This window comes from Streptosporangium sp. NPDC049248, assembly GCF_040678965.1.
GTDB classification, from domain to species: Bacteria; Actinomycetota; Actinomycetes; order Streptosporangiales; family Streptosporangiaceae; genus Streptosporangium; species Streptosporangium fukuiense.
Window position 1 is genome coordinate 1 of the sequence record NZ_JBFAQY010000038.1, and the last position, 56509, is coordinate 56509.

General features: G+C 66.4%; 50 protein-coding genes and 7 pseudogenes. 27 read left to right on the plus strand and 30 right to left on the minus strand.

The window, feature by feature from the left end; genetic code table 11:
* Positions 1–285: pseudogene (locus AB0K21_RS40290) on the plus strand (peroxidase); the annotation flags it as partial.
* Positions 286–372: 87 nt separating this feature from the next.
* Positions 373–1548, plus strand: coding sequence for a cytochrome P450 (locus AB0K21_RS40295; protein ID WP_364157712.1), 1176 nt, complete (start codon positions 373–375; stop codon positions 1546–1548).
* A 623-nt stretch (positions 1549–2171) separates the two neighbouring features.
* On the opposite strand, the gene AB0K21_RS40300 is transcribed toward AB0K21_RS40295, so the two are convergent.
* Positions 2172–2327, minus strand: coding sequence for a hypothetical protein (locus AB0K21_RS40300; RefSeq protein WP_364157715.1), 156 nt, complete (start codon positions 2325–2327; stop codon positions 2172–2174).
* 495 nt (positions 2328–2822) lie between these two features.
* On the opposite strand from AB0K21_RS40300, the gene AB0K21_RS40305 reads away from it, so the two are divergent.
* The 4 genes from AB0K21_RS40305 (at position 2823) to AB0K21_RS40320 (ending at position 7683) form a co-directional block, all read left to right on the plus strand.
* Positions 2823–4652, plus strand: a complete 1830-nt coding sequence (locus AB0K21_RS40305) for a P-loop NTPase fold protein (protein WP_364157718.1) — start codon at positions 2823–2825, stop codon at positions 4650–4652.
* A gap of 3 nt (positions 4653–4655) precedes the next feature.
* Entirely contained in the window at positions 4656–5480 is an 825-nt protein-coding gene (locus AB0K21_RS40310; protein WP_364157721.1) for a hypothetical protein, read from the plus strand.
* A 23-nt stretch (positions 5481–5503) separates the two neighbouring features.
* On the plus strand, positions 5504–6868 hold the full coding sequence (locus AB0K21_RS40315) for a 7-cyano-7-deazaguanine synthase (RefSeq protein ID WP_364157724.1): 1365 nt from the start codon (positions 5504–5506) through the stop codon (positions 6866–6868).
* A 143-nt stretch (positions 6869–7011) separates the two neighbouring features.
* A complete protein-coding gene (locus AB0K21_RS40320) occupies positions 7012–7683 on the plus strand; it encodes a TatD family hydrolase (RefSeq protein ID WP_364157727.1) in 672 nt (223 codons plus the stop codon).
* 274 nt (positions 7684–7957) lie between these two features.
* Here AB0K21_RS40320 and AB0K21_RS40325 read toward each other — a convergent pair whose 3' ends face one another.
* A complete protein-coding gene (locus AB0K21_RS40325) occupies positions 7958–8212 on the minus strand; it encodes a helix-turn-helix transcriptional regulator (protein ID WP_364157730.1) in 255 nt (84 codons plus the stop codon).
* Between the two features lie 143 nt (positions 8213–8355).
* Here AB0K21_RS40325 and AB0K21_RS40330 point away from each other — a divergent pair, with 143 nt between their 5' ends.
* A complete protein-coding gene (locus AB0K21_RS40330) occupies positions 8356–9717 on the plus strand; it encodes a hypothetical protein (RefSeq protein WP_364157733.1) in 1362 nt (453 codons plus the stop codon).
* 111 nt (positions 9718–9828) lie between these two features.
* Here the strand turns inward: AB0K21_RS40330 and AB0K21_RS40335 are convergent.
* Both AB0K21_RS40335 and AB0K21_RS40340 read right to left on the minus strand, forming a co-directional pair.
* Positions 9829–10050 (minus strand): annotated as a pseudogene (locus tag AB0K21_RS40335) (helix-turn-helix domain-containing protein); the annotation flags it as partial.
* 3 nt (positions 10051–10053) lie between these two features.
* Positions 10054–10215 carry a hypothetical protein gene (locus AB0K21_RS40340; protein ID WP_364157736.1) on the minus strand — a complete coding sequence of 54 codons (162 nt, stop codon included), beginning with the start codon at positions 10213–10215 and terminating at the stop codon, positions 10054–10056.
* On the opposite strand from AB0K21_RS40340, the gene AB0K21_RS40345 reads away from it, so the two are divergent.
* From AB0K21_RS40345 to AB0K21_RS40355, 3 genes are all read left to right on the plus strand, one after another.
* A complete protein-coding gene (locus tag AB0K21_RS40345; RefSeq protein ID WP_364157739.1) occupies positions 10198–10461 on the plus strand; it encodes a hypothetical protein in 264 nt (87 codons plus the stop codon). The genes AB0K21_RS40340 and AB0K21_RS40345 overlap by 18 nt on opposite strands.
* 434 nt (positions 10462–10895) lie before the next feature.
* Positions 10896–11300 (plus strand): Mu transposase C-terminal domain-containing protein, encoded by a 405-nt coding sequence (locus AB0K21_RS40350; RefSeq protein ID WP_364157742.1) that lies wholly within the window; start codon positions 10896–10898, stop codon positions 11298–11300.
* Between the two features lie 276 nt (positions 11301–11576).
* Positions 11577–12710, plus strand: coding sequence for a tyrosine-type recombinase/integrase (locus AB0K21_RS40355; RefSeq protein ID WP_364157745.1), 1134 nt, complete (start codon positions 11577–11579; stop codon positions 12708–12710).
* Between the two features lie 193 nt (positions 12711–12903).
* On the opposite strand, the gene AB0K21_RS40360 is transcribed toward AB0K21_RS40355, so the two are convergent.
* From AB0K21_RS40360 to AB0K21_RS40385, 6 genes are all read right to left on the minus strand, one after another.
* Complete coding sequence (locus AB0K21_RS40360) at positions 12904–13617, minus strand: hypothetical protein (protein ID WP_364157748.1); 714 nt, start codon at positions 13615–13617, stop codon at positions 12904–12906.
* 31 nt (positions 13618–13648) lie between these two features.
* Positions 13649–14746 carry an IS630 family transposase gene (locus tag AB0K21_RS40365; protein WP_364157751.1) on the minus strand — a complete coding sequence of 366 codons (1098 nt, stop codon included), beginning with the start codon at positions 14744–14746 and terminating at the stop codon, positions 13649–13651.
* Positions 14747–14786: 40 nt separating this feature from the next.
* Entirely contained in the window at positions 14787–16409 is a 1623-nt protein-coding gene (locus AB0K21_RS40370) for a hypothetical protein (RefSeq protein WP_364157754.1), read from the minus strand.
* Between the two features lie 44 nt (positions 16410–16453).
* Complete coding sequence (locus AB0K21_RS40375) at positions 16454–17233, minus strand: ATP-binding protein (RefSeq protein ID WP_364157757.1); 780 nt, start codon at positions 17231–17233, stop codon at positions 16454–16456.
* 57 nt (positions 17234–17290) lie between these two features.
* On the minus strand, positions 17291–17800 hold the full coding sequence (locus tag AB0K21_RS40380) for an ATP-binding protein (protein ID WP_364157760.1): 510 nt from the start codon (positions 17798–17800) through the stop codon (positions 17291–17293).
* Positions 17801–17861: 61 nt separating this feature from the next.
* Positions 17862–19475 carry a transposase gene (locus AB0K21_RS40385; protein WP_364157763.1) on the minus strand — a complete coding sequence of 538 codons (1614 nt, stop codon included), beginning with the start codon at positions 19473–19475 and terminating at the stop codon, positions 17862–17864.
* A 573-nt stretch (positions 19476–20048) separates the two neighbouring features.
* On the opposite strand from AB0K21_RS40385, the gene AB0K21_RS40390 reads away from it, so the two are divergent.
* From AB0K21_RS40390 to AB0K21_RS40400, 3 genes are all read left to right on the plus strand, one after another.
* Complete coding sequence (locus AB0K21_RS40390) at positions 20049–20246, plus strand: hypothetical protein (protein WP_364157766.1); 198 nt, start codon at positions 20049–20051, stop codon at positions 20244–20246.
* Positions 20243–21541, plus strand: a complete 1299-nt coding sequence (locus tag AB0K21_RS40395; RefSeq protein ID WP_364157769.1) for a hypothetical protein — start codon at positions 20243–20245, stop codon at positions 21539–21541. Before AB0K21_RS40390 ends, AB0K21_RS40395 begins: the two co-directional genes overlap by 4 nt.
* A gap of 643 nt (positions 21542–22184) precedes the next feature.
* On the plus strand, positions 22185–23219 hold the full coding sequence (locus AB0K21_RS40400; protein WP_364157771.1) for a tyrosine-type recombinase/integrase: 1035 nt from the start codon (positions 22185–22187) through the stop codon (positions 23217–23219).
* A gap of 177 nt (positions 23220–23396) precedes the next feature.
* Here AB0K21_RS40400 and AB0K21_RS40405 read toward each other — a convergent pair whose 3' ends face one another.
* From AB0K21_RS40405 to AB0K21_RS40450, 10 genes are all read right to left on the minus strand, one after another.
* A complete protein-coding gene (locus AB0K21_RS40405; RefSeq protein ID WP_364157774.1) occupies positions 23397–24665 on the minus strand; it encodes an IS110 family transposase in 1269 nt (422 codons plus the stop codon).
* A 304-nt stretch (positions 24666–24969) separates the two neighbouring features.
* Positions 24970–25737 carry a class I SAM-dependent methyltransferase gene (locus AB0K21_RS40410; protein WP_343971225.1) on the minus strand — a complete coding sequence of 256 codons (768 nt, stop codon included), beginning with the start codon at positions 25735–25737 and terminating at the stop codon, positions 24970–24972.
* Between the two features lie 369 nt (positions 25738–26106).
* Positions 26107–27060, minus strand: a complete 954-nt coding sequence (locus tag AB0K21_RS40415; RefSeq protein WP_343971222.1) for a tyrosine-type recombinase/integrase — start codon at positions 27058–27060, stop codon at positions 26107–26109.
* A gap of 377 nt (positions 27061–27437) precedes the next feature.
* Complete coding sequence (locus AB0K21_RS40420) at positions 27438–27788, minus strand: winged helix-turn-helix domain-containing protein (protein ID WP_343971219.1); 351 nt, start codon at positions 27786–27788, stop codon at positions 27438–27440.
* A gap of 102 nt (positions 27789–27890) precedes the next feature.
* Positions 27891–29000 carry a hypothetical protein gene (locus AB0K21_RS40425; protein ID WP_364157779.1) on the minus strand — a complete coding sequence of 370 codons (1110 nt, stop codon included), beginning with the start codon at positions 28998–29000 and terminating at the stop codon, positions 27891–27893.
* A complete protein-coding gene (locus tag AB0K21_RS40430) occupies positions 28997–29623 on the minus strand; it encodes a hypothetical protein (protein WP_343971213.1) in 627 nt (208 codons plus the stop codon). Before AB0K21_RS40430 ends, AB0K21_RS40425 begins: the two co-directional genes overlap by 4 nt.
* 61 nt (positions 29624–29684) lie before the next feature.
* Positions 29685–30761 carry a TerC family protein gene (locus AB0K21_RS40435; protein ID WP_364157782.1) on the minus strand — a complete coding sequence of 359 codons (1077 nt, stop codon included), beginning with the start codon at positions 30759–30761 and terminating at the stop codon, positions 29685–29687.
* Positions 30762–31288: 527 nt separating this feature from the next.
* Positions 31289–32389 (minus strand): Tn3 family transposase, encoded by a 1101-nt coding sequence (locus tag AB0K21_RS40440; protein ID WP_364157784.1) that lies wholly within the window; start codon positions 32387–32389, stop codon positions 31289–31291.
* Entirely contained in the window at positions 32323–34368 is a 2046-nt protein-coding gene (locus tag AB0K21_RS40445; protein ID WP_364157786.1) for a DUF4158 domain-containing protein, read from the minus strand. The genes AB0K21_RS40440 and AB0K21_RS40445 overlap by 67 nt, the downstream gene beginning before the upstream one ends.
* Positions 34369–34497: 129 nt before the next feature.
* Positions 34498–35028: a hypothetical protein gene (locus AB0K21_RS40450; protein ID WP_343971204.1), complete on the minus strand. Its 531-nt coding sequence runs from the start codon at positions 35026–35028 to the stop codon at positions 34498–34500.
* Positions 35029–35298: 270 nt separating this feature from the next.
* On the opposite strand from AB0K21_RS40450, the pseudogene AB0K21_RS40455 reads away from it, so the two are divergent.
* Positions 35299–35627 (plus strand): annotated as a pseudogene (locus tag AB0K21_RS40455) (transposase); the annotation flags it as partial.
* 12 nt (positions 35628–35639) lie between these two features.
* On the opposite strand, the gene AB0K21_RS40460 reads toward AB0K21_RS40455, so the two are convergent.
* Positions 35640–37337, minus strand: coding sequence for an ISAzo13 family transposase (locus AB0K21_RS40460; RefSeq protein ID WP_364157851.1), 1698 nt, complete (start codon positions 37335–37337; stop codon positions 35640–35642).
* Positions 37338–37403: 66 nt separating this feature from the next.
* Here AB0K21_RS40460 and AB0K21_RS40465 point away from each other — a divergent pair.
* The 4 genes and pseudogenes from AB0K21_RS40465 to AB0K21_RS40480 form a co-directional block, all read left to right on the plus strand.
* A pseudogene (locus AB0K21_RS40465) lies at positions 37404–38284 on the plus strand (IS3 family transposase); the annotation flags it as partial.
* A gap of 171 nt (positions 38285–38455) precedes the next feature.
* A pseudogene (locus AB0K21_RS40470) lies at positions 38456–39224 on the plus strand (transposase family protein).
* Positions 39225–39270: 46 nt separating this feature from the next.
* Positions 39271–39855 carry a DUF6461 domain-containing protein gene (locus AB0K21_RS40475; protein ID WP_364157789.1) on the plus strand — a complete coding sequence of 195 codons (585 nt, stop codon included), beginning with the start codon at positions 39271–39273 and terminating at the stop codon, positions 39853–39855.
* A 1228-nt stretch (positions 39856–41083) separates the two neighbouring features.
* Entirely contained in the window at positions 41084–41446 is a 363-nt protein-coding gene (locus tag AB0K21_RS40480) for a nuclear transport factor 2 family protein (RefSeq protein WP_189143089.1), read from the plus strand.
* A gap of 92 nt (positions 41447–41538) precedes the next feature.
* On the opposite strand, the gene AB0K21_RS40485 is transcribed toward AB0K21_RS40480, so the two are convergent.
* On the minus strand, positions 41539–42438 hold the full coding sequence (locus AB0K21_RS40485) for a hypothetical protein (protein WP_364157793.1): 900 nt from the start codon (positions 42436–42438) through the stop codon (positions 41539–41541).
* A 224-nt stretch (positions 42439–42662) separates the two neighbouring features.
* Here AB0K21_RS40485 and AB0K21_RS40490 point away from each other — a divergent pair, with 224 nt between their 5' ends.
* The 4 genes and pseudogenes from AB0K21_RS40490 to AB0K21_RS40505 form a co-directional block, all read left to right on the plus strand.
* The gene (locus AB0K21_RS40490) at positions 42663–43151 is read left to right on the plus strand and encodes a hypothetical protein (RefSeq protein WP_364157796.1); all 489 of its coding nucleotides are present in this window, start codon (positions 42663–42665) and stop codon (positions 43149–43151) included.
* A gap of 143 nt (positions 43152–43294) precedes the next feature.
* On the plus strand, positions 43295–43564 hold the full coding sequence (locus AB0K21_RS40495) for a hypothetical protein (RefSeq protein WP_364157799.1): 270 nt from the start codon (positions 43295–43297) through the stop codon (positions 43562–43564).
* A 166-nt stretch (positions 43565–43730) separates the two neighbouring features.
* Positions 43731–44365 (plus strand): annotated as a pseudogene (locus tag AB0K21_RS40500) (DUF4158 domain-containing protein).
* A gap of 87 nt (positions 44366–44452) precedes the next feature.
* Positions 44453–44884 (plus strand): annotated as a pseudogene (locus AB0K21_RS40505) (recombinase family protein); the annotation flags it as partial.
* Positions 44885–45003: 119 nt separating this feature from the next.
* On the opposite strand, the gene AB0K21_RS40510 reads toward AB0K21_RS40505, so the two are convergent.
* Positions 45004–45945: an alpha/beta hydrolase gene (locus AB0K21_RS40510; RefSeq protein ID WP_364157802.1), complete on the minus strand. Its 942-nt coding sequence runs from the start codon at positions 45943–45945 to the stop codon at positions 45004–45006.
* 56 nt (positions 45946–46001) lie between these two features.
* On the opposite strand from AB0K21_RS40510, the gene AB0K21_RS40515 reads away from it, so the two are divergent.
* The 3 genes from AB0K21_RS40515 (at position 46002) to AB0K21_RS40525 (ending at position 48700) form a co-directional block, all read left to right on the plus strand.
* Positions 46002–46955 (plus strand): WYL domain-containing protein, encoded by a 954-nt coding sequence (locus AB0K21_RS40515; protein WP_364157805.1) that lies wholly within the window; start codon positions 46002–46004, stop codon positions 46953–46955.
* A 609-nt stretch (positions 46956–47564) separates the two neighbouring features.
* A complete protein-coding gene (locus AB0K21_RS40520; RefSeq protein WP_364157808.1) occupies positions 47565–48410 on the plus strand; it encodes a hypothetical protein in 846 nt (281 codons plus the stop codon).
* A gap of 101 nt (positions 48411–48511) precedes the next feature.
* Complete coding sequence (locus AB0K21_RS40525) at positions 48512–48700, plus strand: hypothetical protein (protein ID WP_343971168.1); 189 nt, start codon at positions 48512–48514, stop codon at positions 48698–48700.
* A 28-nt stretch (positions 48701–48728) separates the two neighbouring features.
* On the opposite strand, the gene AB0K21_RS40530 is transcribed toward AB0K21_RS40525, so the two are convergent.
* The 7 genes from AB0K21_RS40530 to AB0K21_RS40560 form a co-directional block, all read right to left on the minus strand.
* Positions 48729–48950, minus strand: a complete 222-nt coding sequence (locus tag AB0K21_RS40530) for a hypothetical protein (RefSeq protein WP_364157811.1) — start codon at positions 48948–48950, stop codon at positions 48729–48731.
* A 405-nt stretch (positions 48951–49355) separates the two neighbouring features.
* Complete coding sequence (locus tag AB0K21_RS40535) at positions 49356–49652, minus strand: hypothetical protein (RefSeq protein WP_343971162.1); 297 nt, start codon at positions 49650–49652, stop codon at positions 49356–49358.
* A 93-nt stretch (positions 49653–49745) separates the two neighbouring features.
* Positions 49746–50687: a site-specific integrase gene (locus tag AB0K21_RS40540; RefSeq protein WP_364157815.1), complete on the minus strand. Its 942-nt coding sequence runs from the start codon at positions 50685–50687 to the stop codon at positions 49746–49748.
* A 396-nt stretch (positions 50688–51083) separates the two neighbouring features.
* Positions 51084–51485: a VOC family protein gene (locus tag AB0K21_RS40545; RefSeq protein WP_364157818.1), complete on the minus strand. Its 402-nt coding sequence runs from the start codon at positions 51483–51485 to the stop codon at positions 51084–51086.
* Positions 51475–53031: an FAD-dependent monooxygenase gene (locus tag AB0K21_RS40550; RefSeq protein WP_343971152.1), complete on the minus strand. Its 1557-nt coding sequence runs from the start codon at positions 53029–53031 to the stop codon at positions 51475–51477. The genes AB0K21_RS40545 and AB0K21_RS40550 overlap by 11 nt, the downstream gene beginning before the upstream one ends.
* On the minus strand, positions 53028–54320 hold the full coding sequence (locus AB0K21_RS40555) for an erythromycin esterase family protein (protein ID WP_343971149.1): 1293 nt from the start codon (positions 54318–54320) through the stop codon (positions 53028–53030). The genes AB0K21_RS40550 and AB0K21_RS40555 overlap by 4 nt, the downstream gene beginning before the upstream one ends.
* A gap of 43 nt (positions 54321–54363) precedes the next feature.
* Positions 54364–55008 (minus strand): CatB-related O-acetyltransferase, encoded by a 645-nt coding sequence (locus tag AB0K21_RS40560; RefSeq protein ID WP_343971379.1) that lies wholly within the window; start codon positions 55006–55008, stop codon positions 54364–54366.
* Between the two features lie 172 nt (positions 55009–55180).
* Here AB0K21_RS40560 and AB0K21_RS40565 point away from each other — a divergent pair, with 172 nt between their 5' ends.
* On the plus strand, positions 55181–55759 hold the full coding sequence (locus AB0K21_RS40565; protein WP_364157822.1) for a TetR/AcrR family transcriptional regulator: 579 nt from the start codon (positions 55181–55183) through the stop codon (positions 55757–55759).
* An 85-nt stretch (positions 55760–55844) separates the two neighbouring features.
* Positions 55845–56489 carry a TetR/AcrR family transcriptional regulator gene (locus tag AB0K21_RS40570; RefSeq protein ID WP_343971143.1) on the plus strand — a complete coding sequence of 215 codons (645 nt, stop codon included), beginning with the start codon at positions 55845–55847 and terminating at the stop codon, positions 56487–56489.
* Positions 56490–56509 lie beyond the last annotated feature (20 nt).

The window sequence follows — 56509 nt, forward strand, 5'->3', positions numbered from 1 at the left end:
GAGCAGGCTCACATCCGCCGGGCCCACGTCGCCGATCCGGGAATGCGGATCCTGCGCCGGGTCTACAACTACGACGAGGGGCTCACCCCGGACGGCCGCGCCGACTCCGGGCTGCTGTTCGCCTCCTACCAGGCCGACATCGCCCGGCAGTTCATCCCCATCCAGCGCAGGCTGGCCGAGGCCGATCTGCTCAACGAGTGGACGACCCCGATCGGCTCGGCGGTCTTCACCATCCCACCCGGCTGCTCGCCAGGCGGCTGGATCGGAGACACCCTGCTCAGCTGAGGGAACCCCGCCCCTCACACACGACGACCGCGCCGTGTCCGCCGGCTACCGGCAAACCCCTCCGTACGACAATGAGGACTGGCTCCGATGTCAGAAACAGAATTCCCGCTCATGCAGTTCATGCGTGAGGGCATGGACCCTGTGGCCGAGCTCGGCCGTATCCGAGACGAGCACCCTGTCTACCCGCTGCGTATGCCCGACGGATCGACGGTATGGCTGGTCACCCGCTACGACGACGTGCGCTCTGTGCTCGCAGACACCGCCAGGTTCAGCAACGACTTCGGCAACGTGACGGCCATCGGGTCCGCGCAGGAGGATCCCGGCGGCCTCGGCTTCCGTGACCCGCCGGATCACACCAGGCTGCGCAGGATGCTCACGCCGGAGTTCACCATGCGGCGGCTGCGCAGGCTGGAGCCCCGCCTCTCGGCCATCGTGGCCGAGCACCTCGACGAGATGGAGAGATCAGGCTCCCCCGCCGACCTGGTGCGTTCCTTCGCGCTGCCCATCCCGTCGCTGGTGGTCTGCGAGCTGCTGGGCGTGCCCTACGCCGACCGGTCCGACTTCCTGCGGCTGAGTACCGACCGGTTCGACCTGTCAGCAGGTCCCGAGGCCTCGCTGCAGGCGGTCAACGACTCGATGACCTACCTGACGGAGCTGGTCGCCCATCAGCGCAAGGAACCGGGCGACGGGCTGCTCGGCATGCTGCTCCGCGAGCACGGAGACGAGATCGAGGACCGGGAGCTGGCCGGCCTCGCCGACGGCCTGCTCACCGGCGGGCACGACACCAGCACGAGCATGCTCGCCCTGGGCACCCTGTGGCTCCTGCGAAACCCCGGGCAGCTCGCCCTTGTCCGCGATACCGACACCCATGTCGACCAGGTGGTGGAGGAACTGCTGCGCTACCTCACGGTTGTGCAGGTCGCCTTCCCTCGCTTCGCCCGCGAGGATCTCGTCCTGGCCGGGCAGCCGGTCGGCAAGGGCGAGATGGTGCTCTGCTCACTGATCGGCGCCAACCGCGACCCGGCTCTCGGCCCGGACATGGACACCGCCGTCCCCGGCCGTGCGATGCCCCCCCATCTGGCCTTCGGGCACGGCATCCACCGCTGCGTGGGTGCTCCCCTGGCCCAGATGGAGATGCGCATCGCCTTCCCGGCACTGCTGCGGCGCTTCCCTGACCTGCGGCTGGCCATACCGGCCGAGGAGATCCCGTACCGGAAGATCTCCATCGTCTACGGGGTCGACTCCCTGCCTGTCGCATGGTGACACATGCCCGCGAGCAGGAGGATCTGGGAGCCGGGCCGCCGGATTCGTCAGCTCCCACCAGCCGGTCAGCCTGCCCTCGCACCGTGCGGAACGGGCCGAGACGGTGGCCTGTGCATGATCAGACGGGTTGCGCCGACCTCTTCGTGAGCATGATCGACAGCCATCCTCGCCTGCGGTAAAGACACAGGGTCGTGATCGCGGCCGCATGGGTTGTGAGCCACGCCGGGCGGTTGCCTCTCACGCCGAGGATGGCGTCGTGGAGGGCGAGTCCAAGCCCTTGGCCGCAGCGCTGAGAGGATGCCCAGCTCGCGGAGGGTGAAGTCATTGCGGGCCTGCCCGCGGCGAGGGTGGCCAGTTGTGAGCAGCTCACCCCGTAGGCGAAAGGTTGGCCCCCTTCCTGCACCGTTCACGGCGGTTCCACTCCTCGGCAACGAGAGACCACACAACGTGATCAACACGGTTGTCCGCCGGGGCGGCCGAGATCGGCCCCTCGGCACGGATCATCGTTTCGGCGATCAAACCGGCCCAGCCGTGTGATGGACCGTTGTGGTCCTGCTCCCGGCCGGCAGGCGTTCGGCGAAGGCCATCGTGAAGGCTTTTGGTGTGGCCGCTCGCCAGGAGGATCAGTGGTCGGTCAACTGGGTGGCCAGCAGCGGAGTGTAGGCGCCCGCGCGGGTGAGGAGGTCGGCGTGCGTGCCGGTTTCGGCGACGCGGCCGTTCTCCATGACGACGACGCGGTCGGTGGTGCGGATGGTGGACAGGCGGTGGGCGACGGTCAAAGCAGAATCACTTCATCCTCTCCGGCGAAGAGTAGCGTTCCACCCGCTGGATCTGATCAGTTGTGCGAACACCGCGATCGGTGGCGACGAGCAGCAGTCGCCACACTGTGGAACGCCCTGGAGAACGTTCTACCAGCTCGCCACTGATGGCCTTGGGAAGGGCATAGGGCCAGGGTCACCACTGCCGAGCTCATCGGGCTGATGCTACCCCACTCTGTACGCATCGTTGCCGACCCCTCGCGGCCGTGACCGTGCCACTAGCGAGCAACTGGCTGCAGGCACTCAACCGCGTGCCGTCAGTTTCGGTTCGGTGACCAATACCTCACGGCGCACTTGACTGGATTGAGAATTATAGCGTTAAGTGATCAAAATCTAACGATACGCAACTCTCTCCCGGCTCTGGTGGATAAGGTGCCCTATGGGCTACGGCAGGCGGGCATGCGCCGCCGACGCGGTTTTGATGCGGACCGCCCTTTGCCAGAGTGGAGCTCTCCGATGAGTGTGCTGTTCCCGCTGTGGGCTGACAATCCGGCGATGGAAGACCTGCTCGGCTTCGACGCGGTATCTCAACCGGTGGTGGAGGCCGCGCGTCGCGACGGCCTGTTGCCGGTGACGATCGGTATCTACGGGCCGTGGGGCAGCGGGAAGTCTACGGTGCTGTCGGCTGTGGCGACCAGTCTGGGCTTGAATCGTGCGGTGGTCGTGGTCCGCGTTAACCCCTGGGAGTACGACACAGGCATCGACATCAAGGCCGAGTTGATCGGAGAGATCCTCAGCGCACTGCGCCAGGCTCGAAGCGATGAGCAGGCCTTGCCAGAGAAGGCCATGGGGATACTGGCCAAACTGGTCAAGCGGGTGCGATGGTCGAAGGCCATCACATTGGCGGGCAAAGCCCAGACGGGGCTGCCCGTGGGGGTTGAGCAGGTCACCGACTTATTCGCCGCCAATCCCGGCGATGACCTGGATGCCCGTGACTTGTCGTTGGCAGGTTTTCGCGGCGAGTTCGAGACGCTGCTGGAGTCCATCGAGGATCTGGACCGGGTCGTGGTGCTCGTCGATGACCTCGACCGGTGTCTGCCGGAGGCGGTGGTGGCCGTATTCGAGGGCATCAAGGTCTTCCTGGCCGTACCAAAGATGGCGTTCGTGATCGCTGCTGATGAGGATGCGATCGTGGAGGCGGTCAAGGTTCGTTTCAGCAGCGTGAGCGACCCGGCGACGATGGCGCGTCAATATTTGGAAAAGATCGTCCAGTTGCCGTTGCGAGTACCCGCACTGGGTGAGCCTGATACTCACGCCTACCTGGCGTTGCTGCAGCTACAGCAGCTGCGCGCGGATGCGACCTTGCAGCGGGAGCTGGTGGCGTACTGCGACGAGCGCCGCCGGGCAGGCCACGCCGATCTCCTCGAAGACGTCTCTGATGAGCTGCTTCCGATGGACGCGCGTACTCATCTGGTGTTGGCCAAGACACTCGCACCGGTGCTGCATAGCCGTACCGAGGGCAATCCCCGTCGCCTCAAGCGTTTCCTCAACGCCTACTGGATGCGCTGCGCTCAAGCTGAACTGCGACACCTGACACTCAACCGGGCCGCATTGGCCAAGCTGATGGTGCTGGAGCATTTCGCTCCCGACGACTTTCGTATGTTGATCGCGGCCGCGGCCGCAGGTCGGCTTCCCGGGCTTCTCGCGCTGCTCAACGAGCAGATCAGCTCTACCATCAGCGCTGACGACGACCTGGCGCAAACGGCGGAAACCGCCGAACACGTCGACAAGGATGAACGGGCGCTGGCCGAGTCTCTGCACTGGTGGTCGGTGCTGCCGCCCCAGCTGATGCCCTTGGAGCTCGACCCATATCTTCGGCTGGCTGCGACGCTGCACCGCATTCCGGTCGGGGCGGCCCGGCTGCGCGATGACCTGCGCCAGGTCTTCACCGCGCTGATGTCGAAATCGTTGAACGACCGAAACCAGGCGCGCAAAGTGGTCGAAGCCATGTCCGTCAAGGACCGCCTATCGCTGCTGGGTGCACTCGCCGCTGAACTCCGGGCCCGCCCGGACGATGAAAAAATTCTGACCGAGGCACTGGTGGTCGTCGCCACTGGCGATGACTCCCTGATACAAGCACTGGCCATCGCGCTGCAGAACATCGATCATCGTGAACTCGGCCAGGTCGTGCCGGTGGTTCTCGAACCGCTGGCGAGCGCCCCGCCGATCGCGCAGCTGTTGCGGGCATGGACGGAGCATCCGTCGGTTCCAGCTGAAACCCGCAAGGCCGCCCGTGATGCTCTTGCTCTCCAGACGCGCAACCAAGCTCAGCGTGGCGGCTGGTAAGGCGTGGGAACCTCCAAGGCCTACGACGGCAGTGGCGGGCAGTGGCGCAAGGTACGACGCGAGGCACAAAAGCTCGCTGAGGCCGATACCGACGGTCTCGACACCATCGGCATCGATGCCCTGGTCGCCCAGTTGGTAGGCACGTCCATTGACACTCTCGGCTGGCATGGCCCCGCCCTGCGCCAGTCTGGCGGCGGCGGTACTGACGGCCCTGCCGCTGGCGGTGCCGCAGCTAGGTCCACGCGAGGGGAATCAGCAGGGCGACGCGCAGGTGGCACTAATCTGCACACCCACCTGGGACGTGCCGCTGCGGCGCGGTCGGCGACCACGGCCCTGCGCGCCGCCTACCGGGTGGCTGGAGGCGGCGGTGGCGGCGCATCCGGTGGCCTGCCTGAGCTGGGCATCAGTCACGCCCAGCTGGCCGCGGCAAATCCGTTTGAGCAATGCGCGGCGATCGTTGATGCCGTCCGCGACGGCAACTCCCTGGCCGACGACGCGATCGCCGCCGCCAACCGTGAAGCCGTGCTGGCCATCTTGACCGCCGAGTCACCGCCACCGCCCGAGGTGGCGGTGCGTATCTTCGTGACGGAGTTGCTGTCGCACATCATCATCACCGAGATCGGACAGACCCTGCGCCAGCACACCGACGCGGCCGCATCCGTACGGCAGGAACGCCGTATCCGCGACTGTGTCGAAGCCGTGGTCGACCAGCTGCCGTTGCTGGCGCTGGACCACGGTGGCCGCATCACCGCCACAGAGCTCAGCCAGACCATCGAAAGCGGCCTGAGCCGGCTCTATGACATCCACATCCCGGGCCACGCCTCATGACCGCTTACCGGCTGACCACCCAGATGCCCCCTACAGGCCTGAGCGACCTGCCCGCCGAGGTGCTGCTGTGGCGCACTCCACCGGAAACCTCCAGCTTCCACACACCGCAACTGGACCCGTGGGCGACCACCTTGGGCGCCCCTCCCCCCGCGACGGTGGATCTGCTGCGCATCGCCGTGGCGGCCTATATCGCCGACCGCCTCACCCCCCGCCACGCCACTGCTGGCGATGCCGACGCCCCAGTGGACCGGTGGAGCAGAACGCTGCGGCTGACCATAGAAGTAACCGATGTCGAGCGCTGCGCCGAGGTGCGGGACCAGGTGCAGTGGCTGCTCGGCTTCCTCACCGGCGACATGTGGGAACTCGCCTTCACCGCCGGGCCTCGCACCCCACTTACTCCCCGGCGAAAACACCCTCCCAGCGCCCCACCAGCCAACCCCGATCAGGTGGTGTGCCTGTTCTCCGGTGGCGCTGACTCCACCTGCGGGGTCCTCACCGCCCTGCACCGGACCGGCACACTGCCGGTACTGATCTCACACTGGGACGCCACCGTCACCAGCAACGCCCAAAAGCAGGTGGTGACCGCACTTGGCCAGCTGATCGGACCGGCAGACCTCCAGCGGCTAACCCGCGCGGACCTTGACGAGGGCATCGGCCGGCAGTGGCATCGGATCCGCCTCGGCCGACGCCCCACCCAGCTCGGTTCCGCCATCCGCTTCGGAACGGAGAACTCCAGCCGCAGCCGCTCGCTCCTCTTCCTCACCCTTGGAGCCGCCGTGGCCGCCCAAGGCTCAGGCACCTTATGGGTGCCCGAGAACGGCTACTTGTCACTTAACCTGCCGCTGGCCTCCGAACGCGGCAGCAGCCTGACCACCCGCACCACCCACCCGCTGCTGCTACATCGCCTACAAGAACTCTTCGATGCGCTGCAGATACCGGTGTTGGTGCACAATCCCTTCACCGCGATGACCAAGGCGGAGATGTTCACCGCGACCGCAGCCCTCTACCACCCCCGGCACCTTGCCGGCGTGCTGGCGGCCACCCACTCCTGCGCCAAGGCCAACCTGCACTTTCACGGGTTTCCTGACAGCACCCATTGCGGCCTGTGCTACGCCTGCCTGGTACGGCGGTCGGCGTTCCTCGCCGCGGGCTGGTCCGACCCCACCAGTTATATCGAGACCTCCCTGCCCCCGGGCGACGTCCGAAGGACCGCCTTCATCACCCCCGCCCGCCGCCTGGACTACCAGACCGTCCAGGCCGCGGCCGTTCGAGGCCTGTCCATCGGTGATGTCATCACCCATCAACTGCCCGCCGGCACCGACTACCACGCGGCTCTCCGCCTGGCCCAGCGAGGCCTCGCCGAGGTCGCCGCGGTGCACATCTCATGACCGGCCGCCGTCCTGACCAAGCCGCCACGTGGCCACCCCCTGCCGACCAGGCACCTCCGCTGCCCGCGCTGGACGCCCACGCCCACCTGCCACTCCCCGCAGTGGCCTTCGCACCACTGTCATCTCGGGCAATCATCATGGCCATGACCACCAGCCCTGCCATGTACCAAGAGGCGATGGCCTGGCAACATCCCCTCGTCACCTGGGCCTTCGGCGCGCACCCGGCCGACCCGCACGCCCTTGCCGCTGCCGCCGGGCTCGATGACCGAGCCTTGGCCGACCATCTCGCTCATGCGCCGGTGATCGGGGAAATCGGCCTGGACGGCACCGGCGCCACTACCCTGCCACAACAACGTGCCCTGCTCAGCCGGTTGCTGACCATGCTGCACCGCACACCGCGACCCACCTCACTGCACAGCCGCCGCGCCGTCACCGAAACCGTGGACGCCCTGCGCCACGCCCCGCCTGGAATCATTTTGCACTGGTGGACCGGAGGAACAGCCGCCACCCGGGCCGTGCTCGACGTCGGCTGCTATATCAGTGTCAACAACACCCAGGCACGGCGTACCGCTTTCCTTGGCCATCTGCCCCGTGACCGCGTCCTGGTCGAGACCGACCACCCTTACGCGGGATCCGCCGCACCCGGCGATGTCGCCATGACGGAACACGCTCTCGCGGAAGCCTGGGGTATCTCCCGCGCTCAGGTTCGCCACCAGATCTGGCGCAACTTCGATCGTCTCCTCACCGAAACCGCATCACACTCCAGACAATCCCTCCTCATCCAGCAAGTATGTGAAATCGCCCGAGCCGCTTGATCAGCGTTCAATCTTCAGCCCGATGCTAAGGCGGCTACCAGCACTCCCCGTGACGTCATTGCTGGTCACCAGCCTGCCAAGCGAGATCGCCGAGCACCTGTTCTACCTGGCGACAGTGGGTTACCTATTTTCGTCTCCCCTGCTGGACCATGCCATGTCAGAACACCATGGTGTCGCTGACGGTCACGGTCTTCCGGGTGGGGGCGGGGCATCCGAGAGTGGTAACTCATCACGGGTGATCACGCTTGTCGTGATCGCGCGAAGAGTAGGAGCTTCACTCGTTGGGTGAGGCTCCGCGCACGGTGAACAATTCCTTGATCGGGATGTCGAGGGCATCAGCGATCTGGAAAACATTGTCCAGCCGAGGACTGTACATGCCGTTCTCGATGCGGTTGATGGTTTTGCGGTCGACTTCGGCGAGTTCTCCGAGTCGTTCCTGGCTGAGCCCTTGGCCTTCCCGCACGTCGCGCAGCCGCAGGCCGAACTGTCTGCGCAGCTCAGCGAGGCGTGGCGAGGTCGGGGCGGGCACTTACCCACGGTGGCGTGCATGATCCTCAAAGGTCTGTACCAAGTTTGGTACATATCACGTAGGGCGATCAGCGCCCGCCTCCGCGCAGCCGGGAAGCTGACGGCGACCCCTTTGCTCACCTCGGCAAACCTGAAGAGGCAACAATGATCACAACGGAGTCGCGTCGCCCCGCACGCACGATCGCCCTGCCGCGCCGCAACCACCACGGCGGCCACTCCCCCGCCTGGCTGCTGGTCCAAGCCGCTCAGCTGTCCTGGGAGATCAACTCCATCCTGTCCCTCATCCACGGCGCACGGCTCAACCTCACCGAGGAACTGTCCATCCAGCACGAGGCGACCCAAGCCCTGATCAACGCCGCCCACGCCGGCGTCGTCGTCGAATCCCGCCTACCTCTGGCCCCCTCCTGGAGCAGCGGGGTACCGCGCCCGCGCTCGGTGTTCGCTCAAGCCCGCGAGGCCGGCAGCGATCCGCAGGCGGTCATCCCGGAGATGTTCGCCCCCGCCAAACCCGACATTCCCGCCGAACACCTGCAGGCGCTGAGCGAGGCCTCCCGCCCCGACCTTTTCCCGCATGCCCAGTGTGCCGGCGTCAACCTCAAAGGGGTGCGCTGCGCCAAGCGCATCTTCACCGGCATCGGCGCCGAGCACTGCCACGTGCATCTGACCACCACCGAACAACAACGCCGTGAACAGCTGCGCGCCGCCCGCGAAAAGGTCCGCCAGGCCGAAGAGGACGCGGTCGAGTGCCAGCGGGTGACCTTGGCCCACGACTGGATCGACCGCTACGGCCGCCGCCCCCACCGGGTGGAACTTCCCACCCTGCCTTCGCGGCCCCACCAGATCACCATCACCCACCCCGACGCCCCGCGGCAGGCGGATACGCCTCATGCGGTCATCGGGGTGTATGAGACCGGCTGGCTGACGATCTGCCCTCGCGCCGGTGAGATCATCAGAGCTTTCCTTGATGCTCCGCGCGCCTCAGCGCAAGAGATCGCCGCACACGCCGCAGCCCAGACCCCTGGACGATGGGGCGACGGCGAGCAGTGGCTGACCTCCAGCATCTGGGATGGCATCCAGCCGCCCCTGGACTGCATACCAGCTGCCGGTGAGATGCCCGAGCTGGACGAATACCCCGGCATCCACACGTTGCGGCTGCAGATGATCGGCGATGAACGCAACTGGGCCCGCTGGGACAGCGGATTCTCCGCACTGGTTCAGGCCTGCGGCCACCCGGAGGTGGAGACCATGGCGGATCTGCTGACGTTCTGGCAGCACGTGGGCATCCTGACCCAAACCCAAATCACGGACGCCGGCTCGTGCGCCGAACCTGAGCTGATGATCGGGACAACGGTGCGCTCGCCCTGGCGGGTCTTGCATGCGGTGGGGCGCCCCGAGACTCCGTACGCGCTGATGGGAGCGGTGCGCTTCCTGACCGAGGTAGCCACCCCGTGGGATCGCGAGATCTCTCCAGGGGAGGTCCTGGAGTTGGCCCGCGTCGCCATATAGAAGTGCACCGCGGGTATCGCACTGGGCCGTGCGGCCCCGGCGGGACGATTTAGTGGGGACCGGGACCGGTGAGGTGCGGTCGACTCGGGAGGCGCGGGCAGGGAGGTGCGTGGCCGCCCAGGCATCGATGTGATCAAAAGCGGCGCGCAGGGCGGCCCCCTGCCCGATCAAGCAATAGGTGATCCGGGTGGGCGGCCCGTCCTCCACGATGCGTCGCATCAGCCCCTGGTTGGCGAGTTCGCGCAGCCGCTCGGTCAGCACCCGGACAGAAAGGCCCAGCACTGCTCGGGCCAGCTCGCTGAAGCAGGCCTCGCCTTGGCGTAACAGGTACAGGACCTACAAGGTCCAGCGGCGACTGAGCAGATCGATCACCGCGACCAAGCCGAGCAGATCAAGTGGCTGCTGCCCCGTACCAACGTCCCCGGCGCCGATCAGGTCGTCGTCGACAACGCCAACCGGCTGCAAGGCAGGGAATTCGAGGTGGTCATCGCCGTGCATCCGCTGTCCGGCCGACGCGACGCAACCGCCTTCCAGCTAGAAGCGGGCCGGCTCTGCGTGCTCACCTCACGTCACCGGCACGCCTGCATCATCGTCGCCCGCGCCGGCATCACCCATCTCCTCGACGCCCACCCCGCCATCGCCCCTGTGCATCTCAACGTCCCCGTCAAATTCCCCGACGGGTGGGAAACCCACTACACCGTACTCAGCCATCTGGAGCGGCACACGATCGTCGCACCGGGCTGAGGTGCATGCCAATGGTTCGCGCAGGGCAAGAATCTCGACGCCCCTATCCATATTCCCCATATAGCAACACAGCCCAGCCCGCAGACGGATGAGATAGCCGTCGCGGGACTTTCCTGCATAACCGCGCTCCCTCATCAGGATCCGCCGCCTGGCCTGCCCCGACTGCGGGAGCAGGCGTCGGTGCGGTTGTGGCCGGGTAGACCCGTGAATGGATCGAGGCCCGCCGCTACATGGGCCCGGACATGCTGGTCAAAATCCGGCTGCAGGTGATTTGCGGCGACACACCGCAGCAGAACCCACTCGCCCAGGCACTCACCGCTTAACCTGCAAAAACAGGATCATGTGGAGATCGGCTCTGCACCACTGCGCTGGGCATGACCCAGACCCTGCGTTCAGTGTGTCGCGTCGGGCGCCGCTTGGTAGGAGGTCAACCCATGGCCAACATCGATCATGAGCAACGTGAAATAGTCGTGAAACGGCTACGCCAGTTGCGGGAGGCCGGCTATCTAACGGCTGAACATGTAAGGCTGGCGGCCAGTAGTTTGGGGCTCAGCGAGCGCACTCTATGGCGGTGGCTGAACAACCAAGACGATGTGCATCGCACCGGTGCCAAGCGGATAGGGCCCTCGTTGGCGGCCGGCGGTGAACGCCGGGTCTTTGAAAATCGGATCCTTTTTCGGGGTTTCACCTACCTCGCATCCGAACTGCATCGCTATCACGGTTACAAGGTGGAGGTTCACTACATACCCAGCGATAACCATTTCGTCGAGGTCCACCTCGGCGCTCAGCATCTGTGTACCGCCCACATGGAAAACCATCCCACTGCCGGACGAGAGTGAAGTTTCCCAGACCGTTAGTCCTCTGATGCTCCAAATTTAATCAGGTTTCACGGCGAATGACTTTACAGGGATGGCGTTACGCAGAGAAGTCTCCATGATCGCGGGAGTGCCGCGATAGGGAATCAATTCAGGTGGCGGCGAAGGTACTCCTTATGAGTTTTTCCAGATAGCAAGATAGTCAGGGTGGATGCAGTCGAAAACTCATCAGACTGATATGGCAGGCGGTACGTTCAGTCATATTTGAGCTGGGCGATATAGGACCCGTAGGAGGTCACCATGGTGAAGGTCGGAGAAAATTCCAATCAGCGGCAAACGCGACCTTTTTCCACGATCCCCTTAGACGAGCACGGTCAAGAGGATCTGCGCTTGCTGGCACAGGGGGAAATTCCGATCATCCTGCCCCCCAAGGGCACCCAGGCGCCCATACACGGCATTGACGAGCTAGCAATGGCACTAAAATGGATTTATATGCCAGAGCAGGTGCGGATGGTGACCGTCGTTTGGTTGTCGAGCCATCAGGGCTTCTCCTCTGACAACAGAAATCGCTACATCAACGAGATCGGCTGGTGGCTGTGGTGGCTACGGGCCCGCTACGCAGAATTCGACCGAGTATCGGCGCTTGAGGCCGATCTGTTCGACGCTGCGATGCGCGCCGCCGGGTTGAGCGCTAGTACTCGCCGGGGACGAATCACAGTGGTCTCGTCGTGGTATAACCATTTGATCGGTGCCGGATGTACCGTCTCCAATCCGTTCGACGGAATGACACGGCCCAAACCTCCGGCCAGTAGCGTCCCGCACATCACTGATGATCAGCTGGTAGGCATTCTGGCCCACGCTGCGATGCACGAGAGCATCGGCGTCCAGGCGATTTTGGTCACGCTGGTCGCCACCGGCTTTCCCGTCAGTTCTTTAACCGAAATAAGAGTCCAGCGCCTGACTCGCAACGACGGACACTGGATCCTTCGTCTGTCGATCACCGACGGCAGCCACGCGATAATTCTTCCCTCTTACGCCGGGCAGGTCCTGCATGCCTACCGCGCGACCCGTCGCAACAAGCCCGGGCTGCTGTTCACCACCCGCAGCGGCGCACCGCTGCAACCTCCCTACATCAACCAGCTGGTCCGGCGGATCGCTCGCGCCGCCGGTATCGACAACGCCGAACGGGTGAGCGCACAAGCCATCCAGCACAGCATCAGCACCTCCCACTCGCAAAAGACCATCCGGACACGGCCCGGTCACTCTAGCGCCGTCACTGCTCAGCCTGGCCTCCCTTCCCCGCCGCCCTACCGCTGCCCCACCTACCGGCTGTACCAGCAGGTGGCCGCCGAGGTGGCGCGACGCCAGCGACGCCAGCACTCAATCTCTCCGCCGCCGGTGAGCCGCAGGTCGCCCAAACCGTATCGCTCGTGACCTCACCACGCAGAGCCAGTGGCATAGACCGCCAGCTCGTCTGCCTTCCCCTCGCGGCGAGGAATCGATGCCATATCAGCGATGATCATCACGACGTCGGTCTTCGCTTTCGGGCATCCAACGAGCAACGAGCTGAGTCAGCGTGGGAATGACAGGCCGATCCCAGACCTCAACGACGGCTCGGCTTCCCGCGTCACCGATCGGATTGTTTATTTGATGGGGAAGACTGACTCTCAAATTTAGGAATATCCGGTACGGTAATCAGGCCTAGGCCGTATAGCACATCTGGGTGCGCTCCCAGCATTCCGTGGGCTTGCTTGGCAATCCGGCGATGAATCAAGACCTCGGTGGTCTCCCAATCCAGTGCTGTTCGCACGCCTGAGCGCTCATAGCGTAGATAGAGCATATGAGAAAGAACGAGCGCTTCTCTGGTCGTTAGGGGTATCTGGGCCTGCTTCACCAACTGCAACGTGGCGTCTGCCTCTGGCGGAAGCTGGCCTGGGCGGGGTTCTAAGTGCAGGTAATCGCCAACTCGTGCGAGATGCAAGGCCGTACCGAGCAGTCGAAGTATCAGCATCCGGGCAGCTTCCTCGACCCGCTTAAGCGGCCAATCCAGCGCAGTGGCCAGCTCGCCGACGGAGAGTCGGCCGTGCCGAGCAAGGGCGGCCTCCAGAAGAAGGTCATCGTCATCTGGCAGGGGCGGTGTGGCCGGTCGTTGCTGGCCAAGCAGTGCAGCGAGATCGATATCCAACGTCTCGCAGATACGGACGGCCAGTTCGATGCTGATCGTTGCCGGCGCGGGAGCATTGCGCAAGCCCTCTAAAGACACCCCCACCCGCATGGTGAATTCGACCTCGCCCAGGTGAAGCTCGGTCACTCTTTGCTGAATTAGCTCCAGATCAAGCATCGGGGCACTCCTGCAGCTGGCTAGTGGCGTGTTACGCAACCTTGGTGGGATAACTGGTCCATGAGCGGATCGGGGAACTGGCCGCGAAGCTGACCTTGGGCCGGGCGTGCCGGTTGTGCCAGCGGATGTAGGCGGCGATGGCGGCGTTCTGCTCGGGGTGACTGCGGTGGTCGGTGCCGTTGAGGGCGAAGTAGCGCAGTGCGGCGAATTCGGACTCGATCCAGTTCAGCCAGGAGGCGTAGGTCGGCAGGAACACCAGCTCGACCTCGTTGGCGGCGGCCCAGGCTTTGACCTGGGGATGCTTGTGCGGCGAGTAGTTGTCCACGATCAGGTGGAGGGTGCCTGCGGGCCAGCGCTCGCGCAGGGACTTGATGAACGACAGGAACTCACGCCATCGTTTGCGTTTACGGATCCGGTAGTGGATCTTCCCGGTGGCCAGGTCCAGGGCACCGAGCAGGTGCATGACCCCGCTGTAGCGGTTGTAGGTGGCCCGCAGGCGGCGGGGGTTCTTACCCGGCCGCCAGGCCTTGCCCTTGCGGGGCTGCAGGTTCAAGGGGCCGAACTCATCCACGCACACCACCCGCCCACCCGTGGGTGGGGCGTCGTACAGGGCCAGGATGCGCTGCATCTTGGCGACGAAGTCGGTGTCGTTGCTGCTCTTCCACGTCGTGGTGGTCTGCCATGACACCTTGCCGGCCTTGAGGATCCGCGCCAGATGCTGGCGGCTGATCGAGGTCACCAGCCGCAACTCGATCAGGTGGGCGGCGAGCTTGGACAGGCTCCAGGTGGAAAAGCCGGTGAGGCCCCACTCGGCGGGGGTCGTCCGGGCGATCAGGCAGATGCGCTCGCGCACCCACTCACTGATCCTGCGTGGACGACCCCCGCTCCATTTTGGGTCCAACGCCTCGAACCCCCGCTCGTTGAACGCGTGCACCACCTGGCGCACGTAGTCGTCACTGACCTGCATCAACGACGTGATCGCCGAAGCCGACTGCCCTTGCGCGGACATCAGCACCACGATCGCCCGCCGCAGCTTCACCGGATCCTTGGCCGATCGGGTGATCCTTTGCAGGCGCCGTCCCTCCTCCATCGTCAGCGCACGGACGAACACCTCGGGTTTACGTGCCATGACCACCTCCCAGAACTACTCCGGGACCAGGCTGGCCTGCTCACCCGCCGAGATCAAATAGCCCAGCAAGGTTCAGTGACACGCCACTAGAGGTATTCCACTGCGACACCATGGGGCCTTGGAGGCGGTGCAGTGATTTTCCCACCCTCCAGCAGTCGGTCCGCAGGTCCCAGGGCCGGATCCCCTGACGTCGCTCCACCAGCGCCGGTACGGTAAGAGCACACAACCGGGCGGTGTCGATCAGTTGCTGGTTACCGCGCCCGATTCCCTGTGCAAGGAGCGGCTCGGTGGGCTCGCTCCCGCACAGCGACAAAAACAGCCGGGCAGCAGCCAGTAACGGCCGCGCGTAGATGGGCACTCCGTAGATGATCGGCTCATCGACCAGACGGTAGCCCTCGATGGGGCTCTCCATGACTTCCAAAGTGGCCGCATCGTCGCTGAGAGTGGCAATGGAAACCCCGGCGAGCTGGGCGGGATCGGCTCCGGTGAACAGGACGGTGGCCAACGCGGCGGCGTGTACCGGGTGCAGGACGCGGGTGCGGATGCGATCGGTGTCCTCAACGTTCAACCGTGCGATGAGTCCGCGCCCGGTGGCGCGATCGAGTAACGGGGGCACGGCAAGGAGCAGCCCATGCAGGAAAAACCCTGCCTGCGCCCCGCGGATGCGGACGATCGCGTGTTCACGGGTCGGGCAGTCAGCGACCAGATCTGCCAGGAACAGCCGCAGTGAACGCACACTACCAGCCCGATAAGGGTAGGGCTCAAGCTGAGTCGCCCCAGTGCCGGGCATGCGACGAGCTATCGCGAAAGGCAATACCCCTCGATCGTCTAAGGGAGAGTGCTCCGGGTGGCCCTGCCCCGGCAGTTCTATGGTGTCGAGAGGAAGTTGCGCGGGCGCTGCCGTCGGGACCTGGTCTCCCAAATCGTCCTGCTGGAGGATCCAGGTGCAGGCCATGTCCATCCCATAGTTGTAGACGGCATCCACTCGCTCGAAGGCTGACAAATCGAGCCTTGACCAGCCGGAGCTCTTGTCAGTGGGGTAGTTGAGGCGCAACTGCCGATAGGCGTCGGCGCGGAAATAGGGAAAGTCGCTGGTCGGCAGCCCTGGTAGCGGTTGCTCCTCGGTGTCGGTCGCCGCGTGCAGGCTTGGCTGCTGACCGGTGGAAGTACAGCGCAGCACGCGCCGGATCGGTGTCGAAGTCCGCCACGGTTTGCGGTTGTACTTAGCCGCGACGATGGCCTGGCGGAGACTTCCCACAACCTTGAAGCGGCAACTGCCCGGAAACTCCTCCGGCCAGTCCGCAGCCGCCGCATGCCACACAGCTGTCAGTATCGCGCCGGCATCATCGGCCAACTGGATCACGCGAGTCCGCTGCTGCCGGGTGAGCAGGTGCGCGCGCAACACAATGATGTGCCAGACCCCCTCGGCGACCACCCAGGCGGTAGCCACACGCGAGAGGCGTTCCTCCACACCTCCGGGGCCCGCCAGGGACGAGGCTTGGTCGATCGGCTTTCCCAGCGCGGTGAGCACATCCATGCACACGTCAACCACTCCGTTGGCCCCAGGAGTGGGGTGAATGGTGATCGATCCCCGTGATGGATCATGTGCCTCCCATGCGAGGGTGATGGAGTCAACATCGTCGTCCGGATCTAAGACGATCATCAGTGGATAGCCATCGGCTCTTTCACCGGCGGCCGGTGACGCGCTCACGAGCGGCCGCCGAGCTTGCTAAACACTCGCAGCAGCACATCACGATCGACACGATGCTGCTCCGCTCGCGATAGCGCCCGCACTGTATGCAAAGTGATCTTCGCCCAGGAACGAAAGTTGCCATGCGCCGCTTTGTCATCAACGAACTCAATATCGACAGGATCCGCATCCTCCCAAATGGGATGAAACGCAGGGATCACGGAGTAGACCTGATCGAGGCTCATACGGCGAAACTCCTGCCATATGTAAATACGAGATGCCAGCATCGGCTCCCGCGACAATACTCTGTAACAATCTCCGCCTCCGACGAACACCACCGCCATATCGGTGTGTTTGTCATCCCACAGGTGCCGCCAGTATTCGAAGCACTCGGTCGACTGCCATTGAGCTTCATCGCAGATGAAAATACGGAACTCCTCGGCCAGCACTCCCTTAAGCAATCTATCGAACTCGGCCGGCCTGGAAGGGGGTTTTCCTACGATAGCTAAAGCGTCGAACAGCATACTGCGGATGTAACGCGGAGTCGGCCGGGCGCGAAACTGGATACGGTAGGACTGCTGCGGCGCGATGTCTCGCAACGAGGCGTTCACCGAAAAAGTTTTTCCCAGACCTGCATCACCGTGAATGCACATCATCGCCTTGGCCGCGATCACTTCTTCCAGATTTTCCCGAGTGATGCATAATGAATCGGTCGCCACAATGTTCGCGTCCGGCAGCCTGAGATACTGGTCGTCCCCGACTTTTCCGAGAGAACTTGTGTTTTGAGCAATAATCATGATGTAACCGCAAGCACGAGGGCGATCGGCCACAGTCGACCAACAGCTGAACGTAACCTAATCATGTCCGGTCTCCCTCGACTTGTTGATGCCTCCGACGAAGACCACCGCCATATCGGTGTTTTTGTCACTCCACAAATGCCGCCAGTATCCGAAACACTCGGGCGACTGCCACTGATTTTCATCGCAGATGAACATGCGGAATTCTTCGGCCAGCGCCCCAATAAGCAAGCTATCGAATTCGGCCGGCCTAGAAGGGCGCCTTCCCGCAATAGCCAAAGCGTCGAACAGCACACTGCGGATATAACGCGGAGTCGGCCGGCCGTGAAACGGGATGCGATGGAACTGCTGCGGTGTAATGCCTCGCGGCGAAGCGTTCACCGACAAAATCTTTTCTAGGCCCGAATCGTCATAAATGCACACCATCGCCTTGGCGGCGATCACCTCCTCCAGATTCTCGCGAGTGATACGTAATGAATCGGTCGCCACAATGCTCGCGTCCGGCAGCGTGAAGTAGTGGTTGTCCTTAGATTTTCCAAGAAAGCTCGCGCTCCGTGGAATGATCATGGCGTACTCGCAGATACCAAGGCAATCGACCGTAACTGGCTAAGAGCGGAACGTGACCTGATCATTCCTGGGTTCCCTCGATTGGTTGATGCTCCGTCACGGCGCTGGGAGGCTTCGGCAGCACCCATCCTGGCGGCAGCGGTGCAGGCGACGGGGGGTCGAAAATTGCTAGCCGGGTAAGATCCACCTCATCGAAGCGCTCTCTTTCGACCTGGGCTTCAAGCGCTGTGACCGTCCCTAGGATCTGCGGGGGATGTGCGGTCGTGACCGCAGCAAAGCGCATCCGGCGCAATTTCTCCGCCGCGCGCAAGTCGGTACGCCCTTGCCGGGTCACCTTGGCTCGAGCCCGATGCATGGCGGCGATCTGGTCACTGGTGGCTTGATCGGACAGGTAAGCCGATCCGAGGTAACGACCAGTCCGGTCCTCGAACACCTCCACCTCATGATCATGATGCGGTATCCAGCGCAGCCGCACTTTGAGACCCGCATGACCGGTCATCCAGTCAGCGACATAGAACTTCTTCTTCCACTGCACACCCTTGGTCGTGATCTTCCGGGCTCGCCCGTCGTCCTCCATGGTGAACATCCGAAGCTCCTCCGCCGGCACATCCGACAGCGGAGTGGGGTCGTCATACCACCCCTCGGCAGGAGTCTTTCCGGTTGTTGAAAGAACATGGTCGTTGTTCCACTTGTGCACCCAATCCAGCAACTGGTTAACAAAGGCCTCAAACGTCAGTGGCGGCTGGTCGGGGTCGATGACCTTGTTGTTGATCAGCTTCGGTCGACGCGTGTAGCGGGGAAGGGAGACAAACAGCATCTCCTCGGCTGCACCATTGATAGCCTCGACGGTCCCTTTGAGATAAGGGTGGTAGGCGGGCAAGTCCCCCACGGCTATCGCGAACCTGCCCAGTGCCGCCTGAACGGCATTCGACAGGAAGTCGTTCCCGCGATCAATTCGAATGAATCCGGGCAATCCACCGAATGGCGAATACGGCTCCGTCCGCAAGATTGCGCTACGCAGCGCCGCCAAAACCGCGTCCCTGCTCGGCGTACCGGCAGTGACGGCCACGCCACAGATCACGTCAGTCGCCACATCGATGAACCACGTCACCCATGCCTTGTACAACCGACCGTCTATGTCAACCTCGACGTGCGAATCCTTGTGGTCGGCCTCCCAGACAACATTGCGATAGAGCTCCTCGTTATCTTTTTTAGAACGCCGCAAGAAGACGTTGTAAGAACGAGCGGCCCGTTCCCCCTTACGAAGAGTGGCCCGATGCCCAGCAGAAAGATCACGACGTACCGCCCGGTGGAGTGTGGACATACTCGGCGCCGGCGATCCGCCCTGCTGTTCCATCTCAACCAACTCACGTCGCACGGCTGCGGCATTACCATTCCAGAAAGCCAGAAGGCTTCGGACCTCCTTGGTGACCTCGAACCGCCTTCGTCCCGCCTGCTCACCGCCGCAGCTCACACGAGCCGCTTCCAACCAGCGCCACACCGTACGGTCCGTCACCCCACAACAGGAGGCGACCAGCTCAACGTGCTTACCCGTCAGACTTCCCTGAGATTCGAGCTCCAGAAGACGGCGTACAACCACGGGGCGCAGATCACGCAAGGGTTCCGCGGGAAACGGTGAGGAACCACCGTTCTGTTCGGGTTCGAACAAGGTCATACCCTTTCCGCACAAACAAACTTCATGTCCAAAATAATCTTAACCGCAGACGGGCAGATAACTCTGGAATGCACATAAAGCTCAAGAAAGAATATTTTCATTCCTCTTTAGCGTCCAACGAGGCTGTCGATAGAATATTATCGACAAATTTTGCCGCACCACCCTCCCTTTCAACGTCATTTCGGTCCTTATGTACAAATAAGAGGTTGCAGAACTTTCGCCTTGATGCAGGGAATTAGTTCTTCGTCCCACTTCTCACGACTGAAGCGCGAGATCAAACTCGGAAAGTCGACACAAACACTTAAAGCAAGGGGGTGGTTTTCGCGAAACGCCACAGAATACGCAGCTTGCCAAGAGGGACCTGTCAACGCTGTCGACGCCACCCACCGAAGGGGATCAGACCAACGATGACGTGGCAGCCCGCACGCACCACCGCGGCGATCCCTCGACCAACATCTCTTCCAAGGGCACCATCTGGCCCGACGATCATCTCCGCTCACAGCCGCCATCTGCTTACACCGGCTACGGGTGTATCGGCCTCCATGTGCACCCTTGGTCGGCTACGTTAAGCCGATGATCGAGCCAGGGACGATCGAGCCCGTCGTGGTCGAGCCGGTGGTGAACCGGGAGAAGCTTCTTGAGCTATTGGCGCTGCAGGCGGAGTACCCCACGCTGGACTACAAGGATTCACCTGACCCTGCCAAAGAGGGGTGCGCGGCGGGTTCTTGTTTATCGGCGTCGATGGGCACGGCGCTCCCACCGCCGCGATGACGTCGGCACACAAGGTGCCCTTCGATGAGGCACGGCTGCGGCCGATGCTGCTGAGGTGGTTGCCTGACACGCTGGAAATCCGGACGCAGACCCATCAGGTCGACGGTCAACACGTTGTTCTCATCTACATCGCGCCGAACCCGGCAGGCTGCGCGTTCTTCCAGGCAGACGGCCAATACGGTCACGGTAAAGACGCCAAGACGGTATTTCGCCAAGGCGAGGTATTCTTCCGCGACGGAACCGAGAGCCGCCGCATGAGCCAGCGGGGCCTGGAACAGGTCATCGCCCAGCGCGTAAAGATCGAACAAACCCGATGGGAACGTGACCACGCAGCTGAGTACCGGCGACTGGTGCAGGAACTCAAAATCGGCAGCGCAGGCCAGCAGGTCACGCGCGGGCCGGCTGCCGAGTTCAACCTCGCTCTGGAACCCGAAGTCCTCACCGCCGCGGCGATCGAACTATTGCGGGCCAGAGACGACATTCCGCTGCGACTGCTGCTGAACAGCGCACCTGCCCGCGCTCGTCAACTGCTGCGGGCGGGCGACACCACCGAACTCACCCAGCTGGTGGAGCGACTGGCATGCCTGGCGGCGACCTTCCTCACCATCGAGCGTCAAGAGTGGTTCGATCGTACGACAGCAACCTTGACCTCGATCTATGACCTTCCGCTTGAACAGGTGGGTATCGGCCACAGCTACGTCTCTCAGCAGATCGCCGCGTTCTGGCTGATGATGACCGAGCATGTGCTCGGGCTGGGATCATTGGCCGTACGAGGGAGCAACTGGCCAGCGGTCAAGACGCTCGCCGCCCACCAGGTACCCATCGGCGGGAACAGCTACCGCACCTGGACCCGGCACACTCTCACCATGGCAGCCCGGGCGGGATCGTTGGAAACTCGGCAAGGCACTCAAGCGATCCGACTATCCCTGCTCAGCCTTGCTCGCGACATGGTTCGCCGACTCGGCTGTCTGCGACCGGAGGTCGAAGCCGAGGACGAGCGCATCCTGACTGGCCTCACCCAGTTCGACTTCCTGGTCTGCCTTGTGGGAATCGACATGGGCGGCGGCTACCACCCAAACTTCGCCCGGTTCGACACCCAGCGCACCAATCCCGCGGCCGAACGGCTACTGCGTGACCCTCGGATGCGGCAGGAAATCTTCCAGGGTGACGGCCCGCACCTGGCAAAGGAGCTCCACGAGATCGACCTCGCCGCCCAGAACGAAGGATTCTCCTACGACGGGTGGGAGGGGTACACCACGCCGGTACAGAACTTCATCAGCGCCCAGCTGCGGTAGTGGGTGGGGCTCGTACACATATGACGCTGGACACACAACACCCTTCCAGCGATCAACTTCCCATACCGTGGCAGAACACACCGGTACAGCGCCTCGACCCCGTCCCGCTGGTTACCTGCGTGTCATCCTGCACGGTTCGCTCGCGCTCAGCAGCCTAATCGATATCACGCAGAGACGTCTCAGCCCGCATCGACGACGTCCCTACCTCTCCCCCGCTAACCTTGCCGTCTCCGGCCGTCACGGCGACGGTGACCGTGGCCCACGGAATAGCGTCTACTGACATCCGACGACGAACCGCTGCGATAAAGCAGATGTCCATAGGTCTTGACCTGCAGGTTTGCCACTTTATGTCAGTAGAAATCGTCACTGCATGTCATACGGAGATCGACGAAGCTTTTGATCGTTGTCCTAAACGATCTACCTTGAAGACTGAAACGGCCTCTGAGCTGGGCATTGACACGAAGTGACGATTTTGTACTGACACTTTTGTGACGACTCCCACCTGGAGCGCACAGACGACGATGACGGCATGACGCCGGGCCTTGACGGCAATGACGGTGCTGGGGTGGATGCCTCCCCCGATGAGCCGAGCCTGTCCGGGTTCGTGCTCGCTCGGCGCGCTCCGACCAACAGTGCGGCACGTATGGATGATGCTGTCGTTTTGGACGGGGTGCCGGTCGCCGGCGACCGTCGTTCAGCGGACGAGCAGGTGACCGAGGAGGCGGCACGGCTGATCGCGGCGGCCCCGGCGGCCAACACCACCCGCGCCTACGCCCGCATCTGGGCCGGCTACCTGTCCTGGTGCGCCGCCACCGGCCGCACCCCGCTGCCGGCCACCAGCGCCACCCTGGCCAGTTTCGTCGCCGAGCTGGCCGGGCGCGGCCTGGCCCCGGCCAGCATCGACCAGGCACTGGCCTGCGTATCGTCCGCGCACGGCAAGGCGGGCCTGCCCAGACCGCACACCACCGCCGCCCGCGACGCGCTGCGCGCCTACCGCCGCGACTGGAGCACCAAGCCGGGCAACACGATGCGCAAGGCCCCGCCGATCACCATCGACATCCTGCGCAGCCTCATCGAACACACCCCCGACGACACCCTCACCGGGATCCGGGACCGGGCCACGCTGGTGCTCGGCTTCGCCCTGATGGGCCGGCGCAGCGAGCTCGCCGCCATCGACTGCGAACACCTCACCTTCCCGCGCCAGGGACTGGAGGTGTTCATCCCGATGAGCAAGACCGACCAGGACGCCGCCGGGCAGACCGTCGCGGTCCCCTACGGCTCACACCTTGCCACCTGCCCGGTCCGCTCGGTGCAGGCCTGGCTGGCCATGCTGCACGAGTGCGGCATCACCACCGGGGCGCTGCTGCGGCCCATCGACCGCTTCGGCCGCATCGGCGGCACCCCCGGCTGGGCCGGCCGCGGCGGCCTGCGTCTATCGGGCGTCACACTGAACACCATCGTCAAGGACGCCGCCCTGCGCGCCGGCCTGGCCGACGCCGAACGCTACAGCGCACATGGCCTGCGCGCCGGCGGCGCCACCACCCTGGCCGATGCGAACGTGCCCACCGGCAAGATCGCCGAACAGGGCCGCTGGAAGCCCACCTCCCCCACCGTGCACGGCTACGTCCGCGCCGTCGACCGCTGGAAGGACAACCCCATGGGCAAAGCCGGCCTGTAGCGTCCCGCAACCGCTTCGATCAGGAGGAGGACTTCACTGTTTCGTATTGAGCTCATTCCGCCAAGAGTCCTCCTGCGTCCGTGTGAGAACTCCTGATCCGAAGATCAGACATTCCCTGGGCACGCGGCAGCGAACCTCATGGGGTGATGCGGAGCGGGGTCGTGCAGACGGTAGTGGTCAGGCGGCAGGTTCGAGAGTGACGCGGTAGCCGAGGGCTTCGAGCTCGCGGACGTGGTTGCGCTTCTTGCGGTCGGGATTGATGCGCCGAGCGTAGAAGTCGGCGCCCAGATCGATGAAGTGCGTATCGGGGTCGGATAGCAGGTGCCAGATGATGACCAGGATGGAGCGGCCGACCGCGACGATGGCCCGCTTCTTGCCCTTACGCCGGACGATCCGCCGGTAGCGCTCGCCCAGGAAGGTGTCGGTCCGGCCGACCACGACCGCGGCTTCGCCCAGAGTGCGGGCCAGATAGCGGTTGCCGTGCCCGGTGGCGTTCTTCCCCTTACGCTTGCCGGCCGACTCCTTGACTCCCGGCGCGAACTTCGCCCAGGAGGTCAGGTGCGCGGCGGTGGGAAACCGACTCATGTCCAAGCCGATCTCGGCGATGATCGCGTGCGCGGCGGTCAGGCCGATCCCTGGAACCTCATCCAGACGCTCGACAGCAGCAGTGAACGGCGAGATCTGCTGGGTGATCTTCTGATCCAGGGTGGCGATGTCGGAGTTGATGCCATCGACTCGGGCCAGCATCGTGGCCAGCAGGAACGCGTGGTGATCGGAGAAACGGCCGGTGAAGGCCTCCTCCAACGCGGGAATCTTGCCGCGCAGGCTGGAGCGCGCCAGCTGCGCCAGCGTCTTGGGACTACGCTCCCCGCGGATGAGGGCGGCCATCATCGCGCGGCCGGAGACACCGGAGATATCGGAGGCCACCACGCTCAGCTTGATCTGCGCGTCCTCCAGCAGCTTCTCCACCCGCTGCTTCTCGGCGGTGCGGGCTTGGACCAGGTCCACCCGGTAGCGGGTCAGATCCCGTAGTAGCCGGATCTCCGGGGGCGGTACGAAGCTGGGCCGCAGCATCTGACGTTCGGCGACCTTGGCCAGCCAGACCGCGTCCAGCTTGTCGGTCTTCGGGCGGCCGGGCAGGTGCTTGACGTCACGGGCGTTGACCAGCCACACCTCGAACCCGGCGGCCTCCAGCAGGTAGAACACCGGTTTCCAGTAATCGGAAGTGGCTTCCATCACCACTCGGGTGACGCCCAGGCAGCGCAGCCAATCGCTCATCGACAGCAGCGACCGCGTCATCGTGGTGTAAGTCTGCACCTCCTGCAGCCGTCTGCCGGCTTTCTTGTCGTCGGGGACGCGGGCGCAACACACCAGGGTGGCCTTGCCGACGTCGAGAGCGGCGACCCTTTCGATGATCTCTTCGGTGTCGTGGGTCTGGGCGAGCATCGGGCCTCCTTACCGCCGGGGACAGCGTGAGGGTGGTTACCCGCGGGAGCCGCAAGGGGACGGTAACGAATCTGATCCGCGTGCTCGAAGCAACAGTGAAAGGCCCACAGGCGCGGCTCCCGGCGTCCGACTAAAGCACGGCCTGAACGACCAAGGAGATACGACGTCAGCGAGCAACCACCCCGATTTTCAGGCCCGAACGGCCTCCTCCACCAGGGGGAGATTGGAGACTAAAGCTACGGCGAGCCGCAAAGTAGAACGAGACCAGGCGCCGGGTCAGGAGATTAGGCGCGTGGCCAGACCGTTAAGGCTCGTCGTGCTGACGCGCGAAATGAACGGTGATGTCGGCGATGATCTCGACCGTTTCCGGCAGAACCTTGATGATCTGGCTGAACACCTGCTCGCGCTCCGCGTCTGGCAAGACGAGATAAGCTGAGACGGTCGAGAGATGACCGATGTAGTCGTGAGCAGTCAGCGTCAAGCGGCGTTCGATCACGGCCTGCTGGACATCGGTGAACCACTCGGACCGTTGAAGCTCCGTGCCTGGCCACTGCATCTCCGCCTCCGGAGGCGTCCCGTCCGGAGAGGGAACGCCATCACTTGCCAGGAACGGTGATCGCACCGTGCAGACCGCCTGTTCCACAGCCGGGTCGGCCAGTTCGATCGGGCCGCCGAATGAGGCGAACACGCCGCCTGGCTCGACCAGCGAAGCCGCCCGTGACCACCGACCCTCCGGGTTCGTCCAGTGCAACGCCGCAGCCGCGTAGACCAAGCCGTACCTCTTTCCCGGCCGCAGGTCCTCGAACGCGGCTTGCACGGTCCTGACGTTCGCCGGCACGTGTCTGCGCAGCTCGGTGAGCATGGCCTCATCGGGCTCGGTCGCCGTTACAGCGATCCCTCGTTCAGCGAACAGGCGGGTGGCCTTGCCTGTCCCAGCGCCGATCTCCAGGGCGGTCCTGACCGGCCGGGCAGCGTAGGCCATCACCATGTCGAAGAGCTCCACGGGATACCCCGGCCGGAACCGTTCGTAGGCTTCCGCCATCGCTCCGAAGCTCAGCGCGCGACCAGACATGCCGAGCATGGTAGTCCCGAAAACGCTCGAATACGGGACGGTCGCGATCGCGGTCGAGAGGTCCAGGTCAGGGTGTCCCGAAAGCCGTCCTGAAACCCTGGCCTGAACATTGTGTTTCGGGACGGTTCCATGATGTAGCCCGTACCGCAGACGCCCGCGGCCTACACCAACACCGTCCGGCTCGGGTACGCCCGCGTCTCCGGACGTGCGCAAGATCATCAGATGCAGCTGGACGCGCTCGCTGCCGCCGGCTGCCGGGAGGTGATCGTGGAGACCGCGAGCACCGGGCCTTGAGCGACAACGGAACGGCCAGTGGCGTTAGCGAGTGGACTCGGGTGGAGTTGCCGCCATCCACCGTTCCGATGCGGGTCAGCGGAGTTTGCGGCGTGCGGCGGGGTCGGTGTCGGCGGTGACCTGGGCGGAGGTCTGTTCGCCGAGGTGGACGTAACGGCCGAGGCTGGCGAGGTGCTGATGGCGGGATTTGGCTTGGAGCTCGGGAGCGGTGCGGCCGTCGGCGGCCAGATGCTGGAGTGCGCTGTGTCGTAGTTGGTGGAGCGTCCAGCCGTTCTTGTGCGGATCGAGGGCGGCGGTCGCCATCTTGAAGAGGTGCTCGGCGCGCGGGTAGGACAATCGGCCGCGTCCGGTCTTGGGGCAGATGTCGGCGGCTGCCGGGGTGCGTGGCCCGGAGGTGGGGGCGCGTCGGTCGGCGAGGAAGACCGGGCCGCGGGTGCGGCCGCGCAGCAGTCGGGGCAGGAGACGGGCGATGCCGGTGGCCCAGTGGACGTACTCGATCGCGCCGCCCTTGGAGCGGACACGGCCGCGCCGGAACTCCAGGTCCAGGTCCTCGATGTTGAGGGACAGGAGTTCTTCGGCGCGGGCGGCGGTCTCATACAGCATCCGCCACAGCACTCGCTCGCGCAGGCGGTGCCGGTCGTCGGTGAACAGCTTGTCCAGGCGGGCGCGCGGGATCGAGCGGTCGCCGCGCCGGGCGCTCTTGCGGCGCTCCAGGCGGCGAGCGGGATTGGTGGTGAGGATCTCCTGACGTCCGGCCCAGGTCGTGAAGGAGGTGAGCGCGGACAGGTGCCGGTTCCAGGTCGCGGCCGCGGCGCCGGCCCACCGCTCCATCACCGCGGCGTAGTCGTCGGGCGCGAGCGCGCCGGCGGGTCGATCCCCGGCGAGTGCGGTGAGCCGGGCGAGGGTCTCGGCGTAGCTGGCTCGGGTCGTGGCGGTCTGGACGGAGTCGAGGTAGCGGTCAATGGCGGCCGCGACGCTCTCGCCGCCGAGGGTCTCGGCGGGCGGGGCGGGCAACGGCACAACCGTCACGAGAGGCTTCCTGCGCTGATGTGACACATAACGTTGCCGAGTCGGGGCTGGCTCGGTCTCCGGCGAGCTGGGCGTCTGTTCGGCTCGCGAGGTCAGTGTGACAGGTAATGCAAATTCTATGTCACAGCGCCGAGGTCCGCTGCCCGATCGACGAGGCGCTCGACTCCCCGTCAAATCGCGTGCAGCGATTGCGCCGTCACGTTATGTGTTATCAGGGTGGTGGGGCGGTCACCAGGCCGGAGGAGGCTGGCGGCCGCGATTCGTGGGGCGGGCCCTCGCCTGTGTGCTGCGGGTGGACGAGGGCCACCGCCTCCGATGCCGCTGCGCGCCACTGCGTGCTCCTTGGTCCGGCACCCCTGGCCGGCCTGCTCGGCGGCCTACCGGCGTGTATCGGCCGTAGGTAGGTCCAGCGGTTCGGGCCTGGCGCTGGGCGCGGGCGCGTCGGCGACGCGGAAGACCGTGAGGATCTCCCCGATCTGGTGGTCGCGTTCCAAGGGGTGGCGCAGGGGCAGGGACGGGTTGAGCTGGTAGCGGTTGCGCCGCCCTTCGCGGGTGGCGGTGAGGTATCCGGCGGCGACCAGGTCGGCCACGATGCGTTGCGCGGCGCGTTCGGTGATGCCGACGTCGACGGCGATCTCGCGGACGCGGATGCCGGGGTCGCGGGCGATGCACACCAGGACGTGGGCGTGGTTGGTCAGGAATGTCCAGTCGGATACCACAGTGGTCATCGTAAAAGCATGCTCCTCCTATCGCGAAATGGGAAACACGACATGGACACCCCCGATGGGCCGTGCCAATGCAGGGCATCGGTGGGGCGAGTCAGCGTCGCGTCAGCGGCGGGTGACCAGGGCGACGCCTTGATGGTCGACCAGGACGCCGGGGGTGGTGAAGGCGATCCAGCCGCCACGGGCCAAGACGAGTTCGATGAGTTCGTCGACGGCGTCGTCGATGACGTCGGGGTGGTCGATGTCGGTGGCCGGGGTGAGGGTGTCGCCGTCGTCGGACAGCCGGGCGGGATAGTACAGCGAGTCGTCCACCACGAGCATCTCCGGCCTGCGGGTGCGGGCGGCCTGCCAGGCGGCCGGCATGCCGGAGGTGACGCGGCCGGCCGCTGTGCGCTGCTGCAGCAGGGCCAGCGCCTCGTCTTGGCGGCGGTGCAGGTAGCCGTCCAGCACCGTGCGGATGCGGGTAGTCAGCTTGGCGGTCGGGGTGGCGGTGAGGTTGCCGGTGACGGTGCCTGCCAGTCGCTGGCAGTTGACCGACAGCCGCTTGAAGGCGGCGGCGGCGCGTTCGTCGCCGACGAGCACCAGCGGCGCTGGGTGCAGCCGCAGGTAGACGCCGAGGGCGGCGTCGACCTGGCGGTAGAAGTCCGAGGTGAGAGTTTCGCGGGTGGGCCGGTCGGCGCGGCCGCGGCTACGGCTGGCGGCGCGGGGGTCGGCTGACATCGGGAAGGCCGAGGTGAGGGCGGGTAGCAGGGTGTCGGCGGCGGCCTCCAGCAGCCGGGCGTGCCCGGTGTTGAGGGTCAGCACCAGGTGGCGTGGGGTGCGGTGCAGTGCGCGGATCAGATCGCGGGTGGCGAAGGTCGGGTCGACGACGGTGCGGTCGCGTACGCCGATCGGCAGCCGGATCAGCGCCCCGGTGCCGGCGCTGGCGTACACGGCCAGGCCAAGGCCGGTGGGGCCGTGCCGGGCCTGGTCGATCAGCCGGTGTAGGCGGCCGATCACCGGGTCGGCCACGGCGGGCTGCAGCTCGCTGCGCAGCCGCTGCACCGCCTCGGCGGCCAGCCCTTCCAGGCGCAGCGCGTCGGCGCGGGTGAGCTCGGCCGCGGGGTTGGTGCTCAGCAGCAGCGACACCGCGGGGTACTCGCGGACCTGTTGCAGGGCGGTGATCTGGGCTGGGGCGGGGATCATGCCGATGCCGGTGGTGGTGGTCATGGTCATGCCTCTTCCTCGTGGTCTGGGCTGTCGGTGGTGGCTGAGGGTTGCGGCACGTGCGTACCGAGCGCCGCTGTGCCCGCTGCTGTGATCGCCGCGTTGGCCGCCTGCGGGGGGAGTGGTGCCAGGCGGCCGGCCGGGTCGTGCAGCGGCGTGGCGGTGACGACGGCGACGGCGGCGAAGCGGTCGACCAGGCGTCGGATCGCGGCCAGCGGCAGGGCCGGGGTCATCGCCGGGGCCGGGCCGGCGCGGGTGGGCACGGCCACGATGGCGCGTAGCCAGGCCACCCCGGCCGCGGTCAGGATCGGGGTGAGGCGGTCGATGACAGCCAGGCTGTCGGCGTCCTGGCGGCGTGCCCGGACCTGGTGCAGTAGCGGGTTGAGGCTGAAGCCGGTGCCGGTGACCACGGTGGCCGCGATGACCAGGCTGCGGGTGCCTGTCGCCCAGGTGGCGGCGGTGTGGGCCACGGCCAGGTCGGCGGGGCCGCCGGTGAGAACGGCCAGGACCGGTCCGGTGCCCGGGAGGCGGCCGGTGACCTGATGGCAGTACACGCTGGCAGGGGCACTGGGGCCGGCGGGCTGGGCGGTCCGCTGGGTGGTCGGCTGGGTGATGGCGGGTGGATGGCGCATCGTGGTGCGTTCCTTCCTGCCCCCGGGGCGCTCGGTCCGGGGGTGTTTCGTGGGCCGGCGTTCAGGACGGGTCGTTGACGACGGTGGCGCGGTCGGCGGCCGCTGCACTGTCCGCATCGGCTTGCGGCGCGTGCGTGCCGGAGGCTGCAGGCGGGTGTGTGGCGGCAGCGCCGCCGCCTTCAACCTCGGTTTCGCCGCCGTTTCCGGCGGTGGCGTTTCCGGCGGTGGCGCGGGTGGCCAGCAGGCTCCAGACGATGGAGACGCCGATGGTGACGACGATGACCCCGAGCGTGACCGGGATGGGCAGTTTCCCGATCGGGGTCTCCGAGGCGATCAGCTTGATGCCGGCGAAGGCCAGCAGCAGGGCCAGGCCGTAGTGCAGGTGCACGAACCGGCGCAGCAGCCCGGCCAGGCAGAAGTACAGGCTGCGCAGCCCGAGGATGGCAAAGGCGTTGGCGGTCCAGACGATGAAGGTGCTGGTGGTGATCGCCAGGATCACGGCGACCGAGTCGATGGCGAAGATCAGGTCGGTCGCCTCGATGGCGATGAGCACCACGAACAGCAGGGTGGCCACCCGCTTGCCATCGATGCGGGCGAAGAAGCGGGCGCCGTGGTAACGGGGGTCGGTCGGTACGACGCGGCGCACCAGCCGTACCACCGGGTTGCGGTCCGGCGGGGGTTGCTGGTCGTGCCGGAAGGCCATCTTGTAGCCGGTGTAGATGAGGAACGCGCCGAACAGGTACGCCGTCCAGAAGAACGTCTCCAGCAGTTCGGCGCCGACGAAGATGAACACCAGCCGGAAGGCCAGCGCGCCGATGACGCCCCAGAACAGCACCTTGTGCTGGAGTGCGGCGGGGACTGCGAAGGTGGTGAAGATCAGCGCGAAGACAAACACGTTGTCGACCGACAACGCCTTTTCGATCAGGTAGCCGGCGAAGTAGGTACCGGCTACCTGCCCGCCCTGCCACGCCCACAAGATGGCGCCGAAGGCCAGGCCGGCGGCGATCCACACGCCCGACCAGATGGCCGCCTCACGAAAGCCGACGACGTGGTTGTCGCGGTGCAGGAACAGATCGATCGCGAGCATCACGGCCACCGCAAGCAGCACCGCGGCCCAGGCCCACCAGGCAACAGACAACGGAGAAGACCTCCTCGACCAGGCCGCCTCGCGCGTCGCGCGGCGGCACTCTTCGTGGTCGACGGTCTCCCCGGGCCACCCACGGACAGAAGCCGGGCGGCTGCACCACCGGGGCCTGGATGGGCCGGGCCCGTACTGACGGCGGTGCGGTGACTAGTCGGGTACTCCCCCTCGAACTACGCTCCAGTATTCACGACACGTATTTCGTGTGTCAAGGGTCAGGTATATCTAATTCGAGGCGCAGTTGCTCGACAGCGGGCCGACCGAGACTGGTCACACCCCAGTCCGCCATCTCAGAGGCATAGATCAGGCTGGGCGCCAGCCGCACCTGCACCACCCGTTTGGGGCTCATGACAGCGTTCTTACCGGCACCCCTACCAGGCGCACGCTGCGCGGGCCGCGCTCGCCTGGACCCAAGCCCGGCTGGTGAATTGATCACTTCGGCGCCGTGACGCCGGCCTGGACCCCAGGCAACCGATCAATCGTCACCCATGCCCCCGGCTAAGCCCACGGGGCTCGCCGGGGTTTCAGACCTCGTCTTCATCGTCATCGGGAGCATCAGGGTCGCGCAGCTCGCGGATCGCGCCGGGCGCCAGATCGGGCAGCACGAAGCTGTAGGCGCCGTGCACGCCCAGGTGCCGGTTGACGAACGGCGACAGCCGGGCCATGTCCTCCTCCTGGACCGGATAGCCCTGCGCGCGCAGTTGGCGAACCGCGGCATCCAGGTAGACCGTGGTCCACAACACGACGCAATTGAGGACAAGCCCGAGAACGCCGAGTTGGTTTTCCAGACCGCGCTCATAGCGGTGGTACAGCTCGCCCTTCTTGCCGTGGCAGATCTTGCGGGCCAGAGCGTGGCGGCCTTCCTGCAGGTTGCGAACGTGCTTGATGTCGCGGCGGTAGGTCTCATCCACGTCGATGTAGGCGAGAATGTGAAGACTCTTGAAGATCCGGCCGTAGGCGGCGATCGCCTCGCCGAGCGCGGTGGGGTGCCCGTCGCGCTGGAGCATGGTGACCACGTCGTAGGCGCGCACGGTGCCGGTGTAGATCGAGGCGACCACCCGCAGGATGTCCTCCCAGTTCCGGCGGACTTTCCGCAGGTCGATCCTTCCCCGGGCCAGAGCGTTGAGCGGGCCGTAGTCGGCTTCGGAACTGATCCGCCAGCCCTTCTGATCGGGCAGGTCCGCCAGCGCCGGCCGGTAGGAGATCCCCAGCAGTTCCAACAGCCCGAAGACCAGGTCGCTGTACGATCCGGTGTCGGAAACGACGATCTCGGGCAGTTCCCCGCCGTCCAGCCCGAAGATGACGTCGACCATGTGCAGGGAGTCGCGAACCGTTCCCGACACGACCTTCGCACCCCGCCCCATTCCACGATCGTTCATGGCATTCAACCAGGTCATACCGCGTTTGGAACCGAAGAACTTGCGGTTGGGGCGGGCGAACGCGGCCGGGACCGGGACGACGAACCGCATCCCGTCGACCGCGGCGACCAAGCCGCCGCCCCACGCCTGGGCCAGACTCAGCCCGCCCTGGCGGGCGACCAGCGGCACGTTCGCCACGCTCAGGGTCTCGGGCCGAAAACAGTTCTGGAACACGTTCGACAACCGTGAGCGCTCCAGGGCGGGCACGCCTTTCTTGGCGATGGCCGATACCCCACGTTCATCGAGTGCGCGGCCAAGCAAGCGGCGATCGAGGTCGGCAGATCGCTCAGCCGAGACCGGCCGCCGGAGGCGGCGGTGAACGCCTGTGCCAGCGACGGTTCCCACGACATCACCTCCAAGATCACCTCGGGTAGGTCGACGCGCGGCAGCATCGCCGTCGTGCGGTTGCGCAGGTCGACCAGCGACGGCGGCTCCTCCACCGCCTTCACCCCGGTCAGATGGATCTTCCCGACCTCATCGATGCGGACCTCGGTGTTGGTCGCCAGGCGCCCGCCGACCTCGGTGTAAGCAAAGTCCAGGGTGCGGGCGTGTTCGGCCAGCAAGGCGTCCGGGTCCTCCGGCAGGCCGAGCGTGGTCAGCACCTCACCCCGGATCGTCTGCCACTTCTCGCCTTCCAAGAGCTGGGCCTGGGGGTTACGCCACTTGGTGGAGGCCTCGGCGTAGATCTCACGGCGCTTGAGATGACGATAGAACTGCTCCAGCACGCAGAAGGTGTAGGCGTGCCGGTTCACCGCGCCCCCCTGGTGCGCGGGGTGGCCGAACACCAGGCGCTTCCAGGGACCGTTCACCACCGCGGGTTCGATCACCTTGGCCGGGATCAGCGGCGCCGCCAGGCGACTGCGGTAGGCCAGCACCTCCGGCAGCCTGCGCATCGCCGCCAGGATCGGGGCTCCCTCGGCGTTCGCACCGAACGCGATCACCACGGGCAAAAGCTTGAGGAACCCCGACACCGTGGTGTACCGGCCGACCAGCTCAGAGCGCCAGTCGTCGGGATCGACGGCATCGGCCGGCGGCACGTTCTCATTGACCAGCACCAACGCGGCCCGCAACTCCGCGCGGGAGATGACCGCCTCGATCGCCTCCCACACCTCCGACACCCGCGGCTCCTCATCCGGGCCGCCCCACCCCTCGGCCTCGAACAACGCCTCCACCGCCACCGCGAGCCGGGCCGAGGCCCTGGCGAGCTTCGGATGCTTGCGGACCTTGTCCTTGTCGGCCGCCGTGTGCGCCTTGTTCAGCAGCTCGGTGGCCATCAGCAGATCCAGCAGCTCCAGCGTGTCATCGACCGACTTGGCCTCCAAAAGCCGGACCGTGGCCAGCAGCGTCGCCAGCCGGCGGCCATCGCCGTGGCGGCGGATCAGCGAGGCGTCCGCACTCATCCCGTACTTGGCCAGCTCACCCAACCGGCGCGGCGGCACCTGCCCCTCCGCGCCCAGCGCGGCCAGGCCCAGCCCGGTGATCTCCGCGACCTGTTCGAGCGCCTTGATGAGCGTCGGCCCGCTACCACGCGGCGGCGGCCCCTTACGCCAACGTTCCAGGTCAGAGACCCGCGACCCTGGCGCCACCTCCAGCAGCTGATCCAGCACATACCGCTGGCCCGTCGACAGCAAGCCCTCCAGCACGCCCCACAACCGGTGCGTCGTGTCGTCACGGACCCTCGCCACCAGCCGCACCAACGTCGTCACCCCGGGCAGCAGCACCTTGCGCTCGCGCAGCCACCCCACCCCATCGGTGAAAATCGCCTTCGGCCCGTCTCCCGACGTCCAGGAACGGGCCGCCACCCATTCACCGAACTCCGCCTCGACCTTGGCGAACTCCTTCCACCCCCGCACCCGGCGGATCTCCCACTGATGATCGAACCGCGTCTTGATCCGCTCGGTGTACCTCTTCACCTGCGACGGATCAGCGATGCCGAGCTGTTCGGCCACGAAGTCCAGCACCTCGACCGGCACATCGAGGGGATCTTCTAAAAACGTCCCGAGCCACCGGATCGTCACCAGCTGGAGGGCGAAGCCGAGTTTCATGTGCTCGCCCCGGCGGAGCCCGATCAGCGCCAGGTCGTCCTCATCGAGGAGAAACACTCGATCCAGATCCGTCCGCGATGGCGGTCCGGCGTACCGGCCGTAGCTCGCCGCTTCAACATCAGTCAAGAACTCCACCGGCATACGCCGCAAAATAGGACCGACCCACCGGTAACCAACGCACAGTGATCAAACCGTTACAAGATCCCTGTCGGTCCGCCGTTCACCGACATTGGAACGGTGGATGGCGGCAACTCCGCCCGAGTCCGCTCGCTAACGCCACTGGCCGTTCCGTTGTCGCTCAAGGCCCGGGTCTTCGCGGATCCGCTCCAGGGCTTCACTGGTCATGTCCTGCAGGAGCGGACTCCGATTGACCAGCATCGCCTGGATCAAGACCGTGCGGAACTGGCCGACCGCTCCTGCGGTGGGATGGTAGCCCCACCCCTGCAAGGTGCCTGCGACCTGGTCGACGGAGTCCTCGACGACGTTCTTGCCGAAGATCCTCCAGGCCAGGGAACGGCGGTTGAAGTTGCCGATCCGGTGGAAGTCGGTGAAGTCACCGAGGAGATAGGCGAACGCTGCCACGTAGGGACGGATCGTCCCGTCGATCCAGCCAGGCCAGGCGGCCTCGAACTCGATGTGACCGGGCGCGATCAGCTCGAACCAGGTCTCGGCCGACCAGGCCCAAAAGGAGGTCTCCTCATCCAGGCACCGGCGCAGGACCAGGCCGATCGCGTCGGTGACCGCCCGGCGGTGCGCCGGGGTGTCCGGGCACCAGCCCATGACCGACCGGGCGTCGTCCAACGGCCGTAGGAGCCTGCCGATAACGCGCCACTGCGGCAGGTCAGGATCGTAGCCACGGCGCCGTCGGACCTGCCAGTCCAGTTCCCGCAGTGCTTGTAACTCTTACGCGGTCAGCTCGGCCCGGCGGTTGTAGCGGCTGACGTCGATGGGCCAAGGCCAGGCTCGACCGGCGACCGCCCCGACGGCAGCCGCGGAGGGTGGGGCCCTCACCCCGATGTGTGGACACCTTGAGTGCCGGATGATGAAGATCCGGAGACAAGGAAGTTCCACGTGGCGATGAAGTCGTATCCGCCGGAGTTCAAGGCGGACGCCGTCGCGTTGTACCTGTCTGACCCGGCGCGGACGTACGCGTCGGTGGCCCGGGACCTGGGCATCAACCGCGAGACCCTGCGCCTATGGGTGAAGGAGGCTCGTGCGGCCGGCATCGCCGGGGCGAAGAAAAAGGGCCCGGCCAAGAGAGCGGCGAGTGGTCCGTTATCGTCCGACGACGTGCTGGGAGAGGAGAACAAGCAGCTCAAGGTCCGGATCCGGGAGCTGGAGACAGAGCGCGACATCCTGCGCCGGGCGGCCAAGTATTTCGCGGGCGAGACGAACTGGTGAGGACCCGTCAATTAACTACTGCCCGAGTTGATGTTGGTTTCGTAGGCGGTGATCTCGTTTTGGAGGGCCTCGATCGAGCGGGGCGGGCGGGTCCGGCGGCGGGGCTGGGCGAGGATTGCGGCCAGGTCGGGGGAGGCGAAGCCCAGCAGGGGCCTGGTCCGGTGGGCGTGGTAGCTGAGGGTGTTGCGGTCTCGGCCGAGTAGCCGGGCGGCCAGGGTGAGCGTGACGGTGTTGCGGTGGCTTAGCACCGCGGCCAGGACGCGGTGCTGGTGGTCGAGGAACCCGAACCCGGGGTTGTATCCGCGCCGGTTGATGCCCTTGCGTTTCTCACGTTCGGCCTCGGCCAGGGTCTGGCGCCAGGGCTCGAGTTCGGTCACGAGCCGGTCGAACTGGTCGCGGGACATGCCGGTCAGAGCGGGGTGGGTGAGCAGGTAAGTGCCCTCAGCCGGGATCGGGGGCGCCTTCGCCTGTTGCGGCTCGGCTGGTGGCGCCGTGCTGGGATCGTAGGGCGCGATCGTGTAGTTCCACTCGCCGTGGAAGTCGTCACGCTGAACGCGCTGCAGGAGTACCTGGCGCTGCTCCTTGGTGAGGGTGCGGCCGGTGGGGTAGTCGCCCTCGTCCAGGACGGCGCTGACGGTCAGGCCGGTACTGGTGCGGGTTGCCGAGATGCTCTGCAGCAGCACCTCATAGCTGGTCAGGGGCCGTCCGCGCAGGCTGTGGGTGATGCGGGAGAACAAGCGGTGCTCGACCTTGTTCCACTTCGATGTCCCGGGCGGAAAGTGCAGCACGGTGACGGCCAGCCCGCATTCGTCGGCGAAGTCGGCCAGGTCGTTCTTGAACAGGTGGGAGTCAGCAGAGTTCGCCCCTCCGGAATCGGCGGTGATCAAAAGCCGAGTCGCGTCCGGGTAGCCATCTCGGCCTTGCTGGTTCCACCAGCGGCGGATCGACTCCACCGCGAACGCCGCGGTGTTGCGGTCGGTGCCCACATTCACCCAGCCGACGTCTTGGCCCAGGTCATAGACGCCATAGGGGATCGCGACCGGGGTATCAGCGAAGGTGAAGTCGTGATCTGGGGCCGTGATCGGGTTCCCCTTCGGCCGGTAGGTGCGGCCGGCCCGGGCGAAGTCACCGATCGGCTCCTTCTTCTTGGCGTCCACGCTCACCACCGGCAAGCCCTCAGCCAGAAACTGCTCGACCTTGGTGTTGATGTGCTGGAACTGGGCATCGCGGTCAGGAACCTGGCTGCCGGCACGCTTCTTGGCCATGCCCTGGAGACTGAATCCCATCGAGCGCAGCAGATCGCCTACCGCCGGGGCGCTGATCGAATGGCCCGCCTCGGTCAACTCTCCGGCCAGGTCCCGCAGTGAGGCAGTGGTCCAGCGCAGCGGAGAAACCGGATCACCGACCTCCCGCGGCTCGATCAACGCCTCGAGCGCCGGAACCAGACCAGGATCCCGCTCAGCAGCCGACTTACGTCCACCACCAGGACGGCGCACCCGTCTCAACACCGGCGCACCGCCCGCGAGCTCGAGACGTCCCCGCGTGATGGTCGACTCCGATACTTCTGCCAGCCTGGCCACCACCGCGATCCCGCCATGCCCGAGCGCATCCGCCTCAGCAGCCAGATACAAACGGCGCTGCCGCTCGTCCAGATGCGGAAGCACAGCCGCGAACTTCACATCCAGGACCGCCAAGCCCGTCTCCGACATCGCCATGGAAAGCCAGTTAGCACACCACTCACTGAAGTCGCACCGAAACCAGCAGTAATTGTCTTACAGGTCCTGAGCCGCTTCGAGTTCGTTGCCGACCACGTGGGCGCCTTCGGCGTGAAGCGGCTGTGCCGGGTGCTGGGACTATCGCGCTCCGGCTTTTACCGATGGCTCAAGGCCGCGCCCGCCCGGGCGGCACGCGCCGCGGCCGATGCCGCGCTCGCGCAGGAGATCAAGCAGATTCACCAGGAGTTCGACGGCACCTACGGCAGCCCGCGCGTCACCGCCGAACTGCGCGGTAAAGGCCGCAACGTCAACCACAAGCGTGTCGCACGCCTCATGCGTCGCTTCGGTATCGTCGGGCTGCACCTGCGCAAGAAGGTGCGCACCACCGTGCCCGAGCCGTCCCATCAGAAGGTGCCAGACCTGATCAAGCGGGACTTCGCCGCGCCCGCACCCAATCGGCGCTATGTCTGCCCGTCGGCGAGGGCGGGTTCTTGTACTTGGCGACCGTGCTGGACCTGCATTCACGCCGCTTGGCAGGCTGGTCGATCGCCGATCACATGCGCACCGAGCTGGTGACCGACGCGCTGCGCGCGGCCGCCGCGACGCGGGGCAGCCTGCACGGCGCGATCTTCCATGCCGATCACGGGACCCAGTACACCTCCGCCGAGTTCGCCGAGGTCTGCACCGAGCTCGGCGTGCGCCGATCCATGGGAGCCATCGGCACCAGCGCCGACAACGCCGCGGCAGAGGCATTCAACGCCACTTTGAAACGCGAGACGCTGCAGGGCGCCAAGCGCTGGCCCTCAGCGCGCGAGGCCCGCCTGGCCGTCTTCACGTGGATCACCAGATACAACACCCGCAGGAGGCATTCCACCCTCGGCTACCTCAGCCCGATCGACTACGAGCAGCAGACCCCCGATAAGGTGCTGCTCGCCGCATAACAACCGGTGTCCACACTTCGGGGCGGGCCCCCCTGAACCTTTTTCATCCCCTGGTGGCGAACTGCTGGTCACAGCATGACCGCAAGGCCGGTATTCGCCTGACGACTTAGAGAAACCCCTGTTAGACGGGTTGATCGCCGCAATCATGTCCGTTGCAACCAGGGGCTTCGCATGCTGTTCTATCGTGCTGCTGTCGACGTGTCGCGTTCAACGCTGAACTACGTCGCCGGCCTGATCCGCCGGCACCACAAGGCGATCGGGTCGGCCTGGCGGCGGCTCAACCCCGAACAACAGGCTCTGCTGGTGCTGGTCTACCTGCGCAAGGGCGAGACGTTCGTCGAACTCGGCGCAGGGTTCGGGGTGTCGACAGCGACCGCGTGGCGGTACGTGGAGGAGACGGTGGCGTTGCTGTCGGCGCGCTCGCCCAAGCTCGGCCAGGCGTTGCGCAAGGCCCAGCGGAACGGGTTGCACTACCTGGTACTGGACGGCACGCTGATCCGCACTGACCGGATCAGGACCGACCGTACTTCTCCGGCAAGCACCGCGTACATGGAATGAACGTGCAGGTCATCGCCTCGCCGGACGGGACGATCCTGTGGACCTCTGGAGCCTTGCCGGGCAAGGCACGTGATCTGGCGCCGCCCGCATCTGGGGCATCCTGCGTGCGCTGGAGCAGGCTGGAATCATCACCCTGGCAGACAAGGCGTATCAGGGAGCTGAGGGCCCGGTCGCCACGCCGTACAAGGGCAAGGACAAGCCCGCGTCGCAGAAACAGGCCAACCGCTCCCACGCCAAGCTCCGCGGACCCGGCGAACGCGCCAACGCCCAGCTGAAGAGCTGGAAGATCCTCCGTAAGCTACGCTGCAGCCCTGGCAAGGCCGGCCACCTGTGCAAGGCCATCGCCGTCCTTCAAAACCACCGCGTCGCACAGCCCGCCTGAGGATGAAAAGGTTCATTGTGTCGGTCGGCGCTGCGAGCATGACGAAATGATCGCGACCCCTGGTGACTATGCCTGGTTCTCCTACGAGCGCTTCCCCGAGCTGGCGGAGGCCTACTGCTTCACCTACGTCCGCGGCCTGACACCCGAGCAACTGGTGGTCCGGCTCGGTGGCCGGCCGGAGGATTTCACGCCCATGACGCTTGAGGAACTGATCGAGACTCGCCACAGGAACAGCTACGACACCGCGTTTCTCGGCGCCACGACCGTAGGCGACTGGGTGTTCATCGTTGAGCCCAACGGCGGGCTCGGCACCGATGAAGAAATCATCACTTCGTTGTCGGCGGGAACCCGCCTCGTCTCCCACTTCCGCGACGTCGAAGGCGTCGAGTACTTCTACTGGAGCGAGGATGGAGAGATCCGGTTCAGCTTCATCGCTGATGAAGGTTACTTGGAAGAGGTACCGGACGAGGTCGTGGAGACCATGCAGCGGATCGACGCCGACTACAGATGCCTCTACCCCAGCGACGGGCCGGCGTTCCTCCTGGCCGAGCATCTCACCGGCATCACGCTGACACCGGAGCTGCTGGAGGCGTCCACCTACCTGTGCGGAGTCATCCCCGAACCGAGGTGAGCAGGATCCATCGTCTGTGACCCCCTCGGGCCAGTCGCAGCCGGTGGATCACGCCGCTGCAAGCTCCCGCAAGATTCACTTGGGACACCGTTCCGCACGGACCCGCTATACCAAGCAGCCAGGATGAAAAAACTTCACTGACAGTTTCATGGCAGTTTTCAAGTGCGCAGGTCAGGGCACTTTTCGGCTGCTGATGATCTTCTCTGAGGCCGCAGTATGCAGAAGGAGGCGTCTGCGGGGTACAGGTCGGCGTTGCGCAGGATGCGTTGTCACGCTGGCGGCCGTCGGCCTAGCGCAGGGCCATGACCTGGGCGCGGCTTGGCTCAGCGATGACGGCCTAGGCGACGGTGGCGGGATTCGCCGTTATGTCAGCACAGAGCTTCTGCACTGACATAACGGCGCAGGACAGGTCGGACGGCACTGACGTCACGTGATGTTTTCGGGACGGCTTGACGAGGAGAAAGATGCTCTGACCTGGGGGTTCGTCATCTGCTGTCAATGGAAATCGTCATCAGAATGTCAGTGACGCCTCTGCCGGCGACGGATGGTCTGTCGGCTCGGATGTCCGTCTCTTCACCTAGTCAGATTCGATACCCGACCCCCTTGGGCTGGGGGTGGGCACGGTGTCGGGAGAGGCATTCTCCTGCGTCGACGGCCGCCGCGGCGGAAAGGCGTGAGCGCCTCAGGGACGCTCAGAGAAGTCCCCGCGATGCGCAGGGGTCGGCTTTCGCTTCAGCTCTCGCGTTCGGCGACGAGATCCTCTCTCCAGCTGGCGGCAACGGGTAACACGCGGACCGGTGCAGGTCACAAGCATGTTTTGGCTGGTCTGGCCGATGAAGGCCAGGGGTGTCGTCCGGTTTTGCGTTGTAGGGTCTCAGTCTTCGTGACATCTTGATCTTGCGTGACCTGCGGGTTTCCGCACTGTCTCACTGATGTGGTGAGCCGCTTGTCTCACGATCATGGCGGTTTCCTCACCTGCGGGGACTGATGGTCAGACGGGGTGCTCGTCGAGGATGTAGCGGATGTGCTCGCTCGTGGTTCCGCAGCCTGCGGCGAACTCGCGACGGTCTGATTTTCCGGGCCGCGCACCACTTCAACGGCCTGTCGGGAAGCCTTCTAAACCCGACACCCACTCACCGACGATCGGAGTCCCTGGATCGGACTGCAAAGATCAGCCGAGCGTGAACGTCCTGGCGCGGATACGGCGCTGGCTGGGAGGGTGGACCTCATGATGGAGGACTTGCGGGACGCCGAGCGCCGACTCCAGGCCGCGCAGCTCGCTGGAGATGTCGAGGCGCTGGATCGGCTGCTGGATGATCGGCTGATCTTTACCTTCGGTGCGAACGTTGCGACCAAGGCGGACGACCTGGAGCTGCACCGCACTCGGGCACAGGTGGTGACGAGGGTGGCCGAGGAGGAGTTGACCGTGCTCGCCGATGGGCGCACCGGGGTGACGTGGTTTCTCGGCACCGTCGAAGGAACCGTCTCCGGTGCGCCGTTCGCGGCCAGGATGCGCTACACCCGTACTTGGCTATACGGCGAGACGCACGGCTGGCGAATCATCGCCGTGCACGCCAGCACGACCGATTGACATAGCCGACACGTTGTCCGACGACCGGCCAGCCGGCTGGCCGCCGGCGAGGTTCGACCGCCCCCGGGGGCGGGCCGACGCTGGAAGCCAAGCTATCCCGGCAAGACCAAGGACTGGATCTTGGTATCCCAGCTCCGGTCCATGCACGAAAGGATCAAAGCCAGAGGGATCAGAGACACCCTCTCACAGAAAGGCTGTCTCACCGATCTGGCACATGTGCCAGATCGGTGCCAAGATCGTTGAGACCCTACAGGTGGACTACAGGCCGACGCCTCGCATGGCGTTGTCGCGCCAGCGGTCGATGGCGCGGATGTAGCGCAACACGACCGGGGAGGCGGGGGGCCCAGCGGCCGTGCTTGGCGATGACGGAGACGGGGACGCCCGCGGCGTAAGGCGACGGTGGCACCGCCGGCGCGCAGGCTGTGCGCGGTGAAAGTGTCCGCACCGGAGACGGCGGTGCGGACGGCGAGGTCACGGACGATGACGTTGACGGCGTCGGCGCCCAGCCGGGGGCCGAGGTCGCCGTGCCGGTCGACGCGGCGCAGCAGTCGTCCGGGGGTCTCCCTCGCCTCGGCGAGTACGGCGATCCAGTCGGTCCAGACGGCGACGGGGTCGGTCAGCGGGTGGCTGCCGCGCGGGACGGCGATCGTCTCGTCCCGGCGGTCCTTGTCGGTTTTGGAGGTGCGGACGGTGACCTTCAGCCCATCGGGGACCTCGCGGACGTCGTCGCAGGTCAGGGCGACGAGCTCGGAGCGGCGGCCCATCAGAGCCAAACCGAGGACCAGCGGGAGCCGGTCGCGCAGGCCGATACGAGTGTTCAGGTCGCAGGCGCTGACCATGGCACGCAGCGTGTCGATGCCCACCGGTGGAGCTTCGCGCCGGCCACGGGTTCCGGCCTCGGCGCGGGCGCGTTTGTAGGCGCGCAGGGCCAGGCGGGTGGCGTCGGTGGCGGGCCGGTTGGGGTGGCCGGCCAGGCGGTGCATGGTGCGCACGCAGGCGATGGCCTGCTCGATGCTGGCCGGAGCCCAATCGGCCGCGCACAGCGTTTCGACGTATTGGGCCAGCGTGTCCGGTGGCGGGCAACTCGACCCGGCCGTGCTCGGTGCACCAGGTGGAGAAAGCGGCCCATTGGCGTTCATATGCGCGGCGGGTGTTGGCGGGTACGCCGTCGGCGATGCGGGCCCGGGCCTGGCCGCTGAGCGCGTAGTCCGCCGCAGTGTATCGCCGCTCACCGACGGTCACTGAAGCGCTACGCCGCATCGGCGCGCTGAGCGGCGACCTGCTGAGCGCGGGCGAGCAGTGGAGCACCCAGCTGGCCGCCTTCACCGAGGCGCTGAGCGCCGCGACCACTGGCGCGCTCACCCAGATCGACGCCGCCGAAGAGGCCCGCACCGCCGCCGTGGCCGCCGAACAGCGCGCCACCGAACGCATCATCGCCGCCGGCCGGCGCGCCGCCGTCGCCCAAGACAGGGCCGAGGCCGCGATCGCCGCCAGCGAGAAGACCGCAGAGAAAGCCACCGAGGCGCAGCAGCGCGCCGAGGAGTCCGAACGCAAGGCCTGGCGCGCGGCCGGCGAGCACGAAACCGAACGTGCCCACGCCCAGCAGGACGCCACCGAGTCCGCCCCCCGCAAGGCGTCCTGGACGCCGAACGCCTCCAGGCCAAGGCCGCAGCCGACGACCACGACCGGCAGATCGCCACACTGAAAACCGCGCTGGCCGAGCGCACCACCGCTCTCGATCAGGCACATGCCGACCTGCAAACCGCAGGTAGCCGAGCCGAGCGCGCCGAGACCGACCGGCAGAAGGCACACCAGGACGCTGAGGCGGCCCGCGCCGAGACCGGCCAGGTGCGCACCGAGCTGTCGGGCCAGCTCGCCGGGCTGCGCGCCGAACTCGCCGACCAAGACCAGGCCGTGTGCCAAGCCCAGGGCGAGCGCGACGAAGCCCGGACTGCGACCGCGGTCGCCCAGGCCCGCGCCGAAGCGCTGGCCGAGCGCGCCCAGCACGGCGAGCAGCTGGTCGACCAGCTGCTCGCCCCGTTGCCACCGCTGGAGGACCTGGACGGCACCCCGGGCATCCTCGGGGTTGAGGAACCTGGGAACAGCCGTTGGCGCTGAGATTGATCTTGGTGGGGATGTGGGGTTGATCGTTCCTGGTTAGGGCCTGGACTTCTGGCATATTTGCGCCCGTTACCTGGGGATACGCGGCGGGCTTACGGTCTTGGGTCATGCCGGTGGGATTTTGTCTGACGATCAGGTCAAGGCGTACTCGGAGTTCGAGGAGTTGCCGTCCCTGGCGGATCTGGAGAAGTTCTTCTTCCTGGATGCGTTCGATCGGAACGTGATTGCTCAGTCGCGGCAAGATGCGCATCGTCTGGGCGTGGCGATCCAGATCGGGACGGTCCGGTACAAGGGGCTGTCTTGGAGGACCCCCTGGCGGTGCCTTGGCCTGTGGTGGACTACCTGGCTGTGCAGTTGGGGATCGTGGATCCGTCGCAGGTGAAGCGGTACGGGGTGCGGCCGAAGACGGCGTATGAGCACGCCTGGATGATCCGGGACGCCTATGGCTTCCATGGCTTCGAGGAGCGGGAGACGTGGGAGGGCCGGGTCCTGGCGAAGAAGTTCTTGACGTTCCTGCATGGTCGGGCGTGGACGCACGCGGAGGGGCTGACGGCGTTGTTCGATCAGTCGGCGGCGTGGTTGCGGCGACACCGGGTGCTGCTGCCGGGTGTGAGGATGCTGGAGCGGCTGGTCTCCGGCATCCGGGATCAGGCAGACGATCGGCTGTTCGCGACGGTGGCCCGGCAGGCGTCTCGCGCGGATTCGGGGTTGCCGCGAGCGTTGTTCGGGCTGTTGGAGGTTCCGGAGGGGGCCCTGTTCTCGTATAGCTACCGCCAGGTGGCGTGTAGCGCTGAGTAACTACTTGGTGTTGCGGTCGCGGGCCTTGAGCAGCAACCCTGCGGCCAGTGGCGTTAGCGAGCCGATGGGGCAGGGCTTACCGCCACCCACCGTAACCGGAACGGCCTCGACCAGGCCCTCGCTGCCGTCTGGGACAGCAGCGTGTTCACCGTGACGAAGTTCGACCGGTTCGCCCGCAACATGGCCGAGGCCAACGACACCCTGACGGGCCTGTCTGGCCGGGGCGTCCTGTTCGGTGTCGGCATGACCATCCACGACTGAAGCGGCCCGTTCGGCCGACTGTTCCTTCAGACCCTCGCCATGGTCGCCGAGTTCGAGGCGAACATCGGGCACCAGCGCACCCGCGAAGGCATGGCGCTGGCGAAGAAAAACGGCAAGCTCAAGGGCAAACAGCCCAAACTCCCCGCACCCGCCCGCCGCTCCATCCGCCGCCGCTACGCCGAAGGTGAGGTCTCCCTCGCCGACCTCGCCACCGAATACAGCGTTGGCCGCTCCACCATCCACAACCCGGAGACCTGAGCACCATCGCCCTGACCTGCGGATCAGTCACAGCTGGCGGCTGGTGGTAGCTGCCTTGCCGGTAGTGAGCCCAAAACCCTCAGTGGCCAGGCATTTTCGCAGGCTGGGATCACGAGACGTTAGGCGTCATTCCGCTTGTCCAGCCATTTGAGAATGGCCTGGTTTGTTTCTTCGGGTTTTTCCTGCTGGATCCAGTGGCCGCAGTCCAGGCAGACCACTTCCACGTTGGGCACGAACTCTGCCAGGTTTTCCGACCTCGCGACCGGGTCCCGGTCGCCGTAGATCATGAGGGCGGGCTGGTCGATGATCGAGTCCACGTCCGCCAGGAGGCGCCAGTTGCGGTCGAGGTTCCTGTACCAGTTGATGCCGCCGGTGAATCCGGATGTTTCGAAGGCGGAGACGAGGACGGCCAGTTCGCTGTCGCTCATGATGGGTTCGCCGAGGGGTGTCTGCGCTCTGGCGAGGTTGATCAGTGCCATGCCCGGCTGAGGCTCCGGCGGCGGCTGGTTCTTCCGGTACAGGTTGCGGAGGAACTGGGCGGTGTTGTCTTCGAATACGGCGTCGGCGACGCCCGGCTGCCGGTTGAAGTGGACGAAGTAGAAGTCGCCGCCGAGCATGTCTTCCATGAACTCGATCCACGGCTTTTCCCCGCGCTCCTGGTAGGGCAAGCTCAGGTTGATCACCTTGTTCACACGGGTGGGGTGCAGCAGGGTCAGGCCCCAGACGACGAACGCGCCCCAGTCGTGGCCGATGAAGGTGGCGTCTTGGTATCCGTAGTGGTCCAGGAGCGCGACGAGGTCACCCGACAGGTGTTCGATGTCGTAGTCCGTCACCTCGGCCGGGCTGGAGGAGTTGCCGTAGCCGCGCTGGTTCGGGGCGATGACGTGGTAGCCGGCCGCGGCGAGGGCGGGCATCTGCTGGCGCCAGGTGAAGGCGTGGTCCGGCCAGCCGTGGCAGAGCACGATGGGCCTTCCCGCGTTCTCTCGGCCCGCTTCGAAGACTTCGAGTTCCACACCGTTGACCGGAATGAGGGTGGGCTTGGGGAAATCGGTTGAGGTCATGGCGCCATCCTGGCGCCGAAACCGGTCATCTCATGACCGGTTTGTGTGGGAGCTTTGTGGGCGTGCGAACCGACCGGCTGGTGGCCGTCCTCCTCATGCTGCAACGGCGCGAGCAGGTGACAGCGGCAGAGGTCGCCCGGGAGCTGGAGGTCTCCGAGCGCACCGCCCGCCGCGACCTCGACGCCCTGGCCATGGCCGGGGTGCCTGTGTACTCCACGCAAGGACGGGGCGGCGGCTGGCGCCTGGTGGGCGGCGCCCGTACCGACCTGTCCGGGTTGACCGCGGGTGAGGCCCGCGCCCTGTTCCTGGTCGCCGGCCCGGCCTCGGCCGCGACCCCGGCCGTGAAAGCAGCCCTGCGCAAACTCGTCCAAGCCCTGCCGGAACCCTTCCGCGCCCAAGCCGAAGCAGCAGCATCATCCTTGGTCATGGACCCGCGACGATGGGGGTCGAGCCGGGTCGAGCACCGACCGCCTCGCTTCCTCGACGACCTCCAGGACGCGGTGATCCGCGGCGTCCAGGTGCGGCTCGGCTATGTCGATAGCAAAGGCGCCGAAACCGAGAGGACCGTCCACCCGCTGGGCATCGTCGCCAAAGGCCCGGCGTGGTATCTCGTCTCCCACACCGAGACCGGCCGACGGACCTTCCGGATCGACCGCGTGACATCCGCCGACCCGACCGGCGATCCCGTGCGCCGGCCCGAGGACTTCGACCTCGCCGAGAGCTGGCGCGAGATCGCCGACGAGATCGACCGCAAACGAACACCTCTGGAGGTCCAGGCCGTCTGCGCGCCCCACGCCATAGGCATTCTCCGGATCGGGTTCGGCGACCGACTCGAAGTCGGAGGCACCACGACCGACGGACGCATCGACGTCGTGATCCGCGGCCACGACGACTACACCCTCGCCGGCGAACTCGCCGGGCTGGTCGAATGGCTCGAAGTGACCGGCCCCCCGGGTGTGCGAGACCACCTGGCCTCGATCGGCAACGCGCTCGTCGAGCGATACAGCTGACGCCGGCACGGGCGCTCAGCCCACGTGCTGAGCATGCTCGACGAGCATGATTCGATCGCGGGAAGGTACTGCCGATCGCCTTTCCGTCATCTTCCTGCGATGCCTACGGTTCAGCGAAGCGCAGGTACGCCGACGCGACCTGCAGCTGTCGCACTTCTCGGACCGTGCACCAGCGGAGATCTTCACGCTTCTTGAAGCGGACAAGACGGAGTTTCGAGAGCTGAGGTGCCCAGCAGATTCCGGACAGTCAGTTGCATGAGCTGATACAAGCGCCGGGTCCGGCCAGTCCACCGCGATGGGCACTAAGGCGGGCGCCAGGGTGGGGCCGGTCCCGCCGCGTGGGTCCTGCGGGCCGGTCCGCCAGGCGGCCGGAGCATCCCGGTGGCCGTCGTCGAGGCCACCACCGACCTGGCGCCCCGCGGCGGTGCCCTGGGCGCGGTGACCCAGCAGACTCCCGACCGCCACCGTCCCGCCGTCACTCAAGATCAACTATTTGGCGGCCGGTGTCACGGTTCTTACCAACACCTCTGGTGGCGCCGACCCGAGTGGAGGGCCTTGTCCCCCTGCCGGTGGATGCCGACAAACGTCCCGCACGAGAGCCTGGGGCGCATGAACGATGATCTCTACTCGGATCACCACTGGCGTTCTCTGTTTGAGACCGTCTACACCCACGAAGGTGGGGGGAGGTGGCTGGTCGACGAGCTGTTGCGGTGGCTGCGGAAGCACCCGGCACACGTGGCGGAGGTGCGGGAGGCGGGTCGGCCCGAAAGTCACCTGATCGCTCTGGGCAAGCCGCCCCCAAAGGGGTACAGCCCGCTGCAGCGGCTGTATGCCGTGAGCCGCATCCTCGATCTGCTCATCATGAACTACCAGGAGACCTCCCCTGACGATGCCCGGCCGATCCCGGACGCGCTTTTCCCCGCAACCGAGGTCTATCCCGTCTTCTGCGATGCGCTGGGCGCGACCCGGATCACCCGACGGGGGTTTCACCCGTTCTTCCACGAGATCGTCGAGGTGCGGCAGGCCGACGACCTCGACGAGCCGCCCTCGATCGTCGAGGAGCGCTGGCCCGGATACCTGATCGGGTCCATGCTGCTGATGCGGGCCGGAGTCGTCGTCACCGCCGGGGCGAGACATCTGGTCGCGGGGGTCGCCGACCGCTCCACCCTGTACTGGACCTACCGGCGCCGGTCACGGCCGTACTACGACCTCTCGCACGACTGGGGGAGCAACTCGCAGTGGGCGACCGACTTTCGCCGCGACTACCTGGTCGACGGCCGGTTGCACTACAACGTGGAGGCGGCTCTGAGGCCGGAGGACCACAGGCTGGAGGAGGATCTCGACCCGGCGTCGATGATCGAGATCGTCCGGCACCGCTGCAGCACCGTTATCGATCACGGCAGGGACCTGTACCCCTATCACCACCACCATGTCGAAACCGCCCCCGCAGACTGACTCAATACGGGCATACAACAGCGTTCCTACCGGCACCCTGAGTACGGCGCTCGGCCTACCGTACGGCCGTCGACATCGCTGAGCACGCCTCCTGGGCCGAGGTGGCGTGGGAGGCGACCAACCCCTACGTCGTCACTGAGCAGGAGATGGGGCGAGCCTCCCGCATCGTGCTGGCCCACGACCTGGCCCGAGGAAAGGTACGCCGGGTCACCCGCTGGGAGTGGCTGACCGGCATCACCGGCGCCGAACGCGAGGAGCTACGCCGCCAGCTCGACAACGACGAGTTCTGACCACGACCCGCGCCCGCGGCCGGCACCGTCACATCGCGTCGAGGCGGGCCAGTAGCGCGGCCGCAGCCGCCGCCCGGGCGGCCGCTTTACTGGCCCCGCTCCCCTGGCCGCGGACCGGCGTGCCGGTGGCGAGCAGGTGGGTGGCGGCGGCCGCGGTGAAGTCCGGCGTGTGCGAGGGGCCGATCGAGTTCACCGTCCAGGCGACCGCCTCGATACGACCCCGCTGGGTCTGCTCGTTCAGCATGCTCACCGGATGACGCTCGTCCGGATCCGTTCCGCTCGACGGTCCCGATGACCTTGTCGCCGTCGTCTTCGCCGTCACCGGCCTTCGAGGAGGCTGAGTGCAGAAATTAGCGGTAGAGGGCCCTCCACTCGGGTCCGCGCGACCAGCCCCAAAGTAGCTCTCTGTAATCGTCGTTACATTCTGTTAGCGGCTGGCCAGTCGTGTTCGGAAGAGTGCCCAGGCTGTCCTTTCCGTTGGAAGTGGTGGAGTTCCGATCGGGCAGGCCCCGCCGATCGCAGCAGAGCTGCACCAGTCGGTGTGTTCCCGGGCATCTTCGTTCTCTGCGATTTCCCAGGTCAGATGCATGCAGGCGTGCGTGTATCTGTCACACGGGTAGTGCTGGTGACGGCTTCGCGTAGCGGCTTTGCCGCTTCAGGCAGCGCGCTGGCGGGCGCGCCAGGCCGCCGTACGGCATCGCGGCCGGTCATAGACAGTGTCACGGCGGACGTCCACGCCGGGGACGAACCATGCGCCACAGACCGGGCAGTGCCGCCCGATCTCGTCCTGCAGGCCACGCGCTGCGGCGATCCCCACCGCGACGGCCTTCTTCCAATACAGGCGGCCTCGGCGGGCCTTCGCCCGGCACGCCACGCCGCAGTAGCGCGCGTCGGCCCTGGCCGTGGCGCGCAACGGCCGCCAGCACTGCCGACACCGGCGAGACTTCGCCATACATCAACCGTACGCCCCAAAAATGCCCCCACCTTCAGTTGGCCTGTCGTTAAGGAAGCTGTCACCAAGTACACGCGGGCGCGTTGAGCCTGATCAGTGGGTACGGCGGCGGGGCGCCAGGACCTCGGTGACCTTGGCGATGGCCTCAGGTCCGGGTTTGACGTAGCGCATGGCGGTGCGGGGGTTCTTGTGCCGGGTCTTGCCCATGATGAGCTGGAGCGGGATCTCGGCCTCGCCGAGGTGGGTGGCGGCGCTGTGGCGCAGCTGGTGCAGGTCGAGTCCGGCGTGTTTGTCGAGCAGGACGCGGGCGCGGTCGTAGCCGAGCCGGGCGCGGCCGGTGTGCGGGCAGATGTCGGCGGCGGCCGGGCGACGGGCCGGGACTGGGCGCCGTTCGGATAGGAACACCGGCCCGCGGGTGCGTGCGCTGCCGTCGGGGAGGCGGAGCAGGCGGGGCAGCAGATGGGCGGTGCCCGTCTCCCAGTACACCCACTCCACGGCGCCGCCCTTGGACCGGACGGGAGCGCGGCGGTGCTCCAGGTCGAGGTCCTCGACGTTCAGCGCCAAGATCTCGGCGGCCCGGGCCGCGGTCTCGTACAGCATCCGCCACAGCGCCCGCTCCCGCAGCGGGATGTCGCGGCGCGACAGCAGCCGGTGGATCGTGGTCTTGGCCACGGCGCGGGTCTCGTCGGCGCTCTCCTTGCGGCGTTCGGCCTCGGCCGGGGCCGATGGGGCGGCCCAGTGCTTCTTGGTCTGGCACCAGGCGAGCCAGGAGGTGATGGCGGCGCGGTTGCGGTTCCAGGTCGCCGGCGCGCTTGCACCCCACAGTTCGGCGAGCGCGGTGCCGATCTCGATGTCGGCGATCTCGGCGAGCGGACGGTCACGGCCGAGCAGTGCGATGGTGCGGTCGATGGCCGAGGCGTAGGCGCGGTGGGTGTTGGGGTTGGCCGTGCGCGCCGTGGCGAGGAATGCGTCAGCGGCCGCAGCGAGCGTGACGTGCCCGCCGCGCAGAGCGGAGACTTTCGGTGCCGTGCTCATGCCGGCCGCCGGGCGATGCTCGCTGAGCCGGCGTGGGTGATGTACCGGATAACGTGCCGGAGTCGCGCACCATCCCGGCGAGGGGTTCTCCTGGTCGCCGCATCGCCGTGATCGCTCATGTACGTGATAATAAGCGATTATCACGTACATGAGGTGGTTGGCGAACCGTGGGGTCGCCGCGACGATCATCAGCGCGCCTGCGTAGGTTTCCTCTCCGTTCCGCTGTTGCCAGAAGGTTCCCGGTTTTGTCCTGCTTGGAGGTCAAGCGGGGCAGCGTTGAAAATCTATGGCCGTCAACCTCGATGGTGACCGGGTCGGAGTGGGCGGCGAGACTGTCGTACGAGCCGAGGCCTGTACACCGACCCACCCGACGAAGATGCGGCAGGAACAGGGAAGCTAACTGTGGTCCGTCACCGCCAGGGTGCGCAGGACGCAGAACTCGTTGCCCTCGGGGTCGGCCATGACCACCCAGCTTCGGTCTGGGCCTTGGGCCACATTTGTCTTGACGGCGCCGAAGCCGAGCAGTCTGGTCACCTCGTCGTCGGTGCCGGCGTCGATCGGGCTGACGTCGAGGTGGAGCCGGTTTTTCACGGTCTTGCCCTCGGGCACCTGGATGAACAGCAGGGTGGGGGGCATCTGGTGGGCCAGCACCTGCTCGACGGTCGGCTCCCAGGAGCCGATCTCGACCTTGCCTTCGTTGCGGTCGATCACGGTGAAGTCCAGGACCTCGCACCAGAAGGCCGCGAGTCGCTCCGGATCGTGGCAGTCGATGATCAACTCGGTGAGTCTACTTGTCATGTCTCTCTCCGATGTTTGAAGGCGTTCCGAACCATGCGGAGAGCGCCTCACGCAGCGAGGGCGTGGCGGTGCCGTCGGGTTCGTCGATGGGTGCGGCCCAGGCGATGTGGGCGTCCGGGCGGATCAGCAGGGCGTCGGCGGGTCGCTCGTCGGTCTTGGCGGTGCGGATGTCCACGCGGTCTCGCCAGTCCTGGGCGATCTCGCGGAGGTCGGGGCGGCTGGCGAGGTCGAGGAGGATGGGCCGGGCGGGGTGCAGGAGTTCGGCGACGCTGGTCACGCCCTGGTCGGTGTGCAGGGTGAGGTCGGGCGCGAAGGTGCCGGTCAGGGGGTGGGGGTTGGTGCCGGGCATCGGGTAGCGGATGTCGGTGCCGGCGACCATGGCTCCCATGCGGCGCAAGGGCTGCTCGTCGGTGACCAACTCCTGGAACATCTCACGCAACGCTTCGGCGGCCGCGTCGTGCCCGCGTCGCAGGGCCACTTGGGCGCGGGTGTGCAGCATGGTGCGGACGCCGGCAAGATGGCGTTCGGTGTGGTAGGTGTCCAGCAGACCGGCGGGCGCCTGGCCGTGCAGGTCGGCGGCCAGTTTCCAGGCCAGGTTGACCGCGTCGAGCAGGCCGGCGTTGAGCGCCACGCCGGTGGCGGGGAACAGGTGGGCGGCGTCGCCGGCCAGCAGGATGCGGCCCTTGCGGTAGTGCTCGGCCTGGTGGGCCTTGAAGGTGAAGCGCGACAGCCGGGTCGATCCGGCCAGGGGCAGGTGCGCGCCGAGCACGCGGTGGATGCTGTCCTGCAGTTCGGTCAGGGTCATCGGGACGTCGTCGTCGTACTCGGTGCTCTCGTCCTCGATGGTGTAGAGGGAGACGCTCGTGGCGCCGGGCGAGGAGCCGATGCCGAGTAGGCCGTGGTCGGTGCGGGTGAACCCGGCGCGGATGGTGCCGAAGCCGGGGACGTCGAGGTCGCCGTTGCCGAGCACGGTCACCGTGTCGGGCAGGGTGACCTGGGCCAGCCGGTTGACCTCCGGGTAGGTGATGCCGGGGAAGCCGATGCCGGCCAGGTCACGCACCCGACTGCGCGCGCCGTCGCACCCTACGAGGTAGCGGGCGCTCAGCTGGTACGGTCCGTCCGGGCACAGCACGTCCACCCGCACCCCGGCGTCGTCCTGGCTGATCCCGGTCACCTCGTGCCCGCGGCGGATCTCGGCGTCGAGTTCGCCGGCGCGGTCGTCGAGCAGTTGCTCCAGTTGTTGTTGCGGGAGCGGCAGGGCGTGCAGCGGCGGGTCGGTCAGCTGGGTGAGGTCCAGGTGCACGCCGCCGAACGGGAAGCGGGGCGGCGGGACGGGGCCGGTGCAGGCCGCTTCGAAGCGTTCCAGCAGGCCGCGGAAGCGCAGTAGTTGCAGGATCTGCCCGCCGAGGCCGCCGGCCTTGGGGACGTCGCGGCGGTGCGGCTTGCGCTCCAGCACCAGCGGCCGTACGCCGGCCAGGCGCAGCTCGGCGGCCAGCATGAGGCCGGTGGGACCGGCTCCTACGATGATCACATCGGTGTCGGTCACGGGGCTTTTCCTTCTTCGAGGGTGCGGGCCACGGTGGAGGCCGGGGTGTGCAGGATGCCGTCGAAGGCGTCCAGGACGGGGGTGTGCAGGAAGGTGCTCTGCAGCCGGATGCGGTCGGGGCCGGTGGCGGCGAGCTGTGTGCGGGCCGGGCGAAGGCCGGCGATGCTGAGCCCGAGGCCGGCTCCGGCGAAGGCGGCTTCGACGCTGCCCGGCTCCGGCGGCTGTAGCGCGGTGTCCTCGATGCGGAAACCGAAGCGCGCTTGCTCGTCGCGGATCATTTCTCCGGTGTGGCCGCCGGTGCTGGTCAGGCCGAGGGCGAAGTAGGCGTCGCCGAGCGCGTTGTGCAGGTGCTGCCCCATGGGGAAGCCGGTGAGCTGCCCGTTGAAGGAGATGGGTGCCTTCTGGATGTGGGCGTTGTGGGCGGCCAGCACGATCCGGGTGCCGGGCTCGCAGCGCTCCAGGTGCCACAGGAGCGACCCAGCCATGTAGACGTCGCGGGCCGAGGTGTCGGCGGTCAGCCCGGTTCCAGCGAACAGGCCGGCCATGGCGCGGAAGCCGTAGTCGGCCTGGCAGGCGCCTTCGAGGCGGCGCAGGGCGATGTCGTAGGCGTGCCGGTCGCCGCGGGAGACGTACAGCGGCGCGACGGCGCGGAAGCGGATGAGCAGGCGGGTCAGGGCGGCGGTGAGGGCGTCCTGGTCGGCGGCGGGCAGGCGGGCCCACGCGGGCGCGGCCGAGGCGGCGGAGGTTCCGGCGAACGATTCGGCGATCCGCGTCGCCGTCTGGACGGCCGGGAGGGCTTCGGGGTCGATCTGGCGCAGGTAGTCGGCGACCGGGGTCAGGGCGGGGAGCAGGGATCCACCGGCCGCCGGGATGTCGATGCCGGCGAACCGCACCGGCCGCGGGGCCTTGGCGTTGTGCCGGCGGATCCAGCGCAGCGGGTCGCCGACGCCCACGGGGACCGCCTCGGCGAGGTGGGCCGTCAGGTCGTCGTCCGTGCCCTGGCCCTGGGCCCAGGCGTCGAGGGGGAAGCCTTCGCTGAAGCCGTACTCGAAGGCCAGGACGGTGAAGCCGCAGCGTTCGACCAGGAAGCGCAGCAGGCGCCGGCGCAGGCGGATGAACTCGTCGATGAAGTGGGAGTGCTCGCCGATCGCGACGACGCGCGCGTCGCCGATGAGGTCGCGTAGCGGCTCCAGATCGTCGAGCGGCGCCTCGGGGTCAAGGTGGGTGAGCGGGGCGGCGTGGCGGGCCAGCCAGCCGGCGAACGGGTCGGGGTGGGGAGAAGCGGGCATGCTGATGGCTCGATTCTGGTGCTGGACGGTCAGCGGAGGGGGCTCAGGCGTGCGCGGCCGCGACCTGCTCCAGGTCGCAGATGCTGCCCGACATGATGGTGCGGACGTGCTCGGTGATGAGCTGGAGCGGCCAGTCCCACCAGGCCACGGCCAGCAGCCGATCGACGTCGGCGTCGCTGTGGCGGCGGCGAATGAGCTTGGCCGGGTTGCCGCCGGCGATGCCGTAGTCGGGCACGTCGTCCACGACGACGGCGCCGGAGGCGATGATCGCGCCGTGGCCGATGCGGACGCCGGGCATCACCATGGCCCGGTAGCCGAACCACACGTCGTTACCAACCACGGTGTCGCCTCGCCCGGGCAGGCCGGTGATGAGGTCGAAGTGCTCGGCCCAGGATCCGCCCATGATCGGGAAAGGGAAGGTCGAGGGGCCGTCCATGCGGTGGTTGGCGCCGTTCATGATGAACCGCACCCCCTCGCCCAGCGCGCAGAACCTGCCGATGATCAGCTTCTCCGGCCCGTAGTGGTAGAGCACGTTACGGGTCTCGAAGGCGGTCGGATCATCGGGGTCGTCGTAGTAGGAGAACTCGCCGACCTCGATCAGCGGCGAGGTGACCAGCGGCTTGAGCAGCACCAAGCGGGGCTGCCCGGGCATGGGATGCACCACGGTCGGGTCGGCGGGAACATGCATCACGCAAGAATCTTCTTTCCGTGAGGGTGGCGATGGTGAGGTGAAGAACCGTGAGGACGGTGGGTGACCTGGTCGTTCTTATCCGTACGGAACGTTCCGTACCGATAGGATGATGTCCAAGGCGGCCGCCTGCTGTCAAGTACGGAACGTTCCGTACGGATAGAGTGTCGGCATGACCGACACGCCCCACCGCCGCGGCGCCGACCGGACCGAGGCCATCATGCGGACCACGCTGGAACTCGGCCAGGAGATCGGCTACGCCAAACTGAGCATCGAGGCGGTCGCCGCCCGAGCGGGCGCCAGCAAGCAGACCATCTACCGCCGATGGGCATCCAAGGCGGCCCTGCTGCTCGACTCCCTGTTGTCGCCGAACGAGCCCGGCCTGGACTACCCCGACACCGGCGACATCATGGCCGACCTGCGTGCCCAGATCCACTCGGCCGTCGATCTGCTGGCCGAGCCACCCTTCGGCCCCTTGTTCAGAGCCCTGATCGGCGAGGCGCAGCACGATCCCCAGATCGCCGCCGCGCTCAACGAGCGCTTCATCGCCCCACAGGCCGACAAGACCGTCGCCCGCCTGCGGACGGCCCGCGAGCAGGGACAGCTGTCGCCCGGCTTCGACCTCGACCTGGCGATGGCGATCCTGTCCGGCCCGCTGTACTTCCAGCTCCTGATCACTCAGGAGCCACTGACCCATGCGTATGTCGACCAGATCCTCGACGCTCTCTTCGCCGGGATGGGCCCCCGCTGACGCATATGACGTCCGATGTTGTTGATGATGTACGTTCCGGTTCCAGTTTGGATTAATGCGACATTCTATACATTAAGATAGTGCCATGACGCAGTCCACCGAGCAACCCGAGGTCCGGGCGGAGCCCCGCCGCCGCCCGGGCGGCCGTACCGAGCGCACCCGCGCTCAGGTACTCGACGCGGTCGGCGCCGAACTGGCCGAACGCGGCTACGACGCGCTCACCCTGGACGCCGTCGCGGCCCGCGCGGGCGTGCACCGCGCGACCGTGTACCGGCGCTGGCGGGACGTCGGCGGCCTGCTCGCCGACCTCTTCGCGGCCACCGCGGACGACGACTGGCAGCCCGAGGACACCGGCTCCCTGGAGGGCGACCTCGCGGCGCTCAACCGGGAGAACCTGGTGGCACTGACCGTCCAGCCGTCGATCGCCGCGGCCCTGCTCGCCGCCTCCTTCCGCTCCGAGGAGGCCGCGCGCGGCCTGCGGCGGCTGTGGGCGGACCGCTACGCCCGCTGCGAGGTCATCGTCGCGCGCGCCATACGACGCGGCGAACTGCCGCCGGCCACCGACGCGCGGCGACTGCTCGTCACCGCCACCGCACCGCTCTACCACGAGGTGATGCTGCTGGGCACACCGCCCGACCCGGACCTGCCGGGCCAGGCGGCCAAGGCCACGGCCCTCGCCGCCAAGGCGGGCGCCTTCACCTGCCCCACACCCGCAAACGACCCCTCTTAGGCGCCTGCCCGATATGCCCC

Excerpts from the sequence above, each read along its gene's own strand:
- AB0K21_RS40295 (WP_364157712.1), top strand. The coding sequence starts at position 373 with ATGTCAGAAACAGAATTCCCGCTCATGCAGTTCATGCGTGAGGGCATG.
- AB0K21_RS40305 (WP_364157718.1), top strand. The coding sequence starts at position 2,823 with ATGAGTGTGCTGTTCCCGCTGTGGGCTGACAATCCGGCGATGGAAGAC.
- AB0K21_RS40315 (WP_364157724.1), top strand. The coding sequence starts at position 5,504 with ATGCCCCCTACAGGCCTGAGCGACCTGCCCGCCGAGGTGCTGCTGTGG.
- AB0K21_RS40320 (WP_364157727.1), top strand. The coding sequence starts at position 7,012 with ATGACCACCAGCCCTGCCATGTACCAAGAGGCGATGGCCTGGCAACAT.
- AB0K21_RS40330 (WP_364157733.1), top strand. The coding sequence starts at position 8,356 with ATGATCACAACGGAGTCGCGTCGCCCCGCACGCACGATCGCCCTGCCG.
- AB0K21_RS40340 (WP_364157736.1), bottom strand. The coding sequence starts at position 10,215 with ATGCACGGCGATGACCACCTCGAATTCCCTGCCTTGCAGCCGGTTGGC.
- AB0K21_RS40350 (WP_364157742.1), top strand. The coding sequence starts at position 10,896 with ATGGCCAACATCGATCATGAGCAACGTGAAATAGTCGTGAAACGGCTA.
- AB0K21_RS40355 (WP_364157745.1), top strand. The coding sequence starts at position 11,577 with ATGGTGAAGGTCGGAGAAAATTCCAATCAGCGGCAAACGCGACCTTTT.
- AB0K21_RS40360 (WP_364157748.1), bottom strand. The coding sequence starts at position 13,617 with ATGCTTGATCTGGAGCTAATTCAGCAAAGAGTGACCGAGCTTCACCTG.
- AB0K21_RS40365 (WP_364157751.1), bottom strand. The coding sequence starts at position 14,746 with ATGGCACGTAAACCCGAGGTGTTCGTCCGTGCGCTGACGATGGAGGAG.
- AB0K21_RS40370 (WP_364157754.1), bottom strand. The coding sequence starts at position 16,409 with ATGATCGTCTTAGATCCGGACGACGATGTTGACTCCATCACCCTCGCA.
- AB0K21_RS40375 (WP_364157757.1), bottom strand. The coding sequence starts at position 17,233 with ATGATTATTGCTCAAAACACAAGTTCTCTCGGAAAAGTCGGGGACGAC.
- AB0K21_RS40380 (WP_364157760.1), bottom strand. The coding sequence starts at position 17,800 with ATGATCATTCCACGGAGCGCGAGCTTTCTTGGAAAATCTAAGGACAAC.
- AB0K21_RS40385 (WP_364157763.1), bottom strand. The coding sequence starts at position 19,475 with ATGACCTTGTTCGAACCCGAACAGAACGGTGGTTCCTCACCGTTTCCC.
- AB0K21_RS40390 (WP_364157766.1), top strand. The coding sequence starts at position 20,049 with ATGATCGAGCCAGGGACGATCGAGCCCGTCGTGGTCGAGCCGGTGGTG.
- AB0K21_RS40395 (WP_364157769.1), top strand. The coding sequence starts at position 20,243 with ATGACGTCGGCACACAAGGTGCCCTTCGATGAGGCACGGCTGCGGCCG.
- AB0K21_RS40400 (WP_364157771.1), top strand. The coding sequence starts at position 22,185 with ATGGATGATGCTGTCGTTTTGGACGGGGTGCCGGTCGCCGGCGACCGT.
- AB0K21_RS40405 (WP_364157774.1), bottom strand. The coding sequence starts at position 24,665 with ATGCTCGCCCAGACCCACGACACCGAAGAGATCATCGAAAGGGTCGCC.
- AB0K21_RS40410 (WP_343971225.1), bottom strand. The coding sequence starts at position 25,737 with ATGTCTGGTCGCGCGCTGAGCTTCGGAGCGATGGCGGAAGCCTACGAA.
- AB0K21_RS40420 (WP_343971219.1), bottom strand. The coding sequence starts at position 27,788 with ATGACCACTGTGGTATCCGACTGGACATTCCTGACCAACCACGCCCAC.
- AB0K21_RS40425 (WP_364157779.1), bottom strand. The coding sequence starts at position 29,000 with ATGACCATGACCACCACCACCGGCATCGGCATGATCCCCGCCCCAGCC.
- AB0K21_RS40430 (WP_343971213.1), bottom strand. The coding sequence starts at position 29,623 with ATGCGCCATCCACCCGCCATCACCCAGCCGACCACCCAGCGGACCGCC.
- AB0K21_RS40445 (WP_364157786.1), bottom strand. The coding sequence starts at position 34,368 with ATGCCGGTGGAGTTCTTGACTGATGTTGAAGCGGCGAGCTACGGCCGG.
- AB0K21_RS40460 (WP_364157851.1), bottom strand. The coding sequence starts at position 37,337 with ATGTCGGAGACGGGCTTGGCGGTCCTGGATGTGAAGTTCGCGGCTGTG.
- AB0K21_RS40475 (WP_364157789.1), top strand. The coding sequence starts at position 39,271 with ATGATCGCGACCCCTGGTGACTATGCCTGGTTCTCCTACGAGCGCTTC.
- AB0K21_RS40480 (WP_189143089.1), top strand. The coding sequence starts at position 41,084 with ATGATGGAGGACTTGCGGGACGCCGAGCGCCGACTCCAGGCCGCGCAG.
- AB0K21_RS40510 (WP_364157802.1), bottom strand. The coding sequence starts at position 45,945 with ATGACCTCAACCGATTTCCCCAAGCCCACCCTCATTCCGGTCAACGGT.
- AB0K21_RS40520 (WP_364157808.1), top strand. The coding sequence starts at position 47,565 with ATGAACGATGATCTCTACTCGGATCACCACTGGCGTTCTCTGTTTGAG.
- AB0K21_RS40535 (WP_343971162.1), bottom strand. The coding sequence starts at position 49,652 with ATGGCGAAGTCTCGCCGGTGTCGGCAGTGCTGGCGGCCGTTGCGCGCC.
- AB0K21_RS40540 (WP_364157815.1), bottom strand. The coding sequence starts at position 50,687 with ATGAGCACGGCACCGAAAGTCTCCGCTCTGCGCGGCGGGCACGTCACG.
- AB0K21_RS40545 (WP_364157818.1), bottom strand. The coding sequence starts at position 51,485 with ATGACAAGTAGACTCACCGAGTTGATCATCGACTGCCACGATCCGGAG.
- AB0K21_RS40555 (WP_343971149.1), bottom strand. The coding sequence starts at position 54,320 with ATGCCCGCTTCTCCCCACCCCGACCCGTTCGCCGGCTGGCTGGCCCGC.
- AB0K21_RS40560 (WP_343971379.1), bottom strand. The coding sequence starts at position 55,008 with ATGCATGTTCCCGCCGACCCGACCGTGGTGCATCCCATGCCCGGGCAG.
- AB0K21_RS40565 (WP_364157822.1), top strand. The coding sequence starts at position 55,181 with ATGACCGACACGCCCCACCGCCGCGGCGCCGACCGGACCGAGGCCATC.
- AB0K21_RS40570 (WP_343971143.1), top strand. The coding sequence starts at position 55,845 with ATGACGCAGTCCACCGAGCAACCCGAGGTCCGGGCGGAGCCCCGCCGC.